This is a genomic window from Pseudomonas sp. WC2401 (assembly GCF_041200115.1).
In the GTDB taxonomy this organism is placed as follows: Bacteria; Pseudomonadota; Gammaproteobacteria; order Pseudomonadales; family Pseudomonadaceae; genus Aquipseudomonas; species Aquipseudomonas fragi.
This window is the reverse complement of the sequence record NZ_CP165623.1, coordinates 4601428-4655746: the sequence shown is the minus strand read 5'-3', so window position 1 is coordinate 4655746 and position 54319 is coordinate 4601428. Positions and strand designations below refer to the sequence as shown.

65 protein-coding genes and 1 tRNA gene (2 of these 66 running past the window's edge) are annotated in these 54319 nt (G+C 58.4%); 43 read left to right on the top strand and 23 right to left on the bottom strand.

The features are described 5' to 3' along the window. The 4 genes from AB3G35_RS21380 to AB3G35_RS21365 all read left to right on the top strand — a co-directional run. A protein-coding gene (locus AB3G35_RS21380; RefSeq protein WP_369782105.1) for a phosphatidylserine/phosphatidylglycerophosphate/cardiolipin synthase family protein crosses the window boundary here: on the top strand, positions 1-488 show its 3' end. Its footprint begins 670 nt before the window's first position; the window shows 488 of its 1158 coding nt (coding positions 671-1158); its start codon lies beyond the left edge, outside the window; it ends in the stop codon at positions 486-488. 103 nt (positions 489-591) lie between these two features. After that, a complete protein-coding gene (locus AB3G35_RS21375) occupies positions 592-1227 on the top strand; it encodes a LysE family translocator (protein ID WP_016782020.1) in 636 nt (211 codons plus the stop codon). Positions 1228-1588: 361 nt separating this feature from the next. Beyond that, the gene (locus AB3G35_RS21370; RefSeq protein WP_369782103.1) at positions 1589-2815 is read left to right on the top strand and encodes a tyrosine-type recombinase/integrase; all 1227 of its coding nucleotides are present in this window, start codon (positions 1589-1591) and stop codon (positions 2813-2815) included. Further along, entirely contained in the window at positions 2796-3704 is a 909-nt protein-coding gene (locus AB3G35_RS21365) for an FRG domain-containing protein (RefSeq protein WP_369782102.1), read from the top strand. The genes AB3G35_RS21370 and AB3G35_RS21365 overlap by 20 nt, the downstream gene beginning before the upstream one ends. A 32-nt stretch (positions 3705-3736) precedes the next feature. On the opposite strand, the gene AB3G35_RS21360 is transcribed toward AB3G35_RS21365, so the two are convergent. The 7 genes from AB3G35_RS21360 to AB3G35_RS21330 form a co-directional block, all read right to left on the bottom strand. Continuing rightward, positions 3737-3952: an AlpA family transcriptional regulator gene (locus AB3G35_RS21360; RefSeq protein WP_106117268.1), complete on the bottom strand. Its 216-nt coding sequence runs from the start codon at positions 3950-3952 to the stop codon at positions 3737-3739. Positions 3953-4024: 72 nt separating this feature from the next. Further along, positions 4025-4249, bottom strand: coding sequence for an Arc family DNA-binding protein (locus tag AB3G35_RS21355; RefSeq protein ID WP_106117267.1), 225 nt, complete (start codon positions 4247-4249; stop codon positions 4025-4027). Beyond that, positions 4249-4488: a hypothetical protein gene (locus AB3G35_RS21350; protein ID WP_369782100.1), complete on the bottom strand. Its 240-nt coding sequence runs from the start codon at positions 4486-4488 to the stop codon at positions 4249-4251. The genes AB3G35_RS21355 and AB3G35_RS21350 overlap by 1 nt, the downstream gene beginning before the upstream one ends. Before the next feature lie 106 nt (positions 4489-4594). Further along, positions 4595-7288: a toprim domain-containing protein gene (locus AB3G35_RS21345; RefSeq protein ID WP_369782098.1), complete on the bottom strand. Its 2694-nt coding sequence runs from the start codon at positions 7286-7288 to the stop codon at positions 4595-4597. 2 nt (positions 7289-7290) lie between these two features. Further along, on the bottom strand, positions 7291-7524 hold the full coding sequence (locus AB3G35_RS21340) for a hypothetical protein (protein ID WP_106117264.1): 234 nt from the start codon (positions 7522-7524) through the stop codon (positions 7291-7293). An 86-nt stretch (positions 7525-7610) separates the two neighbouring features. Further along, positions 7611-8090 carry a YmfL family putative regulatory protein gene (locus tag AB3G35_RS21335; protein WP_369782096.1) on the bottom strand — a complete coding sequence of 160 codons (480 nt, stop codon included), beginning with the start codon at positions 8088-8090 and terminating at the stop codon, positions 7611-7613. Positions 8091-8119: 29 nt separating this feature from the next. Beyond that, positions 8120-8332, bottom strand: coding sequence for a hypothetical protein (locus AB3G35_RS21330; protein WP_106117262.1), 213 nt, complete (start codon positions 8330-8332; stop codon positions 8120-8122). Between the two features lie 84 nt (positions 8333-8416). On the opposite strand from AB3G35_RS21330, the gene AB3G35_RS21325 reads away from it, so the two are divergent. Beyond that, on the top strand, positions 8417-8767 hold the full coding sequence (locus AB3G35_RS21325) for a helix-turn-helix domain-containing protein (RefSeq protein ID WP_106117261.1): 351 nt from the start codon (positions 8417-8419) through the stop codon (positions 8765-8767). Between the two features lie 78 nt (positions 8768-8845). After that, positions 8846-9031: a hypothetical protein gene (locus AB3G35_RS21320; RefSeq protein WP_369782095.1), complete on the top strand. Its 186-nt coding sequence runs from the start codon at positions 8846-8848 to the stop codon at positions 9029-9031. Between the two features lie 53 nt (positions 9032-9084). Here the strand turns inward: AB3G35_RS21320 and AB3G35_RS21315 are convergent, their stop codons facing one another. The 3 genes from AB3G35_RS21315 to AB3G35_RS21305 form a co-directional block, all read right to left on the bottom strand. Then, positions 9085-9342, bottom strand: coding sequence for an ogr/Delta-like zinc finger family protein (locus AB3G35_RS21315; RefSeq protein ID WP_153380032.1), 258 nt, complete (start codon positions 9340-9342; stop codon positions 9085-9087). A gap of 76 nt (positions 9343-9418) precedes the next feature. Continuing rightward, positions 9419-10288 (bottom strand): phage portal protein, encoded by an 870-nt coding sequence (locus AB3G35_RS21310; protein WP_369782094.1) that lies wholly within the window; start codon positions 10286-10288, stop codon positions 9419-9421. After that, positions 10200-12251 (bottom strand): terminase large subunit domain-containing protein, encoded by a 2052-nt coding sequence (locus AB3G35_RS21305; RefSeq protein WP_369782092.1) that lies wholly within the window; start codon positions 12249-12251, stop codon positions 10200-10202. Before AB3G35_RS21305 ends, AB3G35_RS21310 begins: the two co-directional genes overlap by 89 nt. Positions 12252-12414: 163 nt before the next feature. Here AB3G35_RS21305 and AB3G35_RS21300 point away from each other — a divergent pair, with 163 nt between their 5' ends. The 26 genes from AB3G35_RS21300 (at position 12415) to AB3G35_RS21175 (ending at position 32991) form a co-directional block, all read left to right on the top strand. Beyond that, positions 12415-13338 carry a GPO family capsid scaffolding protein gene (locus AB3G35_RS21300; RefSeq protein WP_218723433.1) on the top strand — a complete coding sequence of 308 codons (924 nt, stop codon included), beginning with the start codon at positions 12415-12417 and terminating at the stop codon, positions 13336-13338. A 1-nt stretch (position 13339) separates the two neighbouring features. Next, the gene (locus tag AB3G35_RS21295; protein ID WP_369782091.1) at positions 13340-14356 is read left to right on the top strand and encodes a phage major capsid protein, P2 family; all 1017 of its coding nucleotides are present in this window, start codon (positions 13340-13342) and stop codon (positions 14354-14356) included. Next, positions 14353-15072, top strand: a complete 720-nt coding sequence (gpM, locus tag AB3G35_RS21290) for a phage terminase small subunit (protein ID WP_369782090.1) — start codon at positions 14353-14355, stop codon at positions 15070-15072. The genes AB3G35_RS21295 and gpM overlap by 4 nt, the downstream gene beginning before the upstream one ends. A gap of 97 nt (positions 15073-15169) precedes the next feature. Next, a complete protein-coding gene (locus AB3G35_RS21285; RefSeq protein WP_369782089.1) occupies positions 15170-15631 on the top strand; it encodes a head completion/stabilization protein in 462 nt (153 codons plus the stop codon). Further along, positions 15628-16071: a phage tail protein gene (locus AB3G35_RS21280; RefSeq protein ID WP_196883520.1), complete on the top strand. Its 444-nt coding sequence runs from the start codon at positions 15628-15630 to the stop codon at positions 16069-16071. The genes AB3G35_RS21285 and AB3G35_RS21280 overlap by 4 nt, the downstream gene beginning before the upstream one ends. Then, a complete protein-coding gene (locus AB3G35_RS21275; protein WP_218723437.1) occupies positions 16061-16741 on the top strand; it encodes a phage virion morphogenesis protein in 681 nt (226 codons plus the stop codon). The genes AB3G35_RS21280 and AB3G35_RS21275 overlap by 11 nt, the downstream gene beginning before the upstream one ends. Positions 16742-16753: 12 nt before the next feature. After that, the gene (locus tag AB3G35_RS21270) at positions 16754-17869 is read left to right on the top strand and encodes a DUF2586 domain-containing protein (protein ID WP_369782087.1); all 1116 of its coding nucleotides are present in this window, start codon (positions 16754-16756) and stop codon (positions 17867-17869) included. Positions 17870-17875: 6 nt separating this feature from the next. Further along, positions 17876-18325 (top strand): phage protein, encoded by a 450-nt coding sequence (locus AB3G35_RS21265; RefSeq protein ID WP_106117249.1) that lies wholly within the window; start codon positions 17876-17878, stop codon positions 18323-18325. Further along, positions 18325-18537 carry a TraR/DksA C4-type zinc finger protein gene (locus AB3G35_RS21260; protein ID WP_196883504.1) on the top strand — a complete coding sequence of 71 codons (213 nt, stop codon included), beginning with the start codon at positions 18325-18327 and terminating at the stop codon, positions 18535-18537. Before AB3G35_RS21265 ends, AB3G35_RS21260 begins: the two co-directional genes overlap by 1 nt. Next, complete coding sequence (locus AB3G35_RS21255; RefSeq protein ID WP_169911029.1) at positions 18534-18737, top strand: hypothetical protein; 204 nt, start codon at positions 18534-18536, stop codon at positions 18735-18737. Before AB3G35_RS21260 ends, AB3G35_RS21255 begins: the two co-directional genes overlap by 4 nt. Then, positions 18737-19204 carry a lysozyme gene (locus AB3G35_RS21250; RefSeq protein ID WP_369782085.1) on the top strand — a complete coding sequence of 156 codons (468 nt, stop codon included), beginning with the start codon at positions 18737-18739 and terminating at the stop codon, positions 19202-19204. Before AB3G35_RS21255 ends, AB3G35_RS21250 begins: the two co-directional genes overlap by 1 nt. After that, complete coding sequence (locus AB3G35_RS21245; protein ID WP_369782084.1) at positions 19201-19641, top strand: lysis system i-spanin subunit Rz; 441 nt, start codon at positions 19201-19203, stop codon at positions 19639-19641. The genes AB3G35_RS21250 and AB3G35_RS21245 overlap by 4 nt, the downstream gene beginning before the upstream one ends. A gap of 34 nt (positions 19642-19675) precedes the next feature. Next, positions 19676-19963, top strand: a complete 288-nt coding sequence (locus AB3G35_RS21240) for a putative phage tail assembly chaperone (protein ID WP_369782082.1) — start codon at positions 19676-19678, stop codon at positions 19961-19963. 23 nt (positions 19964-19986) lie between these two features. After that, positions 19987-20127: a hypothetical protein gene (locus AB3G35_RS21235; protein ID WP_369782080.1), complete on the top strand. Its 141-nt coding sequence runs from the start codon at positions 19987-19989 to the stop codon at positions 20125-20127. 3 nt (positions 20128-20130) lie between these two features. Next, on the top strand, positions 20131-22110 hold the full coding sequence (locus AB3G35_RS21230; RefSeq protein WP_369782079.1) for a phage tail tape measure protein: 1980 nt from the start codon (positions 20131-20133) through the stop codon (positions 22108-22110). Next, on the top strand, positions 22110-22427 hold the full coding sequence (locus AB3G35_RS21225; RefSeq protein WP_106117242.1) for a DUF2590 family protein: 318 nt from the start codon (positions 22110-22112) through the stop codon (positions 22425-22427). The genes AB3G35_RS21230 and AB3G35_RS21225 overlap by 1 nt, the downstream gene beginning before the upstream one ends. After that, positions 22424-23599: a baseplate J/gp47 family protein gene (locus AB3G35_RS21220; RefSeq protein ID WP_369782078.1), complete on the top strand. Its 1176-nt coding sequence runs from the start codon at positions 22424-22426 to the stop codon at positions 23597-23599. The genes AB3G35_RS21225 and AB3G35_RS21220 overlap by 4 nt, the downstream gene beginning before the upstream one ends. Then, complete coding sequence (locus tag AB3G35_RS21215; RefSeq protein ID WP_369782077.1) at positions 23592-24209, top strand: phage tail protein; 618 nt, start codon at positions 23592-23594, stop codon at positions 24207-24209. The genes AB3G35_RS21220 and AB3G35_RS21215 overlap by 8 nt, the downstream gene beginning before the upstream one ends. Before the next feature lie 2 nt (positions 24210-24211). Continuing rightward, a complete protein-coding gene (locus AB3G35_RS21210) occupies positions 24212-24733 on the top strand; it encodes a hypothetical protein (RefSeq protein WP_369782076.1) in 522 nt (173 codons plus the stop codon). Then, positions 24726-27560: a phage tail protein gene (locus tag AB3G35_RS21205; RefSeq protein ID WP_369782074.1), complete on the top strand. Its 2835-nt coding sequence runs from the start codon at positions 24726-24728 to the stop codon at positions 27558-27560. The genes AB3G35_RS21210 and AB3G35_RS21205 overlap by 8 nt, the downstream gene beginning before the upstream one ends. A 21-nt stretch (positions 27561-27581) precedes the next feature. Beyond that, positions 27582-29168 carry a phage tail protein gene (locus AB3G35_RS21200; RefSeq protein ID WP_369782073.1) on the top strand — a complete coding sequence of 529 codons (1587 nt, stop codon included), beginning with the start codon at positions 27582-27584 and terminating at the stop codon, positions 29166-29168. 8 nt (positions 29169-29176) lie between these two features. Next, positions 29177-29887, top strand: a complete 711-nt coding sequence (locus AB3G35_RS21195; RefSeq protein WP_369782072.1) for a phage tail protein — start codon at positions 29177-29179, stop codon at positions 29885-29887. Then, the gene (locus AB3G35_RS21190; RefSeq protein WP_369782071.1) at positions 29884-30807 is read left to right on the top strand and encodes a hypothetical protein; all 924 of its coding nucleotides are present in this window, start codon (positions 29884-29886) and stop codon (positions 30805-30807) included. The genes AB3G35_RS21195 and AB3G35_RS21190 overlap by 4 nt, the downstream gene beginning before the upstream one ends. Continuing rightward, a complete protein-coding gene (locus AB3G35_RS21185) occupies positions 30804-31337 on the top strand; it encodes a DNA-binding protein (protein ID WP_369782069.1) in 534 nt (177 codons plus the stop codon). The genes AB3G35_RS21190 and AB3G35_RS21185 overlap by 4 nt, the downstream gene beginning before the upstream one ends. A gap of 5 nt (positions 31338-31342) precedes the next feature. Beyond that, positions 31343-32035 carry a hypothetical protein gene (locus AB3G35_RS21180; RefSeq protein ID WP_369782068.1) on the top strand — a complete coding sequence of 231 codons (693 nt, stop codon included), beginning with the start codon at positions 31343-31345 and terminating at the stop codon, positions 32033-32035. After that, complete coding sequence (locus AB3G35_RS21175; RefSeq protein WP_369782067.1) at positions 32020-32991, top strand: hypothetical protein; 972 nt, start codon at positions 32020-32022, stop codon at positions 32989-32991. Before AB3G35_RS21180 ends, AB3G35_RS21175 begins: the two co-directional genes overlap by 16 nt. Before the next feature lie 50 nt (positions 32992-33041). On the opposite strand, the gene AB3G35_RS21170 is transcribed toward AB3G35_RS21175, so the two are convergent. The 6 genes from AB3G35_RS21170 to AB3G35_RS21145 form a co-directional block, all read right to left on the bottom strand. Then, positions 33042-33536, bottom strand: coding sequence for a DUF4760 domain-containing protein (locus tag AB3G35_RS21170; RefSeq protein WP_369782066.1), 495 nt, complete (start codon positions 33534-33536; stop codon positions 33042-33044). A 1472-nt stretch (positions 33537-35008) separates the two neighbouring features. After that, positions 35009-35623, bottom strand: coding sequence for a DUF4145 domain-containing protein (locus AB3G35_RS21165; RefSeq protein ID WP_369782064.1), 615 nt, complete (start codon positions 35621-35623; stop codon positions 35009-35011). Between the two features lie 203 nt (positions 35624-35826). Continuing rightward, positions 35827-35900, bottom strand: a tRNA-Gly gene (locus AB3G35_RS21160). A gap of 95 nt (positions 35901-35995) precedes the next feature. Further along, on the bottom strand, positions 35996-36853 hold the full coding sequence (locus AB3G35_RS21155) for an alpha/beta fold hydrolase (protein ID WP_095040056.1): 858 nt from the start codon (positions 36851-36853) through the stop codon (positions 35996-35998). A gap of 55 nt (positions 36854-36908) precedes the next feature. Beyond that, positions 36909-37622, bottom strand: coding sequence for a pseudouridine synthase (locus AB3G35_RS21150; RefSeq protein ID WP_369782063.1), 714 nt, complete (start codon positions 37620-37622; stop codon positions 36909-36911). 33 nt (positions 37623-37655) lie between these two features. Beyond that, positions 37656-37877: a cysteine-rich CWC family protein gene (locus tag AB3G35_RS21145; protein ID WP_016782023.1), complete on the bottom strand. Its 222-nt coding sequence runs from the start codon at positions 37875-37877 to the stop codon at positions 37656-37658. Positions 37878-38147: 270 nt separating this feature from the next. On the opposite strand from AB3G35_RS21145, the gene AB3G35_RS21140 reads away from it, so the two are divergent. From AB3G35_RS21140 to ung, 3 genes are all read left to right on the top strand, one after another. Next, on the top strand, positions 38148-38585 hold the full coding sequence (locus tag AB3G35_RS21140; protein ID WP_169909362.1) for a DUF3757 domain-containing protein: 438 nt from the start codon (positions 38148-38150) through the stop codon (positions 38583-38585). A gap of 265 nt (positions 38586-38850) precedes the next feature. Next, complete coding sequence (locus AB3G35_RS21135) at positions 38851-39174, top strand: hypothetical protein (protein WP_081481071.1); 324 nt, start codon at positions 38851-38853, stop codon at positions 39172-39174. A gap of 62 nt (positions 39175-39236) precedes the next feature. Next, positions 39237-39929: a uracil-DNA glycosylase gene (ung, locus tag AB3G35_RS21130; protein ID WP_016782026.1), complete on the top strand. Its 693-nt coding sequence runs from the start codon at positions 39237-39239 to the stop codon at positions 39927-39929. A gap of 57 nt (positions 39930-39986) precedes the next feature. Here the strand turns inward: ung and AB3G35_RS21125 are convergent, their stop codons facing one another. The 4 genes from AB3G35_RS21125 to AB3G35_RS21110 are packed head-to-tail and all read right to left on the bottom strand — an operon-like array spanning position 39987 to position 44031. After that, positions 39987-41030, bottom strand: coding sequence for an AbrB family transcriptional regulator (locus AB3G35_RS21125; RefSeq protein WP_369782061.1), 1044 nt, complete (start codon positions 41028-41030; stop codon positions 39987-39989). Further along, positions 41023-42537, bottom strand: coding sequence for a tripartite tricarboxylate transporter permease (locus AB3G35_RS21120; RefSeq protein ID WP_016782028.1), 1515 nt, complete (start codon positions 42535-42537; stop codon positions 41023-41025). Before AB3G35_RS21120 ends, AB3G35_RS21125 begins: the two co-directional genes overlap by 8 nt. A gap of 1 nt (position 42538) precedes the next feature. After that, positions 42539-42997 carry a tripartite tricarboxylate transporter TctB family protein gene (locus AB3G35_RS21115; RefSeq protein ID WP_016782029.1) on the bottom strand — a complete coding sequence of 153 codons (459 nt, stop codon included), beginning with the start codon at positions 42995-42997 and terminating at the stop codon, positions 42539-42541. Between the two features lie 56 nt (positions 42998-43053). Further along, positions 43054-44031 (bottom strand): tripartite tricarboxylate transporter substrate binding protein, encoded by a 978-nt coding sequence (locus tag AB3G35_RS21110; protein WP_086798473.1) that lies wholly within the window; start codon positions 44029-44031, stop codon positions 43054-43056. A 381-nt stretch (positions 44032-44412) separates the two neighbouring features. Between AB3G35_RS21110 and AB3G35_RS21105 the strand changes: the two genes are divergently transcribed. Together AB3G35_RS21105 and AB3G35_RS21100 are read left to right on the top strand one after the other, a co-directional pair. Continuing rightward, the gene (locus AB3G35_RS21105) at positions 44413-45084 is read left to right on the top strand and encodes a response regulator (protein ID WP_016782031.1); all 672 of its coding nucleotides are present in this window, start codon (positions 44413-44415) and stop codon (positions 45082-45084) included. Further along, complete coding sequence (locus AB3G35_RS21100) at positions 45077-46471, top strand: sensor histidine kinase (protein WP_086798471.1); 1395 nt, start codon at positions 45077-45079, stop codon at positions 46469-46471. Before AB3G35_RS21105 ends, AB3G35_RS21100 begins: the two co-directional genes overlap by 8 nt. A 164-nt stretch (positions 46472-46635) precedes the next feature. On the opposite strand, the gene AB3G35_RS21095 is transcribed toward AB3G35_RS21100, so the two are convergent. Together AB3G35_RS21095 and AB3G35_RS21090 are read right to left on the bottom strand one after the other, a co-directional pair. Continuing rightward, entirely contained in the window at positions 46636-47439 is an 804-nt protein-coding gene (locus AB3G35_RS21095; RefSeq protein WP_029611552.1) for an HDOD domain-containing protein, read from the bottom strand. A 32-nt stretch (positions 47440-47471) separates the two neighbouring features. Next, complete coding sequence (locus tag AB3G35_RS21090; protein ID WP_369782058.1) at positions 47472-48416, bottom strand: folate-binding protein YgfZ; 945 nt, start codon at positions 48414-48416, stop codon at positions 47472-47474. A gap of 148 nt (positions 48417-48564) precedes the next feature. On the opposite strand from AB3G35_RS21090, the gene AB3G35_RS21085 reads away from it, so the two are divergent. Both AB3G35_RS21085 and AB3G35_RS21080 read left to right on the top strand, forming a co-directional pair. Continuing rightward, positions 48565-48819, top strand: a complete 255-nt coding sequence (locus AB3G35_RS21085; RefSeq protein WP_016782035.1) for a succinate dehydrogenase assembly factor 2 — start codon at positions 48565-48567, stop codon at positions 48817-48819. Then, positions 48803-49255, top strand: a complete 453-nt coding sequence (locus AB3G35_RS21080; RefSeq protein WP_134049749.1) for a hypothetical protein — start codon at positions 48803-48805, stop codon at positions 49253-49255. The genes AB3G35_RS21085 and AB3G35_RS21080 overlap by 17 nt, the downstream gene beginning before the upstream one ends. On the opposite strand, the gene nadB is transcribed toward AB3G35_RS21080, so the two are convergent. Beyond that, positions 49224-50840: an L-aspartate oxidase gene (nadB, locus tag AB3G35_RS21075; RefSeq protein WP_134049752.1), complete on the bottom strand. Its 1617-nt coding sequence runs from the start codon at positions 50838-50840 to the stop codon at positions 49224-49226. The two genes, AB3G35_RS21080 and nadB, sit on opposite strands and share 32 nt — an antisense overlap. Positions 50841-51354: 514 nt before the next feature. Here nadB and rpoE point away from each other — a divergent pair. From rpoE to AB3G35_RS21055, 4 genes are all read left to right on the top strand, one after another. After that, positions 51355-51936: an RNA polymerase sigma factor RpoE gene (gene rpoE / locus AB3G35_RS21070; protein WP_016782046.1), complete on the top strand. Its 582-nt coding sequence runs from the start codon at positions 51355-51357 to the stop codon at positions 51934-51936. A gap of 31 nt (positions 51937-51967) precedes the next feature. Then, positions 51968-52558: a sigma-E factor negative regulatory protein gene (locus AB3G35_RS21065; protein WP_083369603.1), complete on the top strand. Its 591-nt coding sequence runs from the start codon at positions 51968-51970 to the stop codon at positions 52556-52558. Between the two features lie 8 nt (positions 52559-52566). Further along, positions 52567-53529 carry a MucB/RseB C-terminal domain-containing protein gene (locus AB3G35_RS21060; protein WP_095040042.1) on the top strand — a complete coding sequence of 321 codons (963 nt, stop codon included), beginning with the start codon at positions 52567-52569 and terminating at the stop codon, positions 53527-53529. A gap of 179 nt (positions 53530-53708) precedes the next feature. Next, a protein-coding gene (locus AB3G35_RS21055) for a DegQ family serine endoprotease (RefSeq protein ID WP_083369602.1) crosses the window boundary here: on the top strand, positions 53709-54319 show its 5' portion. The gene runs 811 nt beyond the window's last position; only the first 611 of its 1422 coding nucleotides appear in the window; its start codon is at positions 53709-53711; its stop codon lies off the right edge, out of view.

The window sequence follows — 54319 nt, the reverse complement described above, 5'->3', positions numbered from 1 at the left end:
GCAAGCAGCGGATCTGGTTGGCCACGCCGTATTTCCTGCCGACCTGGAGCGTGCGCCGTTCGCTGCGGCGGGCGGCGGCGCGGGGCGTCGATGTGCGGCTGCTGCTGACCGGGCCACGCACCGACCACCCTTCGGTGCGCTACGCCGGGCACCGTTACTACCCGAGGCTGCTCAAGTCCGGTGTTCAGATACTGGAATACCAGCCGCGTTTTCTGCATTTGAAAATGGTCCTGATTGACGATTGGGTGAGCATTGGCTCGTGCAATTTCGATCACTGGAACCTGCGCTTCAATCTTGAAGCCAACCTTGAAGCGCTGGACCCGGCGCTTACGCAAGCGGTGGCGGCCAGCTTTACTGCCGACTTCGCCCAGAGCCTGCCTGTCAGCCTGCAAGACTGGCAGTCACGCCCCCTCTGGCGCCGGGTCAAGCAGCGCATCTGGGGCTGGGTTGACCGGCTGGTGGTGAATATTTTGGGGCGGCGCCACTGAATTTCGCCCAGCATGCGGTTACACAAGCGTGGATAACGTGCAAAATCGAGCCACTTCACGCGCAGCGGACGAACGTGAAGCCTGATTTTTTGGAGCGTTGTGCATGACACCTTCGTTGTTACTGGCCGTCCTGGCTTCCGGCTTTATCTATGGCATCACCCCGGGCCCTGGCGTGCTGGCGGTTTTCGGTATTGGCGCTGCCCGTGGGCGACGTGCCGGGGCCGGTTTTTTGTGCGGGCATTTGCTCGGCGATGTGATCTGGTGCAGTACGGCACTGATTGCCATCGTTGGCGCGCGTGAGTTTGGTAGCACGGCCTTTAACGTATTGGGCTTGATCAGCGGCCTGTACCTGTTCTGGCTGGGCTTGCGCGCGGTTCGCGCCCAGCGCAGCAGCGGTGCTCAGCAAGGCCCGGCGCGCCAACCGTTTGCCCACGGGATTTTCTTCGGCCTGACCAACCCCAAGGCGTATCCGGTGGCGGTGGCGACGTTCACTGCACTGTTGTCCAGTCGCGCAGAACTGCTGACCTGGGCCATGTTGCCCTGGTTGATCGCCTTGAGCTTTGTCGGCGGAGCGTTGGCCTACATGATTCTGGTGGGCATCGTGGGGGCAGGGCATGTGAGGGCGCTGTATCAGCGCCATGAGCTGCTGATCACCCGATTATGCGGGGTGATGTTTATCGGGTTTGCTATCAGTGCGCTGATGCATGCGCTGCCCGGGCTGTTACGAATTATCGGTTGAAGTAATGGCCAGGGAGTGCAGTACGCTCAAAGTCATCGGGGATGAAAGTTGAGGTTTAACCCCGATGCAGCGAGTTAGCCTATGGGCATCGAGCACTGGTTGCTAAAGGCAGGGTTTTACTGTGCAAGCGAGGCCTTCAGAAGGATTGAAAGCCTGGAAGAAGTGGAGCGGGTGGCGGGAATCGAACCCGCGTGATCAGCTTGGGAATCTTGGGCGGGTGGTGTTTCGTAGTGTCTCGGGATGTATGCTTGCTCCCCGCAAAGCCCGTAGGAATGGGCCTTAGCGGCGAGTCGGTCATTTCATGCTGTTTCACCGATCACCCCCCAATTTCAGGCCAACGGCCCCCAGTAACGGCCCCCAGATGCTCACCGAGAAACAAATCAAGGCAATGAAGCCTGAAGAAAAGGAATACACCGTCTCCGATGGCCGCAGTGCCAGAGGCGAGGGTGTTCTGATGTTGCGAGTTCGACCCAATGGAACAAAGGAGTTCTATTTTCAGCGCCGGTTGAACGGCAAGAAGATCAAGTCGAAGCTGGGCGTCTATCCCACCCTGGGCCTGTCAGCTGCCCGTGACCTGTGCCGCGCAGAAAAGGAAATACAGATATCTGCGGGCACGTTCAAAAACCTGCTCGATGCCTACATTACCAAGCTGGAAGGAGAGGGCGCAGCTTCGGCGGGTGATGTGAAGTGGTCGTTCAAGCACTATGTGATTGAACCCTTCCCCGACCTGGTCAATCGTCCGGTGTCGCTGATTGGCCCTGCGGAGATACGCGACATCATCAGCAAGATGATCGCTGCTGGCATCACGACCTACTGCAACCGCGTCCGATCTCAGTTGCACGCAGCCTTTCAGGTAGGACTTGAACAGGAGTTCAATCCCCGCAGCTACCAGAAGGCGAATCTGAAATTTGGCATCACCAGCAACCCGGTGGCCAGCGTCCCGGTACAGGCCGACTGGGAGAAGCCGGGCAACCGCGCTCTGTCAAAAGAGGAACTCGCCACGCTGTGGCAGCTGTTACCTGAGCATTTGAGCCAGGTCACGTCGGAGCTGATTAAGTTTTTGATCGCATCAGGTGGCCAGCGCCCGGAACAGCTACTGGCAACAGAGCGCAGCAATTACTTTTCCGATCACCTGATTATCCGCAGCAACAAAGGTGTAGAGGGGGAACGGACGTTGCACACTGTTCCCTATAACGACCTTATGCGCGGTTGCCTGCATGTGATGGACGAGGTCAGCGAGAACAGCGCTTACCCTTTTGAGGGCAAAGCCAAGGACACGTCGCTGCATGCAAATTCATTGTCGCGGGCTGTGACCAAACTCTACGGAAGGCATAAAAGTAAGTTCAACGGAGGGCCGTTCACGTTGCGTGATCTGCGCCGCACCTGCAAAACCCTGATGGGCGTTGCAGGCTTGGAAAAAGAACTGCGGGATCGAATCCAGGGGCATGCTTTTAATGATGTGTCGTCAAAGCATTATGACCGATATGATTACTACAAAGAGAAAGCTGCTGGGTTGGAGGTTTGGAATGAGTGGCTTGAAAGTAATTGTGTGCTAAAGGGAGAGGCTTATGTCCTTAGGGAATTATGATGTAAAGCATTTCGATAGTGCGAAGGAGTTAATTCAATATCTGTCGCCTATAGAGTCACGTTGGGAGTGCCAGGATTTTGTTTTTCGTGGGCAAGGTGATTCACAGTATCAACTTGTTCCGTCAGCATGTAGAAGGCATCCGGGATCCTTTTTTTCAGAAAACCCAACGGCGATTTTTGGTGATAAAAGTGATAATCAGGTTTTGTATGAGCAAACAGTTTTAAAACGTTTTTTGGATGGGTGTGATAATTCAGGTTTGGTTGTTCCAGGCTACAGTGATGAAGTTAAGCGGTTACTTCGAGGTGATATATCTGAGAGGTTTTTACCAGCTGTAACATGGCCGCGTGATCAGTATCATGAGCTTCTTGCTGCCGCTCAGCATCATGGCGTGCCGACTAGGTTGTTAGATTGGAGTCGGCGAAGTTATGTAGCTGCTTATTTTGCAGCTACTACTGCGGATTATACAAAGTCTGATAGTCAGATTGCTATTTGGGCATTGAATTTGAAGCGTCAAAAAAAATGGAAGACGATCAAGATTATTGATCCGCCAGGGGGGGTTAGTAGAAATTTAGCTGCCCAGTCTGGAATATTTACGATGCAATATAATAGTGATTTGATGTGTGATGACTATTTGGCTAGTCCGTTGGAGGAGTCTCTAGAGCTTTATCAGCATGGCGAGCAAATTGTTAATTTGTTAAAGATGACTCTTTCAGTTTGTGAGGTTCCAAAGCTTGTAAAGTATTGCTCTAAGCTTGGAGTAAGTGGGACTACTCTTTTTCCAGGGTATGAAGGTGTGGCAAGAGACGTTGTTGGATGGGCTAAGGAACACATTGGTATCAAAGGGTTTTATGAGTTAGATGAACTCGACGCTGATGACTTTAGAGGCTGAAGTTTATCAAAGCGAATTAATGGTGAAGCCGCTTACGCGGCTTCGGTAGTTTCAGGTGCTTTCCATTGCTCGGGGTTCAGTTGCCAAGCAGCTAAAGCAGACTCCCGCCAGCCGACACGGCCAGCGGAGATAGCAATAGGCTTCGGGAAACGTCCCCGTTTTACCTCACGCCACAGCGTTGTACGGGAAAGGGAGGTGAGCCCTAAGACGTCTTTTTCCCGTATGAAACGATCAAGTTTTAACCCCATCCCATTCGCTCCATAAAATTACTGCTTTCCTGCTCGGGATGTAGGCAATTTCGGATAGCTACTTTCTTTGTGTCACTCATTGGCTTTAGCTTCCAGCTCTGCAATGCGGTTTAGCAACTGATTGATGATTTTTCTCTTTTCATCAAGGGCCAACTCAAGGGTTAGCGAGCGCTCCAGCCGATTGATAATTTCGCCGTTCATACTTCGCTGGTTTCTATAGGCAACCGCAGCGATTTCAGGGCGCAGCCCGTCGGGCAGGCGGATTACAAATTTGTCTTGTTCGCGAGAATCACGCATTAGTTCGCTCCTGCGACAATGGATTTGGCGAGTAACTGTGCAACGACTGCTGCATCGCGCTCCGATAACTCGCCCAAGTTTTGGGCCATGCTGCTCAGGCTTTCCAAGCGCACCCGTGCCTCGGGGGATTTGTGAACCAGGTAGCCGATCACAGCGGCTCCGATAATGGCGGTTGCCACCAGATGTCTTGCCGGTGTGGTAGCCTTCGTTTCGCTGCTGCTTTGGTGCTGTGCTTGCATGGTGTTGCTCCTCAGTGGTGGTTGGTGTCGAGGAGGTGCGAACTCCTCGATACCGCTCTTCAATTCCGATTAGTCCTGGCGTGCCAGGTAAATAATCAGGTCGTTTTCAGGTTGTCTGGAACATCCAGCACCGCACGGTTTTCGCTTTGTTGGCGGCGTCGACATCCCATGCCGAGCAAACATTTCTGTTCGTCTCGATGAACTTGGGGCACTTGCTGGTTTTGAGGTGGCGTTTCAGTTCTGTCAGATCCGGCACTTTTTGGCGCTTCTCTGCGGCTTCCTTGGCGAAGTCATTGAGGTTCACAGCGATCAGGCCGTCATTGCGGGAGTGGTTGAGTCCGCCTGCTGCGTTGTTCAAGTACTCGTACAGTTCCCAAAACTCGACGACGATCGGATGGTCAGCGTTGATTGCCAGCTGGCGTTCCTTGGCCATGCTCTGGATCTCGGTATGGGCAGCTTCTACCTGGTGCTTTTTCAACGGGATAACGTGAACCAAGGCATCTATCAAAGCGTGTAACTGAGCATGGTTTTTTGCGATCCGGACGGTGCGGATCTCCGGTAGGGCCAACAGCTTTTGTTCGTAGACCGGCACTTGTTCGCGGACGGTCTGCATCACGATGTTTTCTTTCATCGTTGCTTTGATCAGGAACCCGCTCACGCGGTCGACCGGCATGCGCTCCAGCTTTTCCACCAACAATTTGGTCTGTGGTGTCTGCCCGTCCTTCGTCATGGCGATATGCACCAGTCGCTGCAGGATGGGTTCGGATGCATTCACAGCATGGTTCTGGCCAATGACTACAGCTCCACGGAATGGGGGTTCGCGGGTGTCGTTACCGTTGTTTTTCACGCCAGTAGAGCGAACGCTCCGGCCGTTGTAGGCAGTCTTGAGCTCGTCCCAGTCGTATTGCCTGGTCTGGCTGCCGTCGGTCTTTTCTCGTTCTGACTCGATGAGCACCACCGGCAGGTTGCCGACCTGAGCGAAGTTCCGCGCCCGAGCAACCGGGGTGCCTTTGGTGGGGTCGAAGCCCTCATAGTCGATACGGCCGCACATTTTCCACAGGAACTCGATCAGCGTGGACTTACCTGCTCCTGGCTCACCGATGATTTCCATGAAGGGGTAGCTTTTCTGGTGCTGGCGGATCTGTTCAGCAAACAGTGACCCGAACCAGAATGCGAGTGCGACCAGACCTTTGGCGCCGAAGCACTGCCAGATGATGTCCAGCCATTCCGTGTCGAACTTTTCCAAGTCAGTGTTCAGGTTGAGAATGACCGACTGGCTCAGGGTCTTGATGCTCAATCGATCCATGTCGAAGAAGTCTTCTTCGTTCAGTTTGAACGCTTTGCCGTCCCGCACTGCTACGTCGCCGTAGATGTATGCGCCGTGTTCACGGGTGTAGCCGGTGAAGTCGATGGTCTGCACTGTCTTGAGGGCGTCAGTTTGCTCCTCGATGAAGGCATCGAGCTGCTGGGTGGTGCCGGTGAACATCCCGCCCGGCGCAATGCCGAGCAGGCGCTTTTTGAACTCGGCAGACGAGGCAATCTGCGAACTGGTGAAGGTGTTCTTGATCGGTGCCGCGTCATGGGCAAACGTGATCCGGAAGTAGTACCAGGATTCGTCGGTGAGTTTATTTTCCTGGTAGTACAGCGCCTTGGGGTTGCAGGTGGCGATACGCTGTAACGCGCCGCACTGCTGCATAGCCTTGGCCCGCATCTGTTTGTTGTTCAGTTGCTGGTCGTCGTGATGATCGCTGTCCTCCAGCTCCTGAATAGCCTTGTTGTACTTTTCCAAGTCGAGTCTGAACCAGTACAGGCGGTTGCCGAACTCCAGGTGAAATTCGCTCCGGCGTTTCCAATCGAACATCACCAGGGCCTTCTCGGTGGCATTCTCAGCAATCAATAGAGCGCCGTGGTGTTGGGCAATGGTGAGATCCTTCTCCACCTGTGCATCACGCTTTTCGCCTTCGTCCAAGAATTGCCAGCGTTGGTGCAGGTCGTTCCAGTCGAGCTTTTTGTTGTCCCTCTGTGGGATCTGCGCCGCTTCGCAGGTGAAGCCCAGTTCGCGGGCCATGCGTACCCAGCGTTTGGTGTAGGTGTGTGCTCCCGGTTCATTGTCGAGCGCCCAAACCAGTTTTGGCAGTTTGCCCTGGCGGGCGGTCACCAGCGCCTGTAATGAGTCAGCCGGGAAAGCATTTGAGGACATAGCCGATACAGCAGCAATGTTGTGGTGTACCAGGGCGATCGCATCGAAAATGCCTTCGACAATCCAGATTTCCTTCGCTTCGAGCACGTCAACGGAAGGGGGGCACCACCACACGCCCTTGTAGGACTCCCCCGGCTGAAAGCGGGCTTTCATCTTGCCGAAGCGCGCAGGCTTGTCGATCAGACGTTCCCAGTAGCCGCCTTTTTCCAGGGCGAAGCGTACCGTCGCACTGCCAGCGTCATGCTGGGCTGAGTAATAAGTTTCCTGTGTAAACCAACCTGCGATCAGTGAAATATTGAAGCCGCGGGCAAACTCAAGGTATGCGCGTGCTGTCGCTGTGGGGGTGTTTTCAGTAGCAGGAACGCGCTTGCTCCAGTTTTCAAAAAGGTCGCTGTAGATCTCTTTGACATGAACTGTGTGGCCACACTTTTCCTGCCGGCCACAGATGAGCTGCCACGGGCTGTCGAATCGGGTGTACAGCTCTTTTTTGTTGCACTTGGGGCAGGTGCCACCGCGCATGTAGTTGGTGGGGGCTCGGTGTTTCAGACCGAAATCGGACTCTATACGCTGCAGGACATCGTGACGCAGATCGTCTCTCATGGTTACTTCACTGATTTAAGGCTGAGGGATAGGGCTGCCATCAGGCGTTTTTGTGCAGCCATTACCGGGACGTGGGCGAGGATTGCCCCGTGGCGCAGACCGTCCGAGATCAAGCGGAATTGGTCGGCATACCAGTGTTCATTGAGGTTTGAGCGGTACTGTTCACGCAGGGCCATAAGCAGCGCTTCGGCCTCTGCAGGAGGCAGTTGGGTGGTGACAATTACGGCGTTTCCCATCGTAAAACCTCGATTTTGGGCGCAGCTCACCCAAACCCACTGGGTGTGGGACAGGCGGTTATTGGGTTGGTGGTTCTATTGGGCTATCAAGAAACAGTCGATATGGGCCGTTTTGCGTGCAACTGAATGACAGCTAGTACCTCTGCATGGCGTGCGGCCATGTGCAGGCTTTCGGCTTTAAGGATGGCGTCTGCTTCGCCTTGATCGATTACGCCGTCTTCAAGGGCTTGGGCAATGATTTGGTCTACAGTCCCGCGCTTGGCTGCTGTCTTTACGCACATGGTGTACATCTCCATATTGTCGAGAGACTCAGGCGGCGCGACCGGGACGAACATTCCGCCGTACATGCCAGCGATGTATTCGGGAAAGTGAGTGGTGCCTGTGTCCTGTTCAAGTTGAAATATTTGCGACTCGGTCAGGGGGCGACTGTTCTCATATAGGTGGTTGTCAAACTGCTTGATGTCTTCAAAGCCCAGGCGGGCAGCGGCGCACTCTCGGCCACCTGGATAAGCCAGGATTACCTGGCGCATTACTTGTCTGCGCGTGTTTAAAACTTGGCCTTTCATCTTCTACTTTCCCCAGTTGCCCAGTGCTATTACTGTGCGATCACGCCGTCTTTGATGCCGAGCAGTACTGCAGCGCGATGTGCCTCCCCACGGCGACAAAGGCTCTGGCCACTCAATACGGCGTAAACGGTGCTAGGGTTCAGATTGTGTAAAACAGCGAAGTTTTTCGCTGTCTGGCCACGCTTTTCCAGGGCCTCACGTGCCTGCTGTCGCGCTTGCTCGCTAGTGCTTGTGTTGGGCATAGTGCAATTCCTTGCGTTTTCGTGTGATGACAAGCGCAGGATGTGGCAAAAAACTGCCATTGTAAATATGCGAGTGGAAATAAATTGACTCTATCTGAAGATATTGGGGCGCGTCTGCGTGAGCTACGTTCACAGATCGGCCTGACTCAAGACCAACTTGCGGAAAAGCTCGGCGTATCAAAACGTACCCAAGGAAATTACGAATCTGGTGCGAGTGATCCCACGGCGTCATACCTGAGCATGGCAGCCAGCCAACTGGGTTTTGATGTTCCGTACATCCTCAATGGCGTGCGCACGACACCTACGAGTGAGTCACTGAGCGAGGTTGAACACTCGATTCTCCAGCAGTACCAGAGCATTCCTGAAGACGATCAAAAAGCCATTCGCCGGATTCTCAAAGCGATGGCCGATGATGCTGCGCGGGCAAACAATTAATTTCGTAACCCCCCGTTCTAAAGCTGCTACTCCTCCCGATAACGTCGATTCAGCAATGCACTTTATGGAGTAGTCAGCATGTTGGATCACGTAAAAAACCATAGCGGCCTTGCACAAGCGCTGGAGCTTGAATCGCAGGAACTCACATGGATGGAGCTGAACTTGATCAGGCTTTACCGCCAGTTGAGTGATCAGGATCAGTTACAGATGAAACGAGTAATTGAGGCCCTGACAACGAATCCTGAAGCCCCGGCAGAGGGTTAACCTCCCGCTTGAGCGTGACCGATCGCCGATATTTTGAGTCGGCGGTTTACGGTTCACGCGACTGCATGTGATGCGAGTTGTGCGAACAGCTCTTGCTGTTTGGCTTTGGGCATCTCGCGCAAGCGATCGAGCAGCATTCTTTCGTATGACTGAGCCGACGGGCTTAATGTGTGTGAGAACGTGAGTTCTGCCACCCAGGTATGCCCGCACATTGCATCCAGGCACTGGCAATAGAGTTTCGAAAAATCAGCTGAAAAAGTTTCCCGCGAAGCGATACGTCCTTTGTGCCCGCACTTACAAACAACCCGCATATCGTGTCCCTCCCCAGGGTGCAATAATTTGCCATTGTATCGCCTGTAAGCGCAAATTTACGCTAGCTTCAGCGCTTTAATTAGTGCTTTCTATCGCTTTGCTCTCTTCCCGCCACGCTATCCGGCGATCCCCCCGCAACACCTCATTGACCTGGTCAAACAGCTGGCAGATCGGGCGTATCTCGTTGCTGGTGTAGACCCGATCGATCTTTTCGATATCTCCAAAGCCGCCGTTGTTCTCCGGGATGATGCCTGCCAGAGCGGGGTTCATTCGCCAGGCCGCGATCACGTCGTTGCGGGTGATGTTCTTCACCTTCTCCAGTTCGTCTTTGGCCTGGAAGTCGCCCACCGGGATGATCTGAATGGCGTTTTCTTTGCCGTTGGGGATGTTGACGAACATTGAGCGGAAGTTGCCCACGCCCTTGCTGGAACTGATTTGCTCTCGCAGGTTGTTTTCGTCGTCTTCGGTCAGGTCGGGGTCGTTGGTGTAGAAGATGTAGCCCGCGTGGGCACCGTTGCTGTAGTAGCGACGGCGGAACAGGGTCGCGGCCTCGTTGAGCAAAAGTGCCTGCATGCCACCGAGGTAGTCCGGGATGCCGTAGATGGTTTGTTCCACGTCATAGTCCATGATGTGGATGATCTCATCCTGTTCAAAATCCATGAACTTGCCGTCGGCAAGCAGCATTCGGTAACCGCCGTCGACTTTTACGCGCATGTTGATCGCAGGCAGGTGTTTCAACTCCAGGACTTGGCCGAAGGTGTTGGTGTCGCAATACAGAAACGCATCACCAAACACCATGTAGTCCAGCCCGGCGCAGCCCATGGTGTGGGCACTACAGCCCGAGGTGGGAATAAATTCACGCACAAGCAGGTTGCGTTTGAATTTCGGGATTGCGCCGTGGTGAGCATTGGCGCGTAGCAGTTTGGCCAGTCCGGTGCGTGACACTGGAGGCTTGTAGATGTCGCCGTCGTCGCTGGGGAACACCCCCACATACTCGCCTATGTTGCCGCTCAATACCTGTTCCGGCTCCCCGAACGTAAACGCGCGCATGGGCTGCTGTTGGCGTGCCGGGTGATTGACCTGGTGCTGCTTGCGTCGTGCTTTGGACATGGGTTCCGCTCGTGATGTAGCGGCTTCGGCGCCGCTTGTTCGTGTTCAAGGGTTCGTTGGCCAGGGCATGCATGATTGCCCAGGCAATGTCGGCGTGGCCGGTGGCCTCGGTGCGCGATGCGCTGTAGGTGATCTGGCCGCTGCCGGTGGTGCCGCGCTTGATGGTCAGGAACGCTTGGGCAATGTCCGTCCAGCCTGCATCCCATTCGATACGACTGCCTTGGATCGTGTCCTGGGCTTTGAGTACGAGGGTGTTTTTGGTTTCCAGGCTGTAGTGGATCGATGTCGCACGCGGGTAGAAATCGCGCACCAGGTCGAACACCCCGTAGCCGATACCCGTGGTATCGATGCCGATGTGCTGGACGTTGAAGCGCTGGGTGAGCTTCTCGACCTGTTCGGCCTGGTACTTGAACGACTGCCCGCGCCAACTGTGCTTCTCCAGGATGCGAAACTTCGCCCCGGCTTCCAGCGGTGGGGCAATGACCACGCAGGTGGCATCGTCCCGGGTACGGCTCGGGTCGTAGCCAATCCAGACGGGACTGTTGCCGAAGGGGCGATCGTCTTCGGGCTTGTAGTCTTCCCACAGCAACAGGTCGGAGTAGCAGCGCTCCAGATCCTTGAGACTGAATGCGCTTTGGGTGCTGTCGATGAACTTGCAGTAGAACAGCTGCTGAAACTTGTCCTCGTCGTATTCCAGTTGCAGCTGTTCAAGGTCGAACAGATCACAACCGCCATCGATCGCATCCTGAATCGTGATGGTCTTGCGCCACTGGCCGTCCGGGCATAGCGCGCCCTGCGTGTATGCCGATTCAGTCGGCCAGGTACCACCGGCTTTTTTGCCGCGTTTGCTGTTGCGAAACTCTTCACCTGACCAGAATGGGTACGCCTGATGCGACACAGCGCTGGGCGTCGAAAAGTAGGTTTTCCGCCACTTCTTGTGTGTGCCCATGGCGCTGGCCACGGTGCTGAGTTTTTCAAAGTCGCGAATCCAGAAATATTCGTCGACGTATACATGCCCGTGATAGCCCTGGGCGGTGCTGCTGTTGGTGCTGAGGAAACGCAACTCGGCGCCGTTGCTCAAGGTGATGGGGTTACCGGTCAGCTCGATGCCGAACCACTGCTGGGCAAACTGGATGATGTAGCTGCGGAAAATCTCTGACTGCGATCTGCTGGCCGACAGAAACACCTGGTTGTCGCCGGTTAACACGGCGTCCATGAACGCTTCACCAGCAAAGTAGTAGGTCAGGCCCACTTGGCGGCTTTTCAGGATATTGCGAATCCTGCAGGTGAGCGGGTTCTGTTTGGCCGCGAACAGCTCTTTTTGGTAGCCGTACATCTTCGAGATGAACTTATCCAGAAAGTCCACTTCGGTCAGGCCGCTGATGTCGTTCTTGGCCTTTTTTTCGCGCTTCTTGCCGCTGCTATCACCGCGACTGGATCGCTGAACACGTGATCTGTCGCGGCGTTCCTGTGGCTCGTCCGCCGGTTCGCCGGGTGAAGCCAGCACCGGTTTGGCGGCTTGTTTAAGCAACCGTTCGCGGATGCTGGTCAATCGATCCAGTTCGTTCAGATCGTCCTTGCTCAAACTGGTGGATTTATCCAGGAGCAGGGTAATACGCCGCCCGATCGCGGTCAGCGGTTCTTCGTCGGAGAGCATGTCTTCCCAGCCGCCCTGGCGAATCCAGTAATAGACGATACGGATGTTGGGCAGGTGGAGTTGCGCCTGAATTTCCTTGGCCTTGCAGCGGCGTAGAAACAGGCGTTTTGCGGCTTCTTTCACTTCGGTTGAATAGAGCATGGGCCGCAGTCTATGCGGCGAAAAGGCAGTAAACGCGGAGTTAAAAACCTCGATTCTCCTAGATGTGGAAAATAGGAGGAGGGCGCATTTGAACCGTTTGTTTGAGGCCGAACGGCTCCTTATCGTGGCAGCTCATTCAACCGATTGAGCGCAGTTATCACCCATGCCCCGTTCCCTTGTTTCGTACTGGAAACGTGTCGCAACCAGCGGCCCGACCATTGATGGTCGTGAAATCCTTCCCCAGGAACTGCGTGATATCGCTGAAACCTACAAGCCGTCGTTTTACACAGCTGTTATCTGGTGTGAACACGAGCGCTGGCAAGGCGCATTCGGCACGGTGTTTGCCGTTCGTCTGCTTGAAGAGGGTGAGGATTTAGAGCCTGGCCAAGTCGCGCTGGAAGCTCAACTCAAGCCGAATGATCGATTGCTTGCCCTCAACGACCAAGGCCAGAAGCTGTTTAGCAGTATCGAGATTTATCCGAATTTCCGGGGTAAAGGCAAAGCCTATATGACCGGAATGGCCGTCACGGATGAGCCAGCCAGTACCGGTACCCAAGAACTCTATTTTTCAAACCAGACCAGCAAGCGTACGTATTACGCCGCCTCGGTCGAACTTGGCCGCCCGCAGGACGACATGCAAAACACCTCAGAAACAGGACTGATCAATGCCCTGACGGGCTTTTTCAAGCGTTTCGCCGCCGAAACCCTGCCCGACGAAACCACCCCAACCACTACCGAGAGCAAACCCCCAATGGATGAAGCTACCGCAACGGCTTTGAAAGCCCTGTTGGCGCAACTACTGGTTGTCGCTGCAGGTATTCAGGCCGTTATCGAGCCTGCCGCCGAAGACGCCCCCGAACCCGCTCAAGAACCGATCGATGATGTCAGTGCTGCAGTGGACGAAATCGTTAACACTGCCGAAGAAGAACGCGAATACAGCCGCAAAGGCAATTCGTCGAACAAGGCCGTGCTGACGGCATTGGCGAACCTGCAAAAGCAGTTCAGCGCCTTGCAGAACACCCCCACCGGTCGCCAGTTGCCGCGTAACCCCGGCCCTGTAAACACCGCCAAAAAGCGGGTGCTTTGACATGGCACAACTGAGCGCCAAGGGCGCCAAGCATTACGCCGAGTTGCAGGACGCGATCGCTGACACCTACGGGGTTCAGCGTGCCAGCAAGATGTTCAGCGTTGAACCGTCTGTTGCTCAAGAACTGAACGACGCGATCACGGCGAAAGCGGACTTTCTGGAGCGCATCAACATCATCCCGGTCAGCGAGATCAAGGGTGAGAAGGTGTATATCGGTGTGAATGGCCCGGTTACTGGCCGTACCAACACCAAAACCACCGATCGGCAGGCCAAGGATGCTTCGGCCCTGGAAAACACCACCTACGAGCTGGCAGATACCCAGTCGGACGTGGGCTTGCCATACGCCAAGATCGACGCCTGGGCGAAGTTTCCCGACTTCAAAGATCGCTATTCCGCCGCTGTGCAGAAGCGTATTGCACAAGACCGGATCGTTATCGGCTTTCACGGCCTTAGCGCGGCGACCCAGACTGATCTGGCAGCCAATCCCAAGCTGCAGGACGTGAACAAGGGGTGGCTGCAGCAACTGCGCGAAGATGCCCCGCAGCAAGTGCTTAAAGAAGGTGCGACCACAGGCAAGATCACGCTGGGTGCGGGTGGTGATTACGCCAACCTCGACGCCCTGGTGCATGACACCAAGCAAATGGTGGACGAGATCCTGCGTGAAGACGGTGACCTGATCGCGATTATTGGCAGCGATCTGTTGGCCGCAGACAAGGCCAAGCTGTACACCAAGCAGGGCGATACCCCGACCGAAAAAGAGCGCATTGAAAACGCTCAGGTCATCTCGACCTACGGTGGTTTGCCAGCGTTCAGTGTGCCGAACTTCCCGGTCAACGCCGTGCTGATCACCAGCTGGGACAACCTGTCCATTTACTACCAGGACTCCAGCTGGCGTAAGCAGTCGATCGACAACCCGAAACGCTCCCGCGTAGAGGACTACAACAGCCGCAACGAAGGTTATGTGATCGAGCAACTGGAAAAGATCGCACTGACTGAAAACGTGGAGCTTTTAGCGTGAGCCTGGCCCTGACTCACAAGCGCCGCATGTTGGCACTGGGTAGCGCTGCAGCTGTCGCGGCTGCAGGTGCCACGGTGGCCTATTCGCACGCTGATGCGTTTAGCAGCCCGGCCAATGCCCGCAAAAATCTGATGTTGCAGGAAGCCTCGCTGGATCTGGATTTGCAACGTCTGAGTGACCTCAAAAACTTGGCCAGCAAACAGTCGCTTAAGCGTGACGAGCTGCTGCCCAAGTACCAGAGCTATGTGCAGCGCTATTGCGAGTCGGGCCTGAATTTTCCCAACCGTGTCCTGGTGCAGGTGATGGTCTGGTTGTTCGATACGGCCGAGTTTGAAGACGGTTTGGAGCTGGCCGACTTCGCGATTGAGCAGGGTCAGGTAATGCCGGAGCGTTTCCTGCGCCGCGATATTCAGACCTTTGTGGCGGACGAGGTAATCGACTGGGCTTTTGCCGAGTACAACGCCGAGCGCAGCCCTGAGCCTTACCTGTCCAACATGCTGCCGCTCGTCGATGGCCGGTGGGAGCTGACGGAGCAGATCCCAAGCAAGTACCACAAGTTGATCGGTATTCGCGCCATGGAGGCAGGGGAGTGGGACACGGCGCTTAAGCATCTTGAGCGATCCACTGAGCTGTACCCGAAAGCGGGTAACGACACCCGCATTGTGAAGTGCCGTAAGGCGCTGGCAAAACAACCGGCCACACCGGCCACCGAATAACCGACTACCCCCCCCAGCGGGAAACTGTGGATGAGAGTTAGCCATTTATGGCTTGCCTCCCTGAAACAGTTCTCCCGCCCTATTTGAGCGGCCAGCGATGAGCTTTTCAGGCAAACCCACCACGTTGGTGGAACAGCAGATCGACAATGACGGCTTTTGGCCCGATCTGTCGGTGAGCGAGTTCCAGAAAGGCTATCGCCTGCCGGGTGAGTACCTGGGCGAAATGCTGGCCGCTGATTTAAAGGCTGCCATGGTCGAGGTCAATAACGACCTGACCAAGTGCAAAGCCAAATGGCAGTTAACTGGCGTCTCCTGTGTCGAATCTGCAGACCCTACGGTGCTGCTGAATCCTGCTTTTAAAGCAGCGACGTACAAGCGCGCCGTGTATTGCCGCGCCAAAGCCAGCCTGCTGACCCAGTTCGCCACCGTGGTGCGCCGCGACAGCGCCGAAAACCTCGGTAAGGAATTGCCTGAGCGATCGGAAACCTTTTTGGCATTCAGCCAGCAGGCCGTTCGCTTGCTGCAAGGCCGTGGCCGCATCACGGCGGCGCTGCTATGAAAAAGCTCAAAGCGCTGACCAGCTATCTGTTGGCCCGCAACCTGGTCATGCCCGAGCAGCTCGACAGCTGGGCCAGCCAGGTCAATCAGGATCTGATCTGGAAGCCTGATCTGAAGGGCATGCACTTTGCGGACATGCGTTACAGCGCGGTTGTGGTGTTTGAGCGCTTTGCCGATGAACCCGGGCGGCTCATGGCGTTGTTGGCCGGTTGGCTGCAGACCTATGACCCAGACCGCGATGATTTACCCAATCCAGCCTTCGCCATCGACATCCTGGACAACGACCTGGCCGACGTGGAAATCACGCTGGAGTTTGTCGAATCGCTGTACCTGGCCGAAGACCCGGACGGTGAAATAGAGGCATTCGACAAGACCTGGTCATTTATCCCGTTTGACCTGTGGGTCGCTGAAAAGGGCGAGGTAGGCACCCGTGGCCGCTAATCCGCTCGACCTCGATGTCCGGGGCTTGCTCGATGTCGACGCCCAACTGGCCTTGCTTGAGCTGTCGCCCCAGCTGCGCCGCCGACTGCTGAATAACGTCACCAAGCGCGTGCGTTCGATGAGTCGCAAGCGCGTGCGTACCCAGCAGAACCTGGACGGCACCCCCTTCGCTGAGCGCAAGGGTTCGGCCAAGGGCAAAAAGAAGATGGAAGCCGGGTTGGCCAAGCTGCTGCAGGTCACCCGCGTCAGCCCGGACGAAGCGGAGCTGGGCTGGAAAAACGCCCTGACCCGGTGGGTCGCCGCACAGCAGCACAACGGCGCCACTGAACGGCGCACTGCCGCGCAAATGCGCCGCTGGAACCGTGTACCGCCCGGAGTGGCCTGCACCGACAAACAAGCCAAGCGCCTGCGTCAGCTGGGGTTTCGGGTGCGTGTCCCGGGCAAAAAAAGCCTGAGCAAACCCAGCGTGGCGTGGATTCAAGAACACGTGAACTACGCCAAAGCGGGCCTGCTGATCCGCATTTTGAACGATGAAAAAACCGAGACATCGGGCGCGCAAAGCTGGGACATCACCCTGCCTAAACGCCAGTTCCTCGGCGTGGGCATCGGCCAGGAAACCAGCCAGCTGGTTAACCAGGTCTTTCAACAAATTCTCAATTCACCCCGCTAAGCGAGGCACTGCATGGCACTCGGCAAAGTCAGCGTCAACAATCTCAATCTGGGCCAAGGGGCCGTGACCGAGATTGAGCGCTATTTCCTTTTTATTGGCCCCGCCGCCAAGAACGTGGGCGCGCTGCTGGCCCTCAATACCGACAGTGATCTGGACGGTGCCCTGGGCATTGCGGCCAGCGACCTGAAAACCCAGATCACCGCTGCCCGTTTGAATGGTGGCGATCGCTGGGCGTGCGTAGCCGCTCCGATCGGCCAGGACGAAGACTGGCCGGCAGCGCTGGAACGAGCGCAGCAGCAGGGCTATTCGGTCGAAGCCATTGTGATTACTAAGCCGGTAACCACGGGGGTCGAGTTGTCGAAAATGCACGAGGCAGCCGTGCGTCTCAACGACACCTATGGTCGCCGCTCGTTTGTCATGGCTGCGTCTGCAAGTATCGCCATTGCGCAAACATGGGCGCAGTACCTCACCGAGCAACGCGCCATCACGGCAGACCTGGCCGCGCCCCGCGTGCTGGTGGTACCGCAGCTGCACGGCAATGACCTGGGCGTATTGGCCGGTCGACTGGCCAACACCGCCGCGAGCATTGCGGACAGCCCCATGCGTGTGGCCACCGGTGCCGTGCTCGGCCTTGGGCCTACCCCGCAAGACTCCGAAAACGTGCCGCTGCCTACCGCGACCCGGGCCGAGCTGGATAAAGCGCGCTTCTCGGTTTCGCAAACCTACTCGGATTTTCCCGGCGTGTACTGGGGCGACGGCAACCTGCTGGACACCCCGACCAGTGACTTTCTGGTGATCGAATATCTGCGCCTGGCTGACAAGGCATCGCGCCAGGTGCGCCCGTTGCTGATCCGCCGCGTGGCTGATCGACGCCTCAACAGCACCGCCAACAGCATGGCTGTCGCAGTCACGGCCCTGATGACCCCACTGCGTGCGATGGCCAAGTCCGTGACCTTTGCCGGTCAGGTGTTCCCGGGCGAGATCGAATCGCCCAAGGACGGCGACATCGTCCTGGTCTGGAAGAGCAAAACCGCCATTGAGGTGTACATCAAGCTCAAACCCCACAACTGCCCGAAAGACATCACGGCGAACATCGCCCTGGATCTTTCCAATGACGCTTCGGAGTAACCCCCTATGTCACGCATTGGCGGCAAAAACTTCGACGTGAACCTGGGCGATCTGCTGGTTCACGTTGAAAGCTGCACCCTCGATATCACGGACAACAGCGCCACGGCGCAGACCCGTGGTGTGCCCAATGGCCATGTGGACGGTGACGTTACGGCCAGCGGGGAATTTGAATTCGACTCCCTCAATTTCAACCTGTTGATCGACGCTGCCCGCAGTGCAGGCAGCTTTCGCCAGTTGGAGGCGTTCGACTCCGTTTTCTTTGCCAAGGCGGGCGACGAAGAGCTGCGCGTGGAGGCGTTCGGCTGCAAGTTGAAGGTGTCCAGCCTGCTGAGCATCGACCAGAAAGGCGGCGAGAAGAGCAAGCACAAGGTGCCGTTCGACGTTACCAGCCCGGACTTTATCCGCATCAATGGCGTGCCGTACCTGGCCGCTTCCGAGATCGAGGGGCTGAGCTGATGTCTTGCCCGTTCGACCGCGCCCAGGTGCAGGAGCAACGCGAGCGCGACCAGGCGATTGCCATCCAGTTAGCCAAGCGGCGCCCGAGCGGGCCAAGTCGTAGTGAATGCCTGGACTGTGACGGCGAGATTCCCAAGGCGCGCCAGGCGCTGGGCGGGATTTTGCGTTGCACGCCGTGCCAGTCCACTTTTGAGAAAGGGGGGCACCGATGAGCACCAATCAGGCCGCCCAGGACACCGCCATGGCCGTGATTAAGGCGTCACCGGCAATCGGCGTTGCGGCTACCGGTGCAACCGGTGCCGTCGACTGGTCGTCAGTCGCCTACATGCTGACCGCGCTGTACATGGTGCTGCAGATCCTGCTGCTGGCTCCCAAGTACCGCCAGATGCTGCGCGACTGGAAGCGCAAGTGATGAGCCTGCGTAACAAGATCGCCATAGGCGCGTTGACGGGTGTGCTGGGCATGACCGGCGCGCTGGTCAGCTGGTTTGAAGGCCGCTCGCTGGTGGCTTATCTCGATCCGGTGGGAATTCCGACCATCTGCGAAGGCGTCACCCTGGGCGTAAAGCTGGGCGATCAGGCCACACCGGCCCAGTGCGACCAGCTGCTGCAGCGTGAATTGCGCATCGCATTGACCGCGGTTGACCGCCAGGTGCGTGTGCCGCTGCCGGACACCCGCCGCGCTGCCCTTGGGTCGTTTGTTTACAACGTGGGAGAGCGCCAGTTTTCCAGCTCGACACTGTTGCGCCTGTTGAACAGCGGTGACGTGCGCGGGGCTTGTGCCCAGCTGTCGCGCTGGGTGTATGCCGGTGGCAAACAACTGGCCGGATTGGTGAACCGCCGCGCTGCTGAGCGTGAGCTGTGCGAGGTCGAACTATGACTGCGCTGCCCACGAATCTGCTTTCGTTGCTGCTGTTCCTGGCCGCCTGGTTTCTGTTCAACCACCTCATCGATGAGCGTAACCGCGCCCTGTTTGAGGTCAGCGGACTGCGCGAAGCGGCCCGTATCAGCGGCGAAATGCTGGCCGACCGCGACGAAAACGACCGTACCCGAACCAAGGCGCTGAACCATGCACTTACTGAAATCAATGACCTGCGCCGTGCTGTTGACGGTGGCAGTAAGCGGCTGTTCGTTAAAGCCAGCTGCAGCCCCCCAAAGCCCGACCAGACCGGCCCCGGCAGCGTGGCTGATGCAGGCACCGCCGAACTCGCTGCAGACGCTCGATCGGATTATTTCACCCTCAGAAATCAGCTCGCCCTCAGTCGAGAAATGATCCTGGGGCTGCAAGACCATGTGCGCCGGATCTGCCTGCGCTGAATCACCCACTTTTAAACCTGAATGGAAAACACCCATGACCGAACGTCGCGAAATCACCCTGGAAGTTGGCGAAAAAGAATTCACCTTTGAGCTGACCCCGCAGGACGTGACCAAGTACTTCAACACCTTGACCCAGACCAACAAGGTATCGCCCGCCAACAACCTGCTGATGACGACCGTTAAGCAAGACGAACGCGCCTCTTTGAAGTCGCTGCTGGGCAACCCGCTGATGGTGATGAACCTGGCCGGCACGCTGTTGGAAGAGTACGGCCCGGACGTTGAAATCACCGTAAAAAAGCCCTCGAACACGCTGAGCGCCTGAGCGAAAACGGCCTGGGCCAGTTAGTGGCCCTGGCCAATCGCTGGCTGCCCGGCGCCGCCCCCACCTACGAGGTGATGGGCACGGCCAAGTGGCTGGAGGACGAACACTGGCGACGGATGGAAATCGCAGTGGCCAACGGCATCGCCCACGCACTGAACGGATAAAACATGGCAGATCGCAGCGCAAAGCTGGCCTTTATTTTGAGCCTGACCGACAAGATCACCGCGCCATTGGGCAAGGTGAAAACCAGCTTTTCGGACTTGGCAGAACAGGGCCAAAACAACATCAAGACCATGGGCCTTGGGCTTGGGGGATTGGTGGGCGCGGGTGTTGCGATCAGCCAGTCCCTGGAACCGGCGCTGGAGATGAACCGAGCCCTGGGCGAAGTCCGATCGCTTGGCGTGGCCGAAGACGCACTGGACGCGCTCAACCGCAAGTCGCTGGAATTCTCCGTGGCCTACGGGGCGAACGCCCGGGACTTTGTCGCCTCGGCGTACAGCATTGAGGGCGCAATCAAGGGCCTGAGCGGCAGCCAGCTGGCCACCTTTACCAACACCAGCAACCTGTTGGCCAAGGCCACCAAAACCGACGCCGAAACCATGGGCGCCTATGTGGGCACCATGTACAACCTGTTCAAAGACCAGGCCGATGCCATGGGCAAAAGCCAGTGGGTTGAGAAAATGGGCGGGCAGACGGCCCTGGCGGTGCAGCTGTTCCGCACCGACGGCGCCCAGCTCAAGGATGCCTTTAAGGAAGTCGGTGCGATCGCTACCACGGCGGGTGTCGACCTGGCCGAGCAATTCGCGGTTATTGGTTCGCTGAGCAGCACCATGGAAGGCGGCGACGCCGGGGGCATGTACAAGGCCCTGTTTGAAAACATCGGCGGCGCCTCGGAAAAGCTCGGGATGAAGTTCACCGACCAGAACGGCAAGTTGATCCCGATGCTCGACATCCTGGACAAGTTGCAGGGCAAGTTTGGCGACCTGACCAGCGCGGCCAGTGGCACAGCGCTGGTCGATGCGTTCGGCGGCGAAGGTGCCCGGGTGATCGGTGCGCTGGCCAAGGACACCGGGCGTCTGCGTAATGGCCTGGATCAACTGGGCAAGGTGCGCGGGCTGGAAAGCGCCGAGAAGATGGCCCAGGCCATGGTCGACCCGTGGCAGCAGTTCGGCGCCGCTGTGCAGGCTTTGCGCATTGCCTTCGGCCAGGCACTGATCCCGATTCTGGGGCCGCTGATGGCCAGGTTGACCGGTGTGGCGCAAACCCTGACACGTTGGTCGCAGTTGTTCCCCAACATCACCCGGGTGGTCAGCATCACCGCGCTGACCATTCTTGGCATCACGGCGGCAATGTCGGCGTTAACGCTGGCCGTTGGTATCGCGAAAATGGTCTGGCTGGGGATGATTACAGTCTGGAAGGTGCTCACCTGGACGGGCTACCGCAGCATTGCCATGTTTCTGTTTCACACGGCCATGGCCACCGCGTTTGTGGTCAGCCTGGTGGCCATGGTCGCGTGGATGGGCATCGTTCGCGGCGCCATGCTGCTGTGGCAAGGCGCGATCTGGCTGGTCAACACGGCCCTGCTGGCCAACCCCGTGATCTGGGTCGTGGTCGGGATTGTCGCGCTGGTCGCTGCCGTGGTTGCTGCAGCCTATTACTGGGACGAGTGGACGTCTGCGCTACTCAACAGCGCAGCGTTCAAGTGGGTCAGCGACCAGCTGCAGGGCCTGAGTGACTGGTTTAGCTCGATGGGCGGCTGGTCTGGCATGGCCAGGGCCGCGTGGGACGGGATCACCAACATCTTTAAAAACGCCATCAACGGCCTGATCGAGATGTTGAACAAGATCCCCGGCGTGAAGATCGATGCGGCCTTTGGGGCCTTGCCAGAAATGCCCGGTACCGAGATGGCCATGACTGCCGCCGACCAGGCGGGACGTGGCGAAAAACTCCAGCAGTCGCTCAATTCGTCCTTGCCCAGCCTGTCGCCAACCCGGGCCAGCGCGGTGCCCCAGGGCGGCTTTCTGAAGAGCATCCAGAACAACCAGACCCAGAACAAAGGCACCCATGTGGAGAAAGTCGAAATCCACAACAGCAAGCCGATGGGTGCCCTGGAGCTGGAAAGCATGCTCGGCATGGCGGTGGGCTGATGGCGCTTTATATCGATCTGCTGATCACTGACAACGACCTGACTTTAGATCCTTCCAACCAGCCCGTGCTGATCGATGACCGGGGCAGCATCGCCCAGGACATCGCCCACATGATCCGCGAAAGCGGGCTGTTGGTCAGGTTGGTGGCTGAGCGTGACCGCTTTCAGCGCGCCGACTGTATCCAGCAAATGGAGCTGATCGTGGAGGACGACCGGCGCCTGGTGCCTGGGACGGCGCGGATCATCGACCAGAAAGACGGGCAGTACCTGGTGACTGCCCAAACCGTTGAATTCGGCATTATCAAGGTGGCTGTGTGAGCGAAATAGATTTTAAACAGGCGCTGGCAGATGCTGGCATCCCGACCACCGAGGCCAAGTTGCGTCAGGCATGGGAAGCCGAAGTGGCCGCCCAGGGCAGCAAGCTAAGCAACAGCAGTGCCTGGTCGCCTTTCTGGCGGGTGATTACGGCGCTGGTGACCACGCCGGTGATGTGGCTGATCGAGTTCATTGCAGGCACCGTGCTGCCGAACTTCTTTGTGAAAACCGCCAAGGGGGCCTGGCTGGACACCTTGGCCTGGGCCGTGAATGTCACCCGCAAAGCCTCGACCAAAGCCGAAGGCGTGTTGCTGTTCACCCGCGTCAGCAGCGCCGGGGTGCTGGAAGTGCCCGCAGGCACTCGCGTGCAGTCCGTGTCGATCAACGGCAACGTGTACGAGTTGTTGACCACGGCCTTGGCGTCATTCGCGGACGGTGAGTTTCAGGTCAAGGTGCCCGCCCGGGCCAAGGAGGCGGGGAGCGGTTTCAACCTTGCACCTGGTTACTACTCGATCCTGCCCGAGCCGGTGCCAGGGGTGATCCTGGCGGTCAATGCAGACAACTGGCTAAGCCAGCCCGGGGCCGATGTGGAGGCCGACGACGACCTGCGCCTGCGCGTGCGCAACCAGTTCTCGGCGGTGAACCAGTGGCACACCGACGCGGTATATCGCGCCATGATCGCCGTGTTTCCCGGTGTGCAGGCCGACGGTGTGTACTTTGAGCACAACGCCCCGCGTGGCCCGGGCAGTGCCAATGCCTACCTGCTGTTTGAAGCCGACACCCCGGCAGCCAGTTACCTGGCCAGAATCAACGACTACATCCGCGATTCCGGCAACCACGGCCACGGTGACGACCTGCTGGTCTTTGAAATGCCCGCCACCCACCACAGGGTGAAAGTCGGGATCTGGCCCAAAGCCGAACTGGGAGATGAACGTTACGCCGCCCTGGTGCGTGACGTAGAGCTGTTTATCCGCGCTGCCTTTCGCGAGAGCACGGCCAGCGACTATCAGCCGACCCTGACCTACCCACAGTCGCGGTTTTCTTTCAGCCGCCTGGGCGAAGAACTCCACCTGCAGTTCCCGGGCATCGACTCGCTGCAGTTTGAAAACATCGACATCGTGTCAGAGCTGACCATCCCTCGGCTGGCCGGGGTTGAGGTGGCGATCAATGCTTAAGCTGCGTTTGCCCTTCTGGCTGGACGGCCCCGAGCTGGCCAAGCTCAAGGCTGCCGCCCAGTCCTGGTGGGAAAAGGTCGAGGGATGGATGCGCTGGCCGCTGCTGCAGCTGGACGCCGAAACCTGCCACCTGAGCGTGCTGGACATGCTCGCCTGGCAGCGGGACATCACACGCTTTCGCACTGAAAAGGAGGCGCTGTATCGATCCCGGGTCAAGTACGCCTTTATCAACGCGGTGGACGGCGGCTCCACGGCGGGCCTGAAAAGGATCTTTGAGCGCCTGGGCGTGGGCTATGTGGAAATTATCGAGCGACAGCCAGACCGTGACTGGGACGTGATCGAGCTGCGCCTTTCTGAATCCCAACTGAGCAAGAATCCCGAGCTGTTGCGCGTGATCGCCCAGCAGTACGGGCGCACTTGCCGTCGTTATGAGTTCGTCAACTTCTCACCGCTGACCCTGCAGATGCAGACCGTGGAATTCAACGACGACCAGCAAACCTTCGGCGCCTCGATCCTGGCCGAGGAACAGACCCAACTCGACGAACTGAACCGCAGCGTGGCCCGGGCGTACTACTTCACCCACGTTGAACTGCCTGAATATCTGGGATAACCATGAGCGAATTGTCCGATCTACAAGCCGCCGAAATCGCCAAGCTGCAAGCCCTGGGCAAGGCGTGGCACCACTTCCACCACGGGGCCAGCGATGAGCTGGTACCGACCGACGCGGGCAATATTCCGACCTTGTCAGGGCTGGCCAAGGTGATTTTCGACACCATGGGCGGCGTGTTGCTGCCGGTGCTGGAAACCGTCAATGCTGCAGGCCCGGCTGTCGCCCTGGACATTGATCCGCTGCGCCGGGTATCGGCGTTCGACATCACGCTGACAGCCCCTGAATGCGCGCTGTCGTTGCTCAATGCACAGGTGCCGGCCGGTTATTCGCGGGCGATCACCCTGACCCTGAGACAGGGCAGCGGCGCCAACAAAGTGCAGTGGCCATCGAACGTAGTGTGGGCCTACAACCGCCAACCGGTGCTGTCGTATGTGCCCGGGGCGTATGACCTGGTCACGTTGGTGTATGACCCGATTGCGCACAATTGGCGCGGGATGGTCGACGGGGGCTGGTTCAATGTTTAGCACCGCACTCGACAGCCGCCCCCTGGTCGGCAGCCGCAACCCGGGCGTGGCCAATGCGCTGTCGATGATCGAGGGCCATCACCGGTTTCTGCTGGCCAATACCGGCGACACCGCCGACGCCACGCTGCAGCACTTTGTGCAGAACAACCAGGGGGTTCTGGCGAACAACCGGCACTTTATTGCCCATTCGCAAATGGAGTACCAGCCCAACGGGGACGGCACCACCGAGGGCCAGTCCTTGCACATCATTGGCTATGCCTATGCGTACCTGGCCACCGGCAAGCCCGAGTATCTGGCAGCGGCGCGCAAACACTGGGATGCGTACCTCACGTATTTCTACGCTGGCCAGCCCATCCCGGACACGCCGTCGCGCTGGATCTCCAACTGGATTGTGAACGCCAAGGAACCGGTGCTGGCCAACTGGCCGATCGATCCGATCAACCCGACCCAGAGCGGCTTTAAAGGCGTGCCCTTCGAGTTTGTCGACGGCTTTACCCGCATCCCGCACGGTGCGCCGCACTGGGGCGAGTACCTGGACAAGGCTACCTTTGCCTTTGAAGGGGATCTGGCCTGGAACGCGATTAATGCGTCCGTAAAAGCCCGTAAAGAGGATGGTTCGACCGACTGGAGCGCCGACGGCAAACAGTACGATGTGGACTGGATCATCGTCTGGACGGGGCAAAAGATCGATTCCAACGGTGACGTGCTATCCACCGGCCATGATGCGGCCGAGTTTGGCGCCGTCCAGCTCAAGGACTCCACGCTGCAGGGCGAGTACCCATTCAATTACGCCACCCGCCAGCCGGTGGAGTTCGGCGGGCAGTACATCCCGCGCAACGCAGTGCAGCACAACCGCCCGTTGCATGTGCCGTTGCTGGGCAGCGTCAACCAGATGGGCAATGCGGCCGACGGGGAAGAATGGTTCGCGGACGCCTGCTACCTACTGTGGAAAATCACCGGTGAGGCGCCCTACAAAAAGGCACTGGATGCGTGCCTGTTCACGGCCCACGAATACACGCAGATCGACTCCCTGGATAAGTTCTTTCGCCAGTCCGTGGCAGCCACAACACCGTTTACTGACGGCATTTCCTACGACTTTGTGTATCCCAAGACTGCGCAATCCATGTACGGACGCGATACGTCGGGGTTTATCACTGCCCAATTCGATCGAGCGGCCAGCTTGTCCCTTGAGCAGCAATCGGTCTGGTTTCGTCTCGACCAACAGTCAGGGTTTTTGACCACCTTTGGCGGTGTCGGCGTGGATGGCGCACCCGTCGAAGCCCGGGTGGAAGTGCTGATGAGCAACGACAAGATCGATGCGAACGGCAAAAAGTGGGGGTTTGCGCTGCCGCTGTCGACCCGCCTGGAGCCGATCGCCTACGACGTGCCCCTGGGCAGCCTTTATCAACTGGTGCGGGATGACGGCTCGGCCTACATCACCGCCGATGCGTCCGCCGTGACCGATTACGGCGGCCTGACCATCACCCAGCACTACGACACCACGGTGCTGGGCAACCGCCGGGCGAACACCATCACCGCGTTTTTTCCGGACGATGACGCCGGTTTTATCGTCGGCAACTGGACGAGCGACAGCGGACGCGCGCCGATCAATTCGATCACCTACAAATCCAATGGCGAGACAGACCTACGGATCGAGGACGCGAACGGCTGGCGGTGGTATTGGGTGCTTGAGAACACCCAGGACGCTTGGGTCAGCAAAACCCTGCTGCCCGGTGACCTGGTGCTGTCCGGCTATCAGCCCAACCATTCCGACGATCCAGACCCCGCAGCACCGGTTTATAGCGACATTGACCAGTTCACGGTGATCCTTGAAAACGGCTCGGACAAGGACATCAGCTGGACGTATGCCTACGTCAACGACGTGCCGCCGCTGTACACCCTGGACGACGGCTACAGCCTCAATTACCGGTTGACCCTGACCTGTGCCGAGGCATTCAACGCCAAAGTGGGTGACTGCACGGTGACCGGCTTTCGCGACGACTCGCTGGCCTACACCCCGGGCGTGATCCCGTTTTCCAACATCTACGAGGAAGGGTCAGACCAGATCGGCGCCTGGCACGGCATGCCATACCCGGGCTACCAATACCCGTTTGTCTACTGCCTGGAGCCGGAGAAGTACGCCCGGCATCTGGGCAACATGATCGACTTCCTGCACGACTCCCAACAGTGGTACGCCGCCAAGTTCGGCCAGCTCGGCCCGGGTGCGAGCGCCTACGTCTGGAACCGCTGGGACAACTTCAAGTACGGCACGCCGGACACCTTCACCATGAATCACTGGGGTGACGGCACCGCCTGGTCGGGTTACCAGCCGCGGGCGTTCCAGGGCGCATGCCGTGCCTGGCAGCAGTTGGTCGAGGACGGCAAACCAGTACCGGAAAAGTTGAAGGCGTATGTCGGCAACTGGATCAACTGGCTGGGCGAGTTTGTCCGCCTGCACCACGGCGTGCTGCCCACCGACTTTCCAATGACCAGCGTTCCGCAGCCAGTGCCTGACGACTTCACCGGGCATATGACCGGCCTGTGGCTGTCCGGCGCCTGCATGGCTGCCATGGCGGGCTGTGAGCACCCGCAGCTGAACACGTTGATCGAAGCCTGTGTGACCGAGCTGCAAACCAATTATGTGGTGACGCCTGTTCCGGGCCAGCCCATGAACGGCTGCTGGAGCCCGGCAGTACGCCTTGGCACGGTCAACGGCATGTTCTTCGGCTTCTGGGCCGGGGAGATCCTGCGCGGCCTGGGGATGTACGTCCTGCTTAAACAACTGGGGCCGGGCGCAAGCATTTTCGAACGCCACCCGAACGCTTAAAAATTCTGAACAGGTAGACGCATGTCTTCAAACATCACGATTGCCGGTGAAAACCTTATCGCGCAAAAGCATGGCGAACAGAAAGGGCTGGAGGTCAGCCGCTTTGTGTTCGCACTTATCCCGGGCCTGAACCCTGACAGCGAGGTCGACCGCGCCTCAGTCCTGCCGCCTGCAGCGCAAATCGTCCACACGGCCCCCGTTCAGCGATCGGGCTACGTGACCCCCAACCAAGTGGTTTACAGCGTGATGCTGGGTTCCGATGTGGGGGATTGGAACTTCAACTGGGTAGGGCTGCAGACGGCAGAAAACGTGCTGCTGGCCGTGGCGTATGTGCCGGTGCAGGAAAAGCGCAAGAGCCGACCGCCGTACCAGGTGGGTAACAACCTGACCCGCAACTTTATGGTGGCGTTCAGCGGCGCCATGGCCATGACCGGGATCACGATCGACGCCAGTACCTGGCAGCACGATTTTACTGTGCGCCTGGGCGGCATCGATGAGCGCGAGCGCCTGACCAATCGCGACCTGTTTGGTCGGTCGTGCTTTTTCGGCAGCGGCCTGCAGTTGGTCAAAACAGGTAACGGCTACCAGCTCAAGCCGGGGATTGCCTACGTCGAGGGCATCCGCGTTGTGCAGCCTGAACCGACCATCATCAACGTGGCCAACGTGCCGTCTAAAGCCTGGCTGGAGGTCGCTTTACAGCGCAAGGGCAGCGATATGGTCACCACCTGCCGGGTGGTGTTTGGCGCCAATCTGGTCGACAAAACCGACAGCGCCGGTGCCCGCCACTACTTCGTGCCGATCGCGGATCTGCCGAACTCCAACACCGTGACCGATCTGCGCCCGTTTCAGCCTGTCGACGTGGCCCTGATCGAGCACCTGGCCTTGCGCAATGGTGACTATGAGCAGCTGCGAGCCAGGGGCACGAAAAAAGAGGACGTGGGCCTTAGCGAGTTGCCCAACGCCAAAAGCGACGACCCGAAGACCAACAGCAGCGACATCCTGGCAACCACCAAAGCCCTGAATGCCCTGCGCAAGATCGTGGATGACTCGCTGACCGGGCTTGTCGGCAGCTTTGCGATGGCAGCAGCGCCGCCCGGCTGGCTGAAAGCCAATGGCGCCGCCGTATCCCGTACCACCTACGCGGGCCTGTTCCAGGTGATCGGCACCCGGTTCGGCGTTGGTGACGGGGTCAATACGTTCAACCTGCCAGACCCCCGGGGCCTGTTTACCCGGGCGTGGAGCGATGGTTCCAGCATGGATGCGGGCCGGGGCCTTGGCACCGTCCAGGAAGACGCGGGCAAGAGCCACACCCACACCGGCTCGGCTAGCGCGGGCGGCAGCCATGTACACGCCGCTTCAACCGATGTTCAAGGCAGCCACAGTCACGAGCTGAAAAAGTCCTGGGGCAGTAACAACACCCCAGGCGGCTGGGTCAGCCCGGCAAACGCGGGTAACTCCATGGCCAGCACTGAACCAGCGGGCGCCCACAGCCACACCGTCACCGTTGCCCCTGCCGGGGAGCACGGCCACATCATCACAATTGGCGCGACCGGTGGAGGCGAGACACGCCCCTGGAACATCGCCTTTCTTGCCTGCATCAAATATTGAGATCCGCCATGAAAGACAAAATCGTCTACCAGACCAACCGCCAGGGCATCTACATCGGCCTCACCACTGCAGATCCTTGCCCGCTTGAGGAAGGCGTCTGGCTGATCCCGGGCGGCTGCGTTGAGGTCGAACCGCCGCTGGTACTGGAACACAAAGCCGCGCACTGGAATGGCAAGGCTTGGGCGCTGATTGACAGCTATGCAGGCGCAACGGTCTACAGCAAGGAAACCGGCCACAGCCTGCTGATTGAAAGCCCGGGGCCATTGCCCAAGGGCTACACCGTCAAAGCGCCGAAGCCGCACCAGGTATGGAGCAAAAACCAGTGGATCGACGATGTGCCGGCACTGGCCAAACTGCGCTACGCCGACCAGCTGGACGCGGTCAATGCGGCCTGTGAACAAGCAATCACGGGCGGCTTTTACTGTGATGTCCTGGGCGAACCTCACCGCTACGACAGCACCCTGATTGACCAGGTCAACTTGACCAGTCAGGTGGTGCTGGGCAATGACGGGCACCTGGCCTGCCGCGATGCCCTGAGCGTCAAAGCCTACCGCGAGCACACCGCCGAGCAGCTGCACCTGGTCAGCACCTCGTTCAACCATCACCGGCTGACCTGCCAGCAAAAAGCCCTGTCGCTCAAAGACCAGTTGGATGCCGCGCTGACCGCCAACGACCTGTCCGCGATCGATGCGGCCAGCTGGGCAGCAGGCCAAGCATGAGCTGGGCGCCCGTCACCATGCGCTGGCCAGGCCAGTCGACCCAATGGCTGAGCCAGCTGACCACAGCCAAACAGATGGCCGGTACAGAGCTGGCCAGCACCGCGTCTCGACTGGAAGCGCTCAAGGGCATGGCCACCACCAGCCCGGGGCCGGTCGCGGAACTGGCAAAGCAGGGCATCGAGGCCGGGCGTTCGGCAATGGCTGACGCCCTGGGCGAAATCCCGGCGTGCCTGGTGGTGACACCGTTCCAGAGCGGAGTGGGTCAGGGCACCGGCTTACTGCGTGCGCTGGCCGCGCCGAACCTGCTGCAGCTGCTGAGCGCCAAACTCAAGGACAGCCACGACACCGGGCTGCCCACCGGCCAGCAATACGCCCTGGTGATCCTGTTCTTGGGCACGCGGTACGACCAGTTCGCCGCCACCCTGGCGCGTTTCAACGCCTTGCTGCCGTTCCCGGATCTGGAGCGCGCCCAGCGCCGTGCCCAACAGCTGTTCAAGCTGGAGGCGGAAAAGTGGGAACTGCCGTCTGCTGGTGCGCTGCCGCGTTGGGGGCAGATGCCCCTGGAGCGCTGCACCGTGACCAAAGCCGCAAGCCAGGCGTTATCCAGCCAACTGGCGGCGCTGGAGGGCTACGCCGCTGACAGCTCGCCCATGGCCGACTTGGCGGCACTGGCCGCACGCAAGGCCACTCAGGCCCAAGCCCACGACCGCAAGCTGGCCGAGCTGCAGCAGCTGCTGACCGGGAACGACGCTGAAACCACCATGCAATGCCGCCTCATCGGCCCGGGGAACGGCGCCGAGCTGAGCGCCCAACTGCTGGATGGCCAAGCCCCGGGCCACGAATGGGGAATCTGCGCTGGCATGGTGCTGGTGGGATCGCGCAAAGGGCTGAGCTTTGTACAGGAGATGATCGGTCTATGACGCTGCTACTCGATGGCGAACAAGTGCGCTGCAAAAACATGAAAGCCACGGCAAACCTGCGCATTGAAAGCGGGGATATGTCGGGCCAGACCAGCAACAGCGACACGGCCCACACCGGCTTCAAACCCAAAACCCTGACCTTTTCCGGGCTGATCCGGCATGCCGATGCGGACTGGTTGCGCACGCTGATGCGCCTGGCCGAGGCAACAGAGAGCGGTGGCCAACTCAAAACCTACCGCATCGTTCACGACACCGCCGCCGCGTTCGGCATGCGCCAGGTGCAATTCAGCGACGGGGTCAGCTCCAGGGAGCACGACACGCTGCAGGCTTGGCTGATCCAGTTCACGCTGACCGAAAAGCTGAGCAACCCCGAGCGGGTAGAAGGCCGTCGCACGAGCAACAGCGTGGCCAGCCAGTCGGCGCCCGGGCAAGGCGTTGCCGGTGAAAACGGCAGTGACCCGGAAAAGCCCGGGCAAGAGCTGACCGGCTTTGAGTCCGTACTGAAAAAAATTGATAACTGGATAGGCTGACCGCCATGAAACTGCACAAAGTGCTGACCATAGGCGGCACCGTATACCCGCTGGTCAAAGACGATGTCCGGCTGGAACTGCGCACCACGGGGCGAGCCTCGTTCACGGTGCAGGCTAAAGCCCCGTTAAAAGGATTGGTGACGCTGGACATTGGTTACAACGACAAGCCGCTGCAGCGGTTTTTCATTGGCTACGTCGAGCGCAGTACCAGCGTGAACGCCGTCGAGCAGGTGCTGTTCTGCCGTGAACTGGCTGCAATCCTGAGCCAGCCGCTGCCGCTGAACCTGCGTCACGTGGATCTGCGTGCCGTCCTGACCGCTATCAGCAACAAGACCGGGCTTACATTCCGCGTGCCTGACCAGCCTTATGCAAAGGTCAAAGCCCCGTTCTTTTACAACCTGGCCACCGGCATTCAAGCCATGGACAGCCTGGCCCGGGTTTTCAGCATCCCCGACCCGATCTGGCAGCAGCAGGGCGACGGCGAAGTCTTTGTGGGCAGTTGGGCTGACAGCTTTTTTGGTGCCCGGGAGCCGCTGCAGCTACCAATCGAACTGTTCGACGGCTACCAGGGCAACGAAAGCGCCATGGTCGCCGCCATGCCAGGCATTCGCCCTGGTGCAACCTTTAACCAGGCACAACGCATCGTTTCGGTGTCGCTGGCCGCGAATCAAATGGGTTTGAAGTGGAAGAAGCAATAAAGCGCGCAGTAGAACGTCAATTCCCTGAGCTGAGCGGCGGCTATCACCTGCCCAGATTCGCCCTGGTGCAAGGCGTGGCCGACGCCCCGGCCCAGTCCGGCATCTGCGACAACTTCCGGCCTCGGTACGCGGTCGACCTGCAGGTACTGGCCGAAGACGGCGAACCCGACCCCAACCTGCCGATTCTGGCCGGTGTACCGCTGCCCGTGCCAGTGGGCGGCGATGAGATGGGCTTTTTCGCCTTCCCGGCCGAAGGCACCATGGTCGTGGTCAACTTCGCCTACGGCATGCCCAGCAAGCCGTTCATTCAAACCATCTTGCCCCACGGCCTGAGCCTGCCCAAGGTGCCAAAAGGGGATCAAGTCTGGCAGCACAGCGAAACCGCACAGCAGCGCGTGGACGCCGACGGCAACTGGTCGCGGCAGACCGATGGCCGCATACAGGACTTTTCAGCCGACCGCGAAGTCCAGTCCCTGGACAACCAGGAGCACTATCAAAGCCACAGCCAAACCGTGGACGACCACTCAAAAGAGACAGTCGGCGGGGTCAAAACCATAGAAGCCCTGGGTGCCATGAAACTACTGTCAGGCGGATCAATGAGCGTGGCGGCTGTGGATGACTTGCACCAGGCCACGGGCCGCGACCTGAATCTGGTGGTTGGGGATAAGTACAACGCCACCGTGGGTGGCGATATGCAGGAGAATATCCATGGGCTGCGTAAAAGCGTGGCCGGGATCAGCCAGAGACTAAAGGCACCCAAAACGTGGATAGGGTCGGAGGAGGTTAACGTATTGCAGGTGTTGGGCGACACGCTCGATCTGCTCGAACAGATAGCCAGCCAGATAGCGAGCCACGTCCATGGCTCCAGCCCAGTACCGGCCACAGCCGCGGTATTCACCGCCGACGCCGCGAAAACAGCGCTACTGTCTACAGAGCTTCGGGCGATCACGCTATAAAGAAAAAGGACGCCAATAGACGCCCTCCTGCATTTTCTTGGGAAGAGAAATCAACCTTTCAAAGGCTTATCTTTCCATTTCAATGCAAGCTTTTCGAAGTCTTTGTAGAAGGTGTTTTTCCCGGTCTTGTGCCGTACAGCGTCAATAAAAGGTTTCGATTTTTGATAGAGGTCGACGACGTTTGTACGATTCGCCTGGCGAAGCATTTCTTCGTGGTAAATGCCTTCGTTGATCCCAACGCAGACCCTTTCCCAGTGGTTGAGAACGTACTTCACCGCCACCGCTGCCTCAGAGTTCTCTTGCGCGGCCTGCAAAAGATCTTTAATCGACCCATTTGGATCATGCATTGCAACCACATGCTGTGTCCCCAAGCGCAACTGATCATCCATTCGGCATCCGAATAGGAGATCTGCAGTCTGTTTTTTCTTGGCTATGGACTGAACCTTGACAACAGAGACAATGGCAGTAAGCACACCGCTCATGAGGAGTAGGTTACGAAACGCCTCAGAGGCAAGCACTGTGGTCAGCGTGGTGCAAATATCCATACTTTTATTTTACCCATAAAAAATGGAGACCTTACGGTCTCCATTTCGAAATCTGTTAGTGGATTTAGAAGCCTTCGTACTCTTCACGTGCCTGTACGTAGTAGTCATTCATACTGATCCCTCATTGGTCATATGCTTAGTGAAACGGCGTGCTTTATAAGGCACAGCCTTAGGTTAGTCAACCTAGAACACTTGGCTTTGGTCAAGAGTCTCATCCCTGAACCAATGCCTCGCTTACATGTAGACGGCTTACCGAAGCCTTAGTTCCTAAGGTAGATCGGATCCCCCCTCTACATGGCTTAAAGCTATCGCGAGGCCACTGAATCGTCAATGCCTCTGAGTGAATAGTGCTTATAGGTAAATGCCATTACACGCCCAAACACAGCGTGCCCGGCCTCCTCAAGCCGAATTCAAATCGTAAATAATTTTGTTGATTTTAGCAAAATTGCCTTTTTCGCACACAAAGGCGCCCACAGCGAAAGCTCAGCACGACCAAGGCGTCAACGTACTCACAGCAAAAAAACACCCAGTGACAGCCGGAAGCGAAGCTCATGACGGTTTCTATGTCGCTGTTGCTGCCAGGTAGGAAAAAACCGTGCACGATAAAAATCATCATGAAAAAGCACTTATCCCCCTCCCGCCGACGGGCCTTGTGTCCTTTTTTTGTGCAAATCCGGATGTAGTGTAAACGAACCTGCAGCCCAGGCGGGCCGTGGGGCTCTGCAGCCGATCGGGAATTGCACAGGGTGCAAAGTTTTGAAGAGAAGTGCAGCGCGGTTGCACGGCGGTGCTCAGAGCGGACGCGTAAGGCGTAGCGGTGAAGTGCCCGGATTCATTGGGCGGAAAATATTAAAACGCAGGTTTCGGTGTGTTTTCAAAAACGCGCACGATCTTTTTCGGGCGGGTATTGATGGTGTGCGGGGAGAGGCTGAATTTCCTGCGCGCCACGACTGGCGGGGCCTGTAGCGTATCTGTTGGATTTCACGGGACTGCACGCGGTCGACGATCAGATTCCCCATTGCTCGGGCAAATCAGGTTCGCCTAAAAAAACATCGTTTTATTGATATTGGTTCTCAAATCTAGGGGGGTATTTTCAAAAAGAGCGATATGGGTAATACGGATCGAAGGATAGGTGTGGAGGCCCCGGTTTTACTGGGCTTTGGGTATTGCAAGGGAAGGTAATATGAAGCGATATGAAAAGTAATACTTCTGCCAAACCCCCGAATTCATTGGGTTTTAAAGAATAGAAATATAGCTTTTAAGAAAGGTAATACTATCGCCTTCTTATCGCTTAAATATCGCTTTTTCCTGAAAACGATGGAAGCCTTGACCTGCAAGGGCTGTAGCCATTTTTCGAAGGGGATATTACTAATATTACTTTTTTCAGGCCCCTATGAATTTTGTCGAAAGGAGCCGTAGGGAGGGTGTTTCGAGAGTTGTGAAGCTGTCTACTGCTGGTCACTTTGTCCTAGTTATGTAGGCTTACCGCGGCCTCTAGCTACGCGTGCAGGTAGTACAAATAGGAACTGAGCTAAGGCAGTGGCGAAATCAATAGCTTTCTGGGCATCGGCTTCATTTGGCAGTGCTGCTGCTTCATCTGAGTGTCTTTGGTCATTCGCATCTAACCTGATCTCGTGGGCCCATGCGGCCATCTCTTCCGTGATGAGTTGTTTCTCTGCGGCGAGCTTGATGCGTCCGAAAAGGTTGCCCTCTTTCAAGCCTTTTTCTTTCAACATTGCGTCAACCGATGAGCCAGTCAGCATGACCGCTCCCGCTGGGGCATGGATGCTCGCTATCGCTTGTTCTAGGAACAATCGCGCCCGCTCGGGAATCGACTCATGGACGGTTTGGGAGGATGGCCACAATTGTTCGATATCGCCGTAGGCCAGGCCGCTGCGGTCGTGCCCTACGGCTGAGGCCACTGCTAGGGTTACTCCTCCGCAAATCGAGCATTGATAATTACCCCAGCGACGCTTGCTGGTCTGACGGTCGTTATCGTTCTCGAAGCCGTAGTGCAATTTCAGATGAGGTTTAGCAACGTTGCAATGAGGGCATCGATCTAGAGGTAGGCTGTTTCCGTGTTTCATAAAGGGCTCATCTGTCTACGTACGCTGACTTGTGCACCGGGAGATGAACCCGAAGTCAGAACGCTTCTGCTGGGCCGAAATGCCTAGTGCTTATATCTAGGTTCTATAAAAGACAACGAAGAAGTGTGGGGAGAAACGGCCCCCAAAACGGCCCCCACCTGAATGCAGTCATGTACATGCATTGCTGGAGGCCTTGAAATCAGTGGAGCGGGTGGCGGGAATCGAACCCGCGTGATCAGCTTGGGAAGCTGGAGTAATACCATTATACGACACCCGCTCAGAGCGGCTGACTTTGTACCAGAAGTCGGCCTTGATGAGAAGTTTTATTCTGCAAATGTATTATTTTTGCCCTGTTATTGGCTTTGCACCCCCTCACAAGGACAGTGAGGGCGGCTGAAGCGGTGTCGGTTGTAAAAAATCGAGCAGGGCGTTTTTACTGATATGGCTGGCGGTTTTGTGTTCCATGTCGAGAAAATGCCCGGTGTTCTCCAGGCTGACAAACTGGCTGTTGGCAATCGCTCCTGCAAAGTGCCGGGCGTCGCTGGCCACGGTGTATTCGTCCCATTGGCCATTGATAAACAGCACCGGTATCTCGATACCTTGGGTGGCCCTGAGAAAGCACGGCGGGTCGCTGCTCAGGACGTGCTCGATATGAAAGTGCATTTGCGCGTATTCATGCTCGGCCAGGCTGCTGACGTGCCTGAAGTTGAAACGCTTGAACAGCGAAGGCAAATGCTTGCCCAGCGTGTCGTTGACCAGGTGGCCGACCTGAGTACGGTTGCAGGCGGCCAGGCAATGCCGGCCACGCTCCAGATAATCGCGCATGGCAGCGTTGATCAAAGGGGAAAACGAACTGATCACGGCTTTTTCAATACGCCGTGGCGTTGCTGCCAGTGCGGTCAGCGCCGCCGTGCCGCCCCATGAAAATGACAGCAGATACTGGGCATCAAAGTGCTCAATCAGCTCCAGCAGCACATGGGCTTCCAGTTCCCTTGTCAGCATTTTCTGATGAGGGTTATGAGGTTTTGATTTGCCCGCGTAAGGTTGGTCGTAGAGCACCACGTTCAAATACGGGTGCAGGTTTTTCAGGGTGTGGGCGAAGGATGCCGTCGTGGCCATCGAGCCATTGACCAGGATGATGGTGTGCTCGGCGTTGTCACAACGGTACAGTTCGGTATGAATACGGTACTGGCCTTGAATGTCGAGCACGGCAATTTCGGGCTTGAGCATGGCGTCAGACTCCAGTGAATCGAGCGTCGGTCTGACTGATGGTGCAGGGCGATTGTTACAGGCAGAGCCTGGGGGGCTGGAACTGCTGTATTTCCTGCTCGCTCAGCGGCCGATATTCGCCGGGAGCCAGCTGGCTGTCGAGCATAAGGGGGCCGATGCTCTCGCGGTGCAGGCGCACCACCTTGTTGTTGAAATGGCCAAACATGCGTTTGACCTGGTGGTAGCGCCCCTCAACGATGCTCAGGCGGGCGCAGCAGGGGCCTAGCAGCTGCAATTCGGCGGGTTGGGTGGTCAGGTCTTCGAAAGCGAAATAGACGCCCTCGGCAAATTTGCTGACGTAATCCGCGGTAATTGCCTGCTCGGTTTCGACGTAATACACCTTGGGCATCTTGGTCTGCGGCTGGGTGACATGGCGCGACCAATGGCCATCATTGGTGATCAGCATCAGCCCGCTGGTATTGAAATCCAGCCTGCCGGCAATATGCAGCTCGTTCTTGTCGGGCTCATCGAGCAGGTCGAGGACGGTGGGGTGTTGCGGGTCCCGGGTGGCGCTTACACAACCCGGCGGCTTGTGCAGCATGAAATAGCGGGCCGGCTTGCCTGCCTGCAGCACTTGCCCGTCGAGTTCGATACGGCTGAATGCGCGGATTTCGTGGCGCGGGTCGGCGATCACCTGCCCGTCTACCTGGATACGCTTCTCTATCAGGAGCAACCGCACTTGTTGGCGGTTGAACTGGGGCAAGTTACTGAGAAAGCGGTCTACACGCATAACGATCCATCACTAGAAATTCAGGGGTGCATCTTACGTGAGGGAGGCCGCCGGTGCTGGCGGCAATTGGCTCTGCACCCGGGCACAACGAGGGCAAAGGCAGGTCAGGTCGCGCTGTTCAAGGGGCAGGGCGCGCAGTACCTCGGGGTCAATGCTCACGCCGTAGCACCAGCAGGGCTGCGCCACGGTCTCAGGGTTTGCCATCGAGCAGTCGTTGCGGGCGCCGCAGGCAGGGCAAATGTCGGAGGTGGTCATGTCGGGGTGTCCGGCAGGTATTCAGTGTCACTATGGTAAACCCTCAAGGGTGAGTGTGTAATTTAATACTGCAAGATCGGTTTTTTATAGATGGGCTGTGCGAAAGTTGGCGGCTCATAGATGTTAATAAATATCGCGCATAATTATCGGAAATTGGCTACGAATAACTGCATTGTTAAAAGAGGGTGATTGATTAATATTGATTTGCCGGGCAGTTGATAACTGCCTTGTTCAATATTTTTAAAACATCTTGTGCAGGGGTGGCTGTTTATGAAAGTTGTTTATGTTTTTGTGTGTGCGCTGTTTTATTCGGCAGTCGCGTTGGCCAGTGGCACTGAAAGTTGCCCGGCGGCCGGGGATGTGACGCTGCGGGCCGGTGTTTACACGGCTCCAAGCAGCCGGGCCGGGAACGAATGGGTCGCGGTATCCAGCGCCGCAGTGCCTTCGCAGCTGGAAACGTTTGAGGGCGCGGTTTTTTACCCGCAAGACAATCAGCCAGGTGCTGTTGGGCGGATCGGATATTGTGAATATAAAGCCCGCGACCGCTCCCGGGTTAACCTCCACTATCGTCAAAGCGCTGCCAGTGAGCGCTCGATGCGGTTTGCCAACACTGAAAACTGGCGTCCGGTTGAAAGTGGCCTTGGGCTGGTTGTTTATGAATGTAATGCTGCCATTGCAAGCAACTGTGCTTTCTCCATTGTTGATTAAGACTGTACTGGTATGGCTATTACAGAAAAACCTCAACAGTGGCAGCGAGCCTGCTCGCGAAGGCTCGCTGCCAAAGATCGCTATCGCAGCCTCTACGGGAGGGGGCAGGTAAAGGGCTGTCGGCCCCTCTGTTGATCCACTGCAGGCGCTCTTTACAAGCGGCACTTAATGCCATTTTTGTGGTCTTAAAAGGTGTCGGGCAGCGTTGCTGTCCGCCGCCTCCCAGCGTCGCTGGGTGTGCCCTCTCGCGGTCCAGGAGGCCGCCATGTACCGTCGCCTGCTTTGCATTATTGGCATCTGCTTTTCACTGTTTGCTTGCGTACCTTATTACTCGGGCGGCTCTGGCTATTACCGCTCCGAGATCTACACAGCCCCGGCGCCTTATTACTATGGTGGTTATCACCCGTATTATGTGTACCCGCGTGACTACTATGCCCCGCCCCCACGTTTTTATGAGGGGCCTCGAGGCTACTATCAGGGGCCGCGTTACTATCAGCCGCCGAGAGGCCATGACCGGGATCGTGACCATCACTCCGAGCATCGGCCCGGCACTGGCCCCGGCCACGGTAATGGCTGGTGGGGCCGATAGGGATGTTGACAACCGGGGCGGCCTTTTCTAGTGTCCGCCCCATTGTTTTTCAGGATGTAGCCATGACGTCGGATGACCGTATAAAACTTGAACCTGTCTGGAAGCAGGCATTGCGTGAGGAGTTCGATAAACCTTACATGGCCGAACTGCGCGAGTTCCTGCGCCAGGAGCATGCAGCGGGGAAAGAGATCTACCCCCCTGGCCCGCTTATTTTCAATGCCCTGAACCTGACACCGCTGGACAAGATCAAGGTGGTGATTTTGGGGCAGGACCCTTATCACGGCCCCGGCCAGGCTCATGGCCTGTGTTTTTCAGTGCAGCCCGGTATCCCGACACCGCCTTCGCTGGTCAATATCTATAAAGAACTCAAGCGTGACCTGAACATCGATATTGCTCCACACGGTTGCCTGCAGCATTGGGCCGAACAAGGCGTTTTGCTGCTCAACACGACGATGACGGTAGAGCGTGCCAATGCCGCTTCCCATGCCAAAAAAGGCTGGGAGCATTTTACCGACCGGATTATCCAGGTGGTCAGCGAGCAGCAGCCCAAGCTGGTGTTCCTGCTGTGGGGTGCCCATGCGCAGAGCAAGCAAAAGCTGATCGATGCGACCAAGCACCTGGTGCTGACCTCGGTTCACCCTTCGCCGCTATCGGCTTATCGAGGCTTTATTGGTAACGGCCATTTCAGTCGAACCAACAAGTTTCTTGAGCAAAACGGCCTGGCGGCGATCGACTGGAAATTACCGCCGGTTTAAGCCAATGCCCAGCGGTGCAAGGCACACCCGGCGAGAATACCGGGGTGCCAGCGCCGGTCAGCCAGGGTCGGTTTGATCCTGGCGCACCCAATAGCGAAACAGCGGCTCAGCCAAAAACAGCACGAAGATCAGGCGCATCACCTGCAGGGCCGTGACCAAGGGCACTGACAGTTGCAATGTTTCTGCGGTGAGGCTCATTTCGGCAATGCCGCCCGGCATCATGCCCAGGGTCATGGAGCGCAGGTCGAGTTGGGTAAGGGCGCTCAGGCCCAGTGCGCACAGGCTGGCGATCAACATGGTCAGGGCTGTGCCCAGCAGGGTTTTGCCGATAAAAGACGGCGCCCGCCGAAAGAATGCCCGATTGAAGTGGCAACCCAAGCCACTGCCAATCAGCCATTGACCCGCCTGGCTGCTGCCGTCCGGCAGGCCGATATGCAAATCCCACACAATACTCACGCTGGCACTGACCAGCAGCGGCCCGAACAACCACGGGTTGGGCTGGCGCAAGCGTTGCCAGATCCAGGCCAGCAACGCACCTGCCGGAAACAGCAAGGCGAGCCAGTAAGGATTGATGGCAGCGGGGTGCAAGGCGGGTGCGCCTTCGCCCAGCAGATACTTGAAGGCTGCCGGAACGCACAGCACAACGGTCAGTACCCGCAGGCTCTGGCCCGCCGCGACACGGCTCAGCACGGCACCATTGCGTGCGCCGAGGTTGACCATCTCTCCCGAGCCGCCGGGCATGCTGGAGAAAAACGCAGTGGCGCGGTCTTCACCGCTGCGGCGCATCAGCCATACACCGATCACGCTCGACACGCTGGTGAGCAAGGCACCTGCCAGGATCAGCCAGAAATGCGCCAGCACCTGTTCCAACACCACCGGAGTGAAATGCAGGCCAATACCGATGCCCACAATCCACTGCCCGCATTTGCGCCCCCCGGGAATCTCGGCCAATTGCCAGGGGGTCAGGCAACGCACCAGGATGATCGCCAGCAACGAGCCAACCATCCACGGCAGCGGCCAGCCGATCAGGCTGGCGAGGTAGCCGCCGGCCAGACCGACCAGTGGCGTTCCCCACCAGTGCTTGAAATGGGAATCAAGCATCGGCCAGGGCGCGGCGTTGGGCGCTGCGTTTGCGCCAGATACGCATGACCGGCAACAGCAGCATGATTGCCGTCAGCACCCAGACGCCCATGGTAATCGGGCTGGCCCACAGGATTTCCAGCGCGCCGTTGGAGATCGACAGGGCGCGCCGCAGGTTTTGCTCCATCAGCCCGCCCAGAATGAACCCCAGCAGAACCGGAGACAGCGGGAAGTCGAGCTTGCGCAGGATGTAGCCGAAAATGCCGATACCGATCATCAGGAACAGGTCAAAGGTGGTGGCGTGTACGGCATAGACACCAATTGCCGTGATGATGGCGATTGCTGGCACCAGCGCCCAGTTAGGTACCGACAGAATCCGGGTAAAGATGCGGATCATCGGAATATTGAGAATCACCAGCATGACGTTGGCGATAAACAAGGATGCAATCAGGCCCCAGACGATATCCGGCTGTTGTTGGAACAACAGCGGGCCAGGGGTGATGTTGTACAGCGACAGAGCGCCGATCATCACCGCCGTGGTGCCCGAACCGGGTACGCCCAGGGTCAGCATCGGCACCAGGGCACCGCAGGCCGAAGCACCGATGGCGGTTTCGGGAGCTGCCAGGCCGCGCATGTCACCTTCGCCGAATTTCCCTGAAGCCCCCGCCAGGCGTTTTTCCGTCATATAGGACACGGCGCTGGCCAGGGTGGCACCTGCGCCCGGCAGTACGCCCATGATGAAGCCGAGCAAGCCGCAGCGGATATTGACCACGAATACCGCAGACGCTTCCTTGAAATTGAACATCATGCGCCCGGTGGCTTTAACCGCTTCCTGGCCGCGATGGGTTTTTTCCAGCAGCAGCAGGATTTCGCTGATGGAGAACAGGCCCAGCACCAGCACCACAAATTGAATGCCGTCAGTCAGGTGGATATTGTCCCCGGTGAAACGGTAGACGCCGCTGTTGGCATCAATCCCCACGCAGGCCAGAAACAGGCCGATAAGCGCAGCGATAAAGGTTTTGAGCGGGCGGTCCCCGGCCATGCCACCGAGGCAGACAATGGCAAACACCATCAGTACGAAGTATTCCGCCGGGCCGAAGGCTATCGCCCATTTGGCCAGCAGCGGAGCAAACAGCACCATGCCGCAGGTGGCAATAAAGGCGCCGATAAACGAACTCCAGGCCGACAACGACAGCGCTACGCCCGCCAGGCCTTTACGTGCCATCGGGTAGCCGTCGAGGGTGGTCATCACGGTCGATGCTTCGCCCGGGATGTTCAGCAGGATCGAGCTGATGCGCCCGCCGTATTCACAGCCCAGGTACACCGCAGCCAGCAGGATCAGCGCCGATTCCGGCGGCAAGCCCAGGGCAAAGGCAATGGGAATCAGCAGGGCGACCCCGTTGATGGGGCCAAGCCCCGGCAGCAGGCCGACCACGGTGCCGATCAACGTGCCGCACAGGGCCGTGACCAGGTTGTACGGGCTGAGCGCGACGCCGAAGCCCTGGCCCAAATAGCCAAACGTATCCATATCAGTTCTCCAGAACTTCGAGCAGGCCAAGCGGCAGTGGAACGTCCATCGCTTTATCGAACAGCAGATAAAGGCCAACGCTCACCAGGCTGATGATCACGCTGCTGGGCAGCCAGCGCCCGCCATACAGACGCGCCAGCGGGATGCCGACCAGGATGCTGCTGAGGATAAAACCGAGAGGTTCGAAGGTGCCGGCAAAGATCAGCAACAGGACGATACACAGACCGATCTTGGTCAGGGTTTCACGGTCCAGTTTGGGGTCATCTTCGCTGTGTACGACGGGTGAAGGGCGAACGATCATATAGACCAGCCCCAACCCCATCAGCGCCAGCATCAGCAAAGGGAAGGCGCGAGGCCCCACGGGCTCGTAGGAGAAGGCTGCCTGATAAGGCCAGGCCATCGCCGCCAAACCGGCGCAGACAAGCAGCAGGGCCGAGGCAAAAATGCGTTGTGCAAGCATGGTTCACTCCTGGGCTGTGCCCCATGTGCAAGGGCGCAGCCAGTGGTCGGCGGCGGTTACTGGATCAGGCCGAATTCCTGGGCCAGGACTTTGTAGTCAGCCACCTGCTTCTTCACATAGGTGTCCAGCTCCGGGCCGGTCATGGCGAAGGGGAACAATTCGCGCTGGTCGCGTAATGTGGCGAAGTCTTCGGAGGCCAGCAGCTTGTCAAAAGCGTCTTTCCACCAGGCGTATTCGGCATCGCTGACTTTTGGCCCCAGGTAGAAACCGCGTACCACCGGCCAGACAATGTCGTAGCCCTGCTCCTTGGCCGTCGGGATGTCCTTCATTTCCGGTTCATCGAGGCGCTCGTTGGCGAATACGGCGAGCAGGCGCATGTCGCCGCTCTGGATATGGGGCATGGAGTCGGAAATATCCGTACTGCCTACCTGAATATGCCCACCCAGCAATGCAGTAGCGATTTCGCCGCCGCCTTCCAGTGCCACATAACGCAGGTCGCGAGGGTTGATCCCGGCCGCCTTGGCGATCAGGGCGGTTTGCATCCAGTCCTGGCTGCCCACGGTGCCGCCTGAACCGATCACCACTTTGCTCGGGTCTTTCTTAAGGGCTTGAACCAGGTCGTCGAGGTTCTTGTAGGGCGAGTCTTTCTTCACCGCAATGGCCCCGTAGCTGGTGCCGACGGCTGCCAGCCAGCGTACGGCGCCTTCATCGAACCGACCAAATTTGCCCTGCGCAAGGTTGAGCAATGAACCGCTGGACCAGGCTACCAGGGTGCCAGCATCCGCCGGGCGCTGGGCCACCACCGCGTTGTAGGCAACCGCACCGACGCCGCCGGGCATGTAGGTCACGCGCATCGGCTTGCTCAGCAGTTTTTCATTGACCAGCGCGCTTTGCGCCAGTTTGCAGGTCAGGTCAAAGCCACCGCCGGGGGAGGCCGGGGCGATGCATTCAGGACGCTTGGGTTCGGCCAGCAGTTGACCTGTGAACAGCATGCAGCTGGCCGCCAGGGCCAGGGTGCGCAGGGGAAGTTTCATGTCGTCTCCTCAGGAGCTTTTGTTTTTATAGGGCAGGTGGTGTGGCTTGAAATCGTGGGCGCAGAACGTCATGCGGCGATGCCGCGCGTCATGTCACGAACAGGGGGAAAACACAGGGGCCAAGGGCCTTGGGCTGATGGTTCAGCATGGCGGTGCTCCGTTATTGTTCTTATTGACGAAAACGCATCGAGGCGTTTTTCGGGCCGTTATGCAGGGCATGACGGTGACAGGGTTTGCTGTCAGTCTCGCGATGCTAACCGGCCAACCTTTCGCTAACCTTTCAATAGACATTCACTGTTTTTGCCCTTCACAGCCTCGTTGTCGTCTGTACACTCCGCGCACAAAAAGGCTGCGGCCTGAACAAAAAAAGAGGTAAACCTGATGCGTGTGCTTTTGGTCGAAGACCAGTTGCAGCTGGCCGAGAGTGTTGCTCAAGCCCTGAAAGGCACAGGCCTGACCGTGGATGTATTGCACGATGGAGTGGCCGCCGACCTGGCCTTGAGCAGCGAAGAATATGCCGTGGCGATTCTGGATGTGGGGTTGCCGCGCATGGATGGTTTTGAAGTGCTGGCGCGTTTGCGAGCGCGTGGCAAAACCTTGCCGGTGTTGATGTTGACCGCGCGCAGCGACGTCAAGGACCGGGTACACGGGCTAAATCTGGGGGCCGATGATTATCTGGCCAAGCCCTTCGAACTGACGGAGCTGGAAGCGCGGGTCAAGGCGCTGCTGCGTCGCAGCGTGCTGGGGGGCGAACGGCTGCAGCAATGCGGCGCCCTGGTCTACGACCTCGGAACCCGGCGCTTCACCCTGGGTGATGAGCTGCTGGTCCTGACGTCCCGCGAGCAGGCGGTGCTTGAGGCCCTGATTGCACGCCCTGGCCGGGTCATGAGCAAGGAGCAGCTGGCGGCCCAGGTGTTTGGCCTGGACGAGGAGGCCAGCCCGGATGCCATCGAGATTTACATTCACCGCCTGCGCAAAAAACTCGACGGCCAGGCGGTGGCGATCGTGACGTTCAGGGGCCTGGGGTATTTGCTGGAAGGCCGCGATGTTTAAGCTCGACAGCTTGCGCTGGAGCCTGTTGTGGCACCTGACGCTGTTGCTGGTGGTGTTGATGCTGGCGAGCAGTTTGAGTGCTTATTTCAATGGTCGCGAGGCCGCCGACACGGCGTATGACCGTACCCTGCTGGCATCGGCGCGCACCATTGCCGCCGGGTTGTCGCAGCGTGATGGCAGCCTGAGTGCGGATGTGCCCTACGTTGCCCTTGATACCTTTGCCTACGACAGCGCCGGGCGTATTTACTATCAGGTCAACGATATCCACCAGCGGCTGATTTCCGGTTATGAAAACCTGCCCGCGCCGCCTGCAGGCACGCCGCGCACCGATGATTATCCGGCGTTGGCGCGGTTCTATAACGGCACCTATCTGGGCCAGAACGTGCGTGTGGTGAGCTTGCTCAAGGCTGTGAGCGAACCCGGCATGAACGGCATGGCGGAAATCCGTGTAGCCGAGACCGACGAGGCGCGGGTGGCAATGGCCCGTAGCCTGATGGCGGACACCTTGCTGCGCCTTGGCATGCTGGGGCTGGGGGCGTTGCTGGTGGTGTGGTTTGCCGTCAGTGCGGCACTGCGCCCGCTGGAGCGTCTGCGCAATGCCGTGGAGGAGCGCGAGATGGATGACCTGCGGCCATTGCCGCTGGTGTCGGTGCAGCGCGAGCTGCGGCCATTGGTACAGGCACTCAATCATTTTACCGAGCGCTTGCGCGGGCAGTTCGCCCGTCAGGCGCAGTTTATTGCGGACGCCGCCCATGAGTTGCGCACGCCTCTGGCCGTACTCAAGGCCCAGCTTGAACTGGGGTTGCGGGCGAAGGACCCGCAGACCTTGCGCAATACCCTTGAGCAAGCGGCCCAGGGCACTGACCGGCTGACCCATCTGGCCAATCAGTTGCTGTCGCTGGCGCGCATCGAAAACGGTGCCCGGGCCATTGCCGAAGGCGGTGCGCAATTGCTCGACCTGAGTCAATTGGCCCGCGAGCTGGGCATGGCGATGGCGCCGCTGGCCCATGCCCGCGGGTTTGCCCTGGCGCTTGAGGCCGACCAGCCGGTGTGGCTATACGGTGAACCGACGCTGCTGCATGAACTGCTGAGCAACCTGGTGGACAATGCGATGGCCCACACTCCAGTGGGTGGCAATGTGATTTTGCGCGTGGCAACGCCAGCTGTACTGGAAGTCGAGGATGATGGCCCGGGCATTCCCCATGAGGATCGCGAACGGGTATTTGAACGCTTTTATCGGCGTAATCAGCAAGTGGCCGGCTCGGGGTTGGGGCTGGCGATTGTGGGGGAAATCTGTCGAGCCCACCTGGCCCATATCAGTTTGCATGATGGTGCGCAGGGCGGGTTGAACGTGCGGGTGAGTTTTGTGCCGGCCAATGGGCGCTAGCCAGGCGACATGAATGGGCGAGTGCCTAGGCCCAAGCCCTCCACCCTGTGGGAGCGGGCTTGCCCGCGATGCAGGCCTGTCAGTTACACCGAATCGACTCAATCGCGAGCAAGCCCGCTCCCACAGGCTCCCACAGACCCCCGCCAGGCGCTGACTTCAGGGGTTCAGATAAACATCCAGCGCGCTTCCTGCAGTTGCTCCTGCAACTTCAGGTCATCAGCTTCCACCTTCAGTTTCATGAAGGCGGGCAGGGTGCTCAGTGCCTCGATGTCCTGCCCCATAAACACGGTCGCGATTTGTACCAGGTCGATGTAGTCGATGGCTTTGGTTTGTCGGGAAAAGTCCTGATATTGCCCGGGAATCTTTAACAGCATTTCCGGAAACTCCCAACCTGCCAGCAGTTTGTCGCCAATCAGCGGGTGAATGCTGTCGATGACATGGTTAAGCGAAATCGGGTCGGACAGCAGTTCGTTGTGCTCTTCGGCGTAAGTCAGGATAGGCAGGACGCCGATCTGATGCACCAGGCCACCCAGCGCCGCCTGGTCGGGCTTGAGCAAGGTATGACGGCGGCACAGGGTGTAGCAGATGCCGGCCACTTCCAGGCTCTGGCGCCATACATCGCGCATTTTTTGCTCGACCACTTCGGAGCGGGCATGGAAGATTTGCTCCATCACCAGCCCGATCGCCAGGTTGCTGCTGTAGTTGACCCCCAGGCGGGTGATGGCCGTGTGCAGGTCAGTCACCTCGCGGGTGGCGCGCAACATCGGGCTGTTGACCACTTTGATCAACCGCGCCGACAGCGCGGTGTCACGACCGATGACCTTGCTCAAGTTGCTGACGCTGATTTCAGGGTTTTCCGCGGCCTTGCGAATGTTTAACGCGACTTCAGGGAGTGTGGGTAGAACCAGGTCATCTCTATCAATGGCCTTAAGCAAGTCCATTTGGACTCTGTGCGCCAGCATGCTCATTTCTCTAGGTACTGCATTTCAATGTGTGGCAATCAACGCTGGATTTCGCGATCGCGGTCCAGTTGATACGGCAGCTCAAGCAGTGAAAGGCCAGGGCCTTGCAGGTCACCCAAGTGAATATCCCCGGCTTGCGCAGCATCGCTGGTCAGCACGGCGAGCAGCTCAACACCGTTTTCGGCGTTCGCGGCCAGTACCACTTCGCCCACGGAACTGGTGTGGGACGGGGTAAACAGCGGCGTACCGGGGGCGGGCGCAGCATGACCGGCCGCAAGGGACAAACGGTAGAGGTGGCGTTTGAGCTTGCCCAGGTATTGCATGCGCGCAACGATTTCCTGACCGGTGTAGCAGCCTTTTTTGAAGCTGACACCGCCTACGGCCTGCAGGTTGATCATTTGCGGAATGAACAGCTCGCGGGTCTGCGCCATGACCTGGCCAATGCCGGCGCGAACCTGGCCCAGCAGCCATTGGTTAAGCTCAGCCTCGGGCAGCTGTGCCTTGAGGTGCTGAAACAGGCTTTCGGTCTGTTCGACAGGGGCCCACAGTTCTGCGCGACCTTCTGAGGCGCGAATGGCGATCAGTTCGCCAGCGCGGGCAACGCTGTCGGTTTCGGCCGGCAGGTGCAGGCCAAGGCTTTGCAGCACCGTGTCAGCATTGACCAGGCCAAAGCGTACCCAGTTGGCACTGTCATCGGTCAGCTTGGACTTGGAGAACACGGCGTACTTTTTCAGGTCCGCCAGCTGCGGTTCAACCAGCTCGCGGGCCATTGCCAGCAGGCAGCCGTTATCTTGCAGAACGATGCGAAAGCTCGACTGCATGCGGCCTTTTTGCGTGCAGCGGGCGCCAAGGCTTGAGCGGGTTTCGCTCAAGTAGTTGAGGTTGCAGGTCAACTGCCCCTGCAGAAACTTGCTGGCGTCGTTGCCGATCACAGCAAGAATGCCTTCGTGGTTCAGGGTGCAGAAAAAAGCAGAGTCGGCCATGGGTCATCGCAGTTGAATAAGTCTGGAACACATCATAGAGGTGCGCCCTGCAAATGGGTAGTTCACAAAGGATAGACGAGCCCGACCAAAGCCGACTGTTCTATGGCGGATCGGCCTGTATACTTGCGTTCTATTTGAGGAGCGCTCCATGGTCGAAGATGTTGAACTCAATCGTCTGTACTGGCACAGCCGTCGCGGCATGCTTGAACTTGACGTGTTGCTGGTGCCTTTCGTCAAGGAGGTGTACGCCACCCTCAATGACGTGGACCGCGAATGCTATCGCAAGCTGCTGGAGTGCGAAGACCAGGACATGTTCGGCTGGTTTATGGAGCGCAGCGAGTCCCAGGACCCTGAGCTGCAGCGCATGGTTCGCATGATTCTGGATCGTGTCCAGCCCAAGTAATCATTTTGAATGCCGCTGGCATGCCTGCGGGCAATTGCTGGCGGCGTATCTTGCAGCCCAGTTGCTGGCGCTGATCGCTATTTGCCTTCTTTCAATTCCTGCCTGGGCACGCCTGCTCGGCGTCTTGTTGTGCCTGGCGCACGGGGCCTGGGTGTTGCCACGGCATGTTCGCCTGACCCATCCCGGTGCCATGACCCGGTTGCGCCATGATGCCGATGGCTGGCAGTTGTGGAGCCGTGACAAGGGCTGGCAGGCGGTGCAGCTGCGCCGCGACAGCCTGGCGCTGCCCCTGTTGGTGCTGGTGCGCTATCGCCTGGCGGGTGAGCGGCGGGTGCGGGCGGTGTGCATCCCGGGCGCCGCGCTGGCGCCGGATCAGCACCGGCGCTTGCGCGTGCGCCTGAAGTTCAGCCGGCGTAGGTGGCTGGCACCAGAATAGTGTCCAGGGCCTCGGGCAGCATGTGCGGGTAGTCGAGGGTGTAATGCAGGCCGCGTGACTCCTTGCGTGTCATGGCGCTGCGGATCATCAGCTCGGCCACTTGCGCCAGGTTGCGCAGCTCGATCAGGTCGCGGCTGACTTTGTAGTTGCTGTAGAACTCATCAATTTCGTCCAGCAGCAGGCGCACCCGGTGCTCGGCCCGTTGCAGGCGCTTGTTGGTGCGCACGATGCCGACGTAGTCCCACATGAAACGCCGCAGTTCATCCCAGTTGTGGGCGATGATCACGTCTTCATCGGAGTCGGTCACCTGGCTGGCATCCCAGCTGGGCAGTGCCACGGGGGCGGCGATTTCTGGCGACTGGGCGAGGATGTCGGCCGCTGCCGACTTGGCGTAGACAAAACACTCGAGCAGCGAGTTGCTGGCCATGCGGTTGGCACCATGCAGGCCGGTAAAGCTGGTTTCGCCGATGGCGTACAGGCCCGGCACATCGGTGTGGCCATGTTCGTCGACCATGACTCCACCGCAGGTGTAATGCGCCGCAGGGACCACCGGGATGGCCTGTTGGGTGATGTCGATGCCGAACGCCAGGCAGCGCTCATAAACCGTCGGGAAGTGGGCCTTGATGAACGTATCGGACTCATGGCTGATATCCAGGTACACACAATCGATACCCAGGCGCTTCATTTCATGGTCGATGGCCCGGGCCACGATATCTCGCGGTGCCAGTTCGTTGCGCGGGTCGAAGCGGTGCATGAAGCGCTCGCCGTTGGGTAGCTTGAGGTGCGCCCCTTCGCCCCGCAGGGCTTCGGTGATCAGAAAGCTCTTGGCCAGTGGGTGGTACAGGCAAGTGGGGTGGAACTGGTTGAATTCCAGGTTGGCCACCCGGCAACCCGAGCGCCAGGCCATTGCAATGCCGTCACCGCAGGCACCGTCCGGGTTGCTGGTGTAGAGGTACACCTTGGCCGCCCCCCCGGTGGCCAGAATGGTGAAGCGTGAGCCAAAGGTGTCGACCTCGCCCGTGGCACGATCCAGCACATAGGCCCCCAGGCAGCGATCCCCTTCCAGGCCCAGGCGGCGCTCGGTGATCAGGTCAACGGCGACGCGCTGTTCGAGCAGTTCGATATTGGGGCGCTGGCGGGCCTGTTCGAGCAATGTCTTGAAAATCGCCGCGCCTGTGGCGTCGGCCGCATGGATGATGCGTCGGTGGCTGTGCCCGCCTTCACGGGTGAGGTGAAATTCAAAGCCCTGCTGCTCGGGGTCGATGCTGTCATCGCGGGTGAAGGGGACGCCCTGGTCGATCAGCCACTGGATGGCTTCACGGCTGTGCTCGACGGTAAAGCGTACTGCGTCTTCATGGCACAGCCCGCCACCTGCATTGAGGGTGTCATCGACATGGGACTGCACCGTGTCGGTGTCATCCAGGACAGCGGCGACGCCGCCCTGGGCCCAGAACGTCGAACCATTGGCCAGATCGCCCTTGCTAAGCACTGCTATACGCATATGGCTGGGTAACGTGAGCGCAAGGCTCAAACCGGCAGCGCCGCTGCCAATCACCAGCACATCATGTTGAAAATGTTGGCTCATTCTTCTGACATCCGCAAAAAAGCGCCCTCTAGTATATAGAGGGGGGGATCGGCACAATGGCCGGGCCTTTATGGCATTGTTAAATTACAGCGGGCGCAAAGTGTGCCTCAGACTCGATGGGTCTGCATGTCGATTTGCAAATTAATCTGCGAGTGATGGCAGGACTCAGGAATGACTCGAGTTCTGGTACGATTTCGTGGTGTATCTTGGGCAGTTTCGTACGAAGGTTTTGAACTTTTCGTATAGCCAGGGGTTCCATAGTGGGCTGCCCTTGATGCAGGGGAACGGCGTCCAGATTGATGCGGGGTTTGTTTTTTCGACTCGACAGCTGAATTTGACGACAAGATTATTGACGCAGCCGGCCAGGCCCGAGCTGCGTTTTCGTGCGTGCCAAATCCGAGCGCGCAGGAAACTTGCCAGGGGGGAGAGAACTTTTGCGAAAAGCCCGAGTCTATGTTTGCAAGCCTGATCAGTTAGCAAAGCAATCTTCCTCCCGGTCTTATGAGGAGTATTCATGCTAGCCCAGGAAGAGGATCAGCAGCTGGTCGAGCGCGTACAGCGTGGCGACAAGCGCGCATTCGATCTGCTGGTGTTGAAATATCAACACAAAATTCTCGGGTTGATCGTGCGATTCGTGCACGACACCCATGAAGCCCAGGACGTTGCCCAAGAGGCCTTTATCAAGGCTTACCGGGCGCTCGGTAATTTTCGCGGAGACAGCGCCTTCTACACATGGCTGTATCGCATCGCCATCAATACGGCGAAAAATTACCTGGTGTCACGCGGTCGACGTCCGCCTGACAGTGATGTGAGCTCGGAAGATGCCGAGTTCTACGATGGTGATCATGGTCTCAAGGATCTTGAGTCGCCGGAGCGCGCTTTGCTCCGCGACGAGATCGAGGGCACGGTTCACCGCACTATTCAGCTACTGCCAGAAGATTTGCGTACGGCGTTAACTTTACGCGAATTCGATGGTCTGAGTTATGAGGACATCGCGAGCGTCATGCAATGTCCGGTGGGTACCGTGCGCTCCCGGATTTTCCGCGCCCGGGAAGCCATAGATAAAGCCCTGCAGCCGTTGTTGCAGGAAAACTGAGACAGCGGCGACAGCCAAGAGAGGAACCGCCATGAGTCGTGAAGCCCTGCAGGAATCGCTGTCCGCAGTGATGGATAACGAAGCGGACGAACTGGAACTGCGTCGGGTATTGAATGCCTTTGACGACACACAAACCCGTGACACCTGGTCCCGATATCAGGTGGCGCGTGCTGTGATGCACAAGGACCTGTTGATTCCGCGCCTGGACATCGCATCTGCCGTTTCGGCCGCGCTGGCCGAAGAGCAAACCCCGGCCAAGGTGGCCCGTGGGCCGTGGCGCAGCATCGGTCGTCTGGCCGTAGCCGCTTCGGTGACCGTTGCTGTTCTGGCAGGTGTACGCCTGTACAACCAGGATGACATCGTCGGTAATCAGCTGGCCCAGCAAAACCCGGCACAAAGCCTGAGTGCGCCGATGGCCAAGGGCCCGGCAGTACTGGCCAACTACAGCGAAAGCGCCGACCAGGCCACTGGCCCTATGGCCAACGGTGTCCTGCAAGGTCAGCCGGGCTGGCAGGATCAGCGCTTGCCAGGCTACCTGCGCCAGCATGCACAGCAAGCCGCATTGAAAGGGGCTGAAAGCCCACTGCCTTATGCTCGTGCTGCGAGCCTGGATAACCGTTAAGGACCATCATGCGCGTCCTACCCTTGCTACCTCTTCTGCTCAGTGGCTGGTTTGTTGTACCTGCCCACGCCGATGAAGCCCAGGACTGGCTCAAACGTCTTGGGCAGGCCGAGCAACAGCACAGCTATCAAGGCACCTTTGTTTACGAGCGCAACGGTAGTTTTTCTACCCACAGCATCTGGCACCGGGTGCAGGACGGCAAGGTTCGTGAGCGGTTGATGCAACTCGATGGCCCGGCGCAAGAGGTGATTCGAGCAGACGGACGCACGGAATGCGTCACTGGCAAGCTGGCCTCGGGCCTGGGCGATGTCTCCGCTGTCGCGGCGCGGCAGTTCGATGTGCAGAAGCTCAATGACCTGTATGCCGTGGCAATGGAAGGCAACTCAAGGGTTGCCGGGCGCCCGGTCGCGGTTATCTCGCTGGCCCCGCGTGACCAGCATCGCTACGGGTTTGAGCTGTATCTGGACCGGGAAACCGGTTTGCCTCTCAAGTCCTTGTTGCTCAATGACAAGGGGCAGTTGCTTGAACGCTATCAGTTCACCACCCTGGCCACCACGCCACCTGATGACAGCCAGCTCAGCCCAGCCGGGCAGTGCCGGGCTGTTGCCCGGGGTGAAGCCGAGGCTGAACAGGGCAGTGTGACCCAGGCCTGGCATTCCGACTGGTTGCCTTCCGGCTTCGAGCAAGTCAGCAGCACGGTACACCGTGACCCGCGCACCAAGGCCGAAGTCACCAGCCTGCTGTATGACGACGGGCTGACGCGCTTCTCCGTGTTTATCGAGCCGTTGCAGGGTGCTGCGGTGCCTGATGCGCGTGTCCAGTTGGGGCCAACCGCCGCCGTTACGCGACACTTGAGTACACCTCAGGGCGACATGATGGCCACTGTGGTGGGTGAAATCCCGATGGGGACTGCAGAACGCATTGCACTTTCGATGCGTGTGGGCAAAGACGACGCTCAGGCCAAACCATAGGGTTGCACCGACATGGCGGGTGACAATTTTCGATTTGCCATTTTTTTGTCTTTTTATAAAGGTCAGGGCCCTCAAGGGCCCTGGCCTTGTTTGTTTTCCGGGGCCTGAAAAACGGTCTATGCTTTGGACTTGTTTTTTGGTGCCTGTCGCTTAACTCAGCTGTTATTAACGGGAGCTGTATGTCGATGCCTCGATTGAAATCTTATCTACCCATTTTTGCAGCCGTGCTGATGCTCGGGCAGGCAGTGCCGGTCATGGCTGAAGCGCAGTTACCTGACTTCACCCAGTTGGTCGAACAAGCCTCACCGGCCGTGGTGAACATCAGTACCACGCAAAAATTGCCAGAACGACGGGTCTCCAGCATGGGCCAGATGCCCGACCTCGAAGGCCTGCCGCCGGGGCTGCGCGAGTTCTTTGAACGCAGCATGCCACCCGCCGGCAAAGGTGGCCGTCAGCGCGAGGCGCAGTCCCTGGGCTCGGGCTTTATCATCTCTCCCGATGGTTACATCCTGACCAACAACCATGTGGTTGCAGATGCCGATGAAATCATCGTGCGCCTGTCCGACCGCAGCGAAATGAAAGCCAAGCTGGTGGGCACCGACCCGCGCTCCGACGTGGCTTTGCTGAAAATCGAAGGCAAGAACCTGCCCGTACTGAAGCTGGGCAAGTCCCAGGACCTCAAGGCCGGCCAATGGGTAGTTGCCATCGGTTCGCCATTTGGCTTTGACCATACCGTGACCCAGGGCATCATCAGCGCCATGGGCCGCAGCCTGCCCAATGAAAGCTATGT

Excerpts from the sequence above, each read along its gene's own strand:
- AB3G35_RS21165 (WP_369782064.1), bottom strand. The coding sequence starts at position 35,623 with ATGAAACACGGAAACAGCCTACCTCTAGATCGATGCCCTCATTGCAAC.
- AB3G35_RS21205 (WP_369782074.1), top strand. The coding sequence starts at position 24,726 with ATGTTTAGCACCGCACTCGACAGCCGCCCCCTGGTCGGCAGCCGCAAC.
- AB3G35_RS21225 (WP_106117242.1), top strand. The coding sequence starts at position 22,110 with ATGGCGCTTTATATCGATCTGCTGATCACTGACAACGACCTGACTTTA.
- AB3G35_RS21095 (WP_029611552.1), bottom strand. The coding sequence starts at position 47,439 with ATGAGCATGCTGGCGCACAGAGTCCAAATGGACTTGCTTAAGGCCATT.
- AB3G35_RS21120 (WP_016782028.1), bottom strand. The coding sequence starts at position 42,537 with ATGGATACGTTTGGCTATTTGGGCCAGGGCTTCGGCGTCGCGCTCAGC.
- AB3G35_RS21300 (WP_218723433.1), top strand. The coding sequence starts at position 12,415 with ATGCCCCGTTCCCTTGTTTCGTACTGGAAACGTGTCGCAACCAGCGGC.
- AB3G35_RS21260 (WP_196883504.1), top strand. The coding sequence starts at position 18,325 with ATGTCTTGCCCGTTCGACCGCGCCCAGGTGCAGGAGCAACGCGAGCGC.
- AB3G35_RS21140 (WP_169909362.1), top strand. The coding sequence starts at position 38,148 with ATGAAAGTTGTTTATGTTTTTGTGTGTGCGCTGTTTTATTCGGCAGTC.
- AB3G35_RS21350 (WP_369782100.1), bottom strand. The coding sequence starts at position 4,488 with ATGCAAGCACAGCACCAAAGCAGCAGCGAAACGAAGGCTACCACACCG.
- AB3G35_RS21090 (WP_369782058.1), bottom strand. The coding sequence starts at position 48,416 with ATGGCCGACTCTGCTTTTTTCTGCACCCTGAACCACGAAGGCATTCTT.
- AB3G35_RS21375 (WP_016782020.1), top strand. The coding sequence starts at position 592 with ATGACACCTTCGTTGTTACTGGCCGTCCTGGCTTCCGGCTTTATCTAT.
- AB3G35_RS21195 (WP_369782072.1), top strand. The coding sequence starts at position 29,177 with ATGAAAGACAAAATCGTCTACCAGACCAACCGCCAGGGCATCTACATC.
- AB3G35_RS21065 (WP_083369603.1), top strand. The coding sequence starts at position 51,968 with ATGAGTCGTGAAGCCCTGCAGGAATCGCTGTCCGCAGTGATGGATAAC.
- AB3G35_RS21340 (WP_106117264.1), bottom strand. The coding sequence starts at position 7,524 with ATGGGAAACGCCGTAATTGTCACCACCCAACTGCCTCCTGCAGAGGCC.
- AB3G35_RS21320 (WP_369782095.1), top strand. The coding sequence starts at position 8,846 with ATGTTGGATCACGTAAAAAACCATAGCGGCCTTGCACAAGCGCTGGAG.
- rpoE (WP_016782046.1), top strand. The coding sequence starts at position 51,355 with ATGCTAGCCCAGGAAGAGGATCAGCAGCTGGTCGAGCGCGTACAGCGT.
- AB3G35_RS21245 (WP_369782084.1), top strand. The coding sequence starts at position 19,201 with ATGACTGCGCTGCCCACGAATCTGCTTTCGTTGCTGCTGTTCCTGGCC.
- nadB (WP_134049752.1), bottom strand. The coding sequence starts at position 50,840 with ATGAGCCAACATTTTCAACATGATGTGCTGGTGATTGGCAGCGGCGCT.
- AB3G35_RS21145 (WP_016782023.1), bottom strand. The coding sequence starts at position 37,877 with ATGACCACCTCCGACATTTGCCCTGCCTGCGGCGCCCGCAACGACTGC.
- AB3G35_RS21135 (WP_081481071.1), top strand. The coding sequence starts at position 38,851 with ATGTACCGTCGCCTGCTTTGCATTATTGGCATCTGCTTTTCACTGTTT.
- AB3G35_RS21250 (WP_369782085.1), top strand. The coding sequence starts at position 18,737 with ATGAGCCTGCGTAACAAGATCGCCATAGGCGCGTTGACGGGTGTGCTG.
- AB3G35_RS21370 (WP_369782103.1), top strand. The coding sequence starts at position 1,589 with ATGCTCACCGAGAAACAAATCAAGGCAATGAAGCCTGAAGAAAAGGAA.
- AB3G35_RS21215 (WP_369782077.1), top strand. The coding sequence starts at position 23,592 with ATGCTTAAGCTGCGTTTGCCCTTCTGGCTGGACGGCCCCGAGCTGGCC.
- AB3G35_RS21100 (WP_086798471.1), top strand. The coding sequence starts at position 45,077 with ATGTTTAAGCTCGACAGCTTGCGCTGGAGCCTGTTGTGGCACCTGACG.
- AB3G35_RS21125 (WP_369782061.1), bottom strand. The coding sequence starts at position 41,030 with ATGCTTGATTCCCATTTCAAGCACTGGTGGGGAACGCCACTGGTCGGT.
- AB3G35_RS21060 (WP_095040042.1), top strand. The coding sequence starts at position 52,567 with ATGCGCGTCCTACCCTTGCTACCTCTTCTGCTCAGTGGCTGGTTTGTT.
- AB3G35_RS21200 (WP_369782073.1), top strand. The coding sequence starts at position 27,582 with ATGTCTTCAAACATCACGATTGCCGGTGAAAACCTTATCGCGCAAAAG.
- AB3G35_RS21150 (WP_369782063.1), bottom strand. The coding sequence starts at position 37,622 with ATGCGTGTAGACCGCTTTCTCAGTAACTTGCCCCAGTTCAACCGCCAA.
- AB3G35_RS21185 (WP_369782069.1), top strand. The coding sequence starts at position 30,804 with ATGACGCTGCTACTCGATGGCGAACAAGTGCGCTGCAAAAACATGAAA.
- AB3G35_RS21230 (WP_369782079.1), top strand. The coding sequence starts at position 20,131 with ATGGCAGATCGCAGCGCAAAGCTGGCCTTTATTTTGAGCCTGACCGAC.
- AB3G35_RS21270 (WP_369782087.1), top strand. The coding sequence starts at position 16,754 with ATGGCACTCGGCAAAGTCAGCGTCAACAATCTCAATCTGGGCCAAGGG.
- AB3G35_RS21285 (WP_369782089.1), top strand. The coding sequence starts at position 15,170 with ATGAGCTTTTCAGGCAAACCCACCACGTTGGTGGAACAGCAGATCGAC.
- AB3G35_RS21280 (WP_196883520.1), top strand. The coding sequence starts at position 15,628 with ATGAAAAAGCTCAAAGCGCTGACCAGCTATCTGTTGGCCCGCAACCTG.
- AB3G35_RS21265 (WP_106117249.1), top strand. The coding sequence starts at position 17,876 with ATGTCACGCATTGGCGGCAAAAACTTCGACGTGAACCTGGGCGATCTG.
- AB3G35_RS21295 (WP_369782091.1), top strand. The coding sequence starts at position 13,340 with ATGGCACAACTGAGCGCCAAGGGCGCCAAGCATTACGCCGAGTTGCAG.
- AB3G35_RS21255 (WP_169911029.1), top strand. The coding sequence starts at position 18,534 with ATGAGCACCAATCAGGCCGCCCAGGACACCGCCATGGCCGTGATTAAG.
- AB3G35_RS21345 (WP_369782098.1), bottom strand. The coding sequence starts at position 7,288 with ATGAGAGACGATCTGCGTCACGATGTCCTGCAGCGTATAGAGTCCGAT.
- AB3G35_RS21210 (WP_369782076.1), top strand. The coding sequence starts at position 24,212 with ATGAGCGAATTGTCCGATCTACAAGCCGCCGAAATCGCCAAGCTGCAA.
- AB3G35_RS21155 (WP_095040056.1), bottom strand. The coding sequence starts at position 36,853 with ATGCTCAAGCCCGAAATTGCCGTGCTCGACATTCAAGGCCAGTACCGT.
- AB3G35_RS21105 (WP_016782031.1), top strand. The coding sequence starts at position 44,413 with ATGCGTGTGCTTTTGGTCGAAGACCAGTTGCAGCTGGCCGAGAGTGTT.
- AB3G35_RS21305 (WP_369782092.1), bottom strand. The coding sequence starts at position 12,251 with ATGCTCTATTCAACCGAAGTGAAAGAAGCCGCAAAACGCCTGTTTCTA.
- AB3G35_RS21315 (WP_153380032.1), bottom strand. The coding sequence starts at position 9,342 with ATGCGGGTTGTTTGTAAGTGCGGGCACAAAGGACGTATCGCTTCGCGG.
- AB3G35_RS21110 (WP_086798473.1), bottom strand. The coding sequence starts at position 44,031 with ATGAAACTTCCCCTGCGCACCCTGGCCCTGGCGGCCAGCTGCATGCTG.
- AB3G35_RS21360 (WP_106117268.1), bottom strand. The coding sequence starts at position 3,952 with ATGGGGTTAAAACTTGATCGTTTCATACGGGAAAAAGACGTCTTAGGG.
- ung (WP_016782026.1), top strand. The coding sequence starts at position 39,237 with ATGACGTCGGATGACCGTATAAAACTTGAACCTGTCTGGAAGCAGGCA.
- AB3G35_RS21365 (WP_369782102.1), top strand. The coding sequence starts at position 2,796 with ATGTCCTTAGGGAATTATGATGTAAAGCATTTCGATAGTGCGAAGGAG.
- AB3G35_RS21180 (WP_369782068.1), top strand. The coding sequence starts at position 31,343 with ATGAAACTGCACAAAGTGCTGACCATAGGCGGCACCGTATACCCGCTG.
- AB3G35_RS21085 (WP_016782035.1), top strand. The coding sequence starts at position 48,565 with ATGGTCGAAGATGTTGAACTCAATCGTCTGTACTGGCACAGCCGTCGC.
- AB3G35_RS21115 (WP_016782029.1), bottom strand. The coding sequence starts at position 42,997 with ATGCTTGCACAACGCATTTTTGCCTCGGCCCTGCTGCTTGTCTGCGCC.
- AB3G35_RS21330 (WP_106117262.1), bottom strand. The coding sequence starts at position 8,332 with ATGCCCAACACAAGCACTAGCGAGCAAGCGCGACAGCAGGCACGTGAG.
- AB3G35_RS21190 (WP_369782071.1), top strand. The coding sequence starts at position 29,884 with ATGAGCTGGGCGCCCGTCACCATGCGCTGGCCAGGCCAGTCGACCCAA.
- AB3G35_RS21335 (WP_369782096.1), bottom strand. The coding sequence starts at position 8,090 with ATGAAAGGCCAAGTTTTAAACACGCGCAGACAAGTAATGCGCCAGGTA.
- AB3G35_RS21240 (WP_369782082.1), top strand. The coding sequence starts at position 19,676 with ATGACCGAACGTCGCGAAATCACCCTGGAAGTTGGCGAAAAAGAATTC.
- AB3G35_RS21170 (WP_369782066.1), bottom strand. The coding sequence starts at position 33,536 with ATGGATATTTGCACCACGCTGACCACAGTGCTTGCCTCTGAGGCGTTT.
- AB3G35_RS21355 (WP_106117267.1), bottom strand. The coding sequence starts at position 4,249 with ATGCGTGATTCTCGCGAACAAGACAAATTTGTAATCCGCCTGCCCGAC.